61 protein-coding genes and 1 pseudogene (2 of these 62 running past the window's edge) are annotated in these 57,671 nt (G+C 33.7%); 10 read left to right on the top strand and 52 right to left on the bottom strand.

The window, feature by feature from the left end; all coding sequences use genetic code 11:
• The 9 genes from jag to DTUR_RS00625 all read right to left on the bottom strand — a co-directional run.
• Positions 1-602 carry the 5' portion of an RNA-binding cell elongation regulator Jag/EloR gene (gene jag, locus DTUR_RS00585; RefSeq protein ID WP_012582536.1) on the bottom strand. 22 nt of this gene lie to the left of the window's left edge, so only the first 602 of its 624 coding nucleotides appear in the window; it begins with the start codon at positions 600-602; its stop codon lies beyond the left edge, outside the window.
• Positions 603-607: 5 nt separating this feature from the next.
• Positions 608-1,237 carry a YidC/Oxa1 family membrane protein insertase gene (locus tag DTUR_RS00590; protein ID WP_012582537.1) on the bottom strand — a complete coding sequence of 210 codons (630 nt, stop codon included), beginning with the start codon at positions 1,235-1,237 and terminating at the stop codon, positions 608-610.
• A complete protein-coding gene (gene yidD, locus DTUR_RS00595; protein WP_164931038.1) occupies positions 1,238-1,492 on the bottom strand; it encodes a membrane protein insertion efficiency factor YidD in 255 nt (84 codons plus the stop codon).
• Positions 1,492-1,851 (bottom strand): ribonuclease P protein component, encoded by a 360-nt coding sequence (rnpA, locus tag DTUR_RS00600; protein ID WP_012582539.1) that lies wholly within the window; start codon positions 1,849-1,851, stop codon positions 1,492-1,494. The genes yidD and rnpA overlap by 1 nt, the downstream gene beginning before the upstream one ends.
• Positions 1,852-1,986, bottom strand: a complete 135-nt coding sequence (rpmH, locus tag DTUR_RS00605) for a 50S ribosomal protein L34 (RefSeq protein ID WP_012547104.1) — start codon at positions 1,984-1,986, stop codon at positions 1,852-1,854.
• A gap of 79 nt (positions 1,987-2,065) precedes the next feature.
• Complete coding sequence (locus tag DTUR_RS00610) at positions 2,066-3,250, bottom strand: nicotinate phosphoribosyltransferase (protein ID WP_012582540.1); 1,185 nt, start codon at positions 3,248-3,250, stop codon at positions 2,066-2,068.
• 4 nt (positions 3,251-3,254) lie between these two features.
• A complete protein-coding gene (locus tag DTUR_RS00615; protein ID WP_012582541.1) occupies positions 3,255-3,797 on the bottom strand; it encodes a cysteine hydrolase family protein in 543 nt (180 codons plus the stop codon).
• 37 nt (positions 3,798-3,834) lie between these two features.
• The gene (locus DTUR_RS00620) at positions 3,835-3,978 is read right to left on the bottom strand and encodes a hypothetical protein (RefSeq protein WP_012582542.1); all 144 of its coding nucleotides are present in this window, start codon (positions 3,976-3,978) and stop codon (positions 3,835-3,837) included.
• Between the two features lie 42 nt (positions 3,979-4,020).
• Positions 4,021-4,425, bottom strand: coding sequence for a secondary thiamine-phosphate synthase enzyme YjbQ (locus DTUR_RS00625; protein WP_012582543.1), 405 nt, complete (start codon positions 4,423-4,425; stop codon positions 4,021-4,023).
• Between the two features lie 85 nt (positions 4,426-4,510).
• Here DTUR_RS00625 and DTUR_RS00630 point away from each other — a divergent pair, with 85 nt between their 5' ends.
• Entirely contained in the window at positions 4,511-5,971 is a 1,461-nt protein-coding gene (locus DTUR_RS00630; RefSeq protein WP_012582544.1) for an RtcB family protein, read from the top strand.
• A gap of 94 nt (positions 5,972-6,065) precedes the next feature.
• A complete protein-coding gene (locus tag DTUR_RS00635; protein ID WP_012582545.1) occupies positions 6,066-6,653 on the top strand; it encodes a glycerol-3-phosphate responsive antiterminator in 588 nt (195 codons plus the stop codon).
• Here the strand turns inward: DTUR_RS00635 and atpC are convergent.
• From atpC to DTUR_RS00765, 26 genes and pseudogenes are all read right to left on the bottom strand, one after another.
• A complete protein-coding gene (gene atpC, locus DTUR_RS00640) occupies positions 6,634-7,071 on the bottom strand; it encodes an ATP synthase F1 subunit epsilon (RefSeq protein WP_012582546.1) in 438 nt (145 codons plus the stop codon). The two genes, DTUR_RS00635 and atpC, sit on opposite strands and share 20 nt — an antisense overlap.
• 2 nt (positions 7,072-7,073) lie before the next feature.
• Positions 7,074-8,471, bottom strand: a complete 1,398-nt coding sequence (atpD, locus tag DTUR_RS00645) for a F0F1 ATP synthase subunit beta (RefSeq protein ID WP_012582547.1) — start codon at positions 8,469-8,471, stop codon at positions 7,074-7,076.
• A gap of 1 nt (position 8,472) precedes the next feature.
• Positions 8,473-9,345 (bottom strand): ATP synthase F1 subunit gamma, encoded by an 873-nt coding sequence (atpG, locus tag DTUR_RS00650; protein WP_012582548.1) that lies wholly within the window; start codon positions 9,343-9,345, stop codon positions 8,473-8,475.
• Positions 9,323-10,849, bottom strand: coding sequence for a F0F1 ATP synthase subunit alpha (gene atpA / locus DTUR_RS00655; protein ID WP_012582549.1), 1,527 nt, complete (start codon positions 10,847-10,849; stop codon positions 9,323-9,325). The genes atpG and atpA overlap by 23 nt, the downstream gene beginning before the upstream one ends.
• A complete protein-coding gene (gene atpF / locus DTUR_RS00660; protein WP_012582550.1) occupies positions 10,846-11,583 on the bottom strand; it encodes a F0F1 ATP synthase subunit B in 738 nt (245 codons plus the stop codon). Before atpF ends, atpA begins: the two co-directional genes overlap by 4 nt.
• 25 nt (positions 11,584-11,608) lie before the next feature.
• Positions 11,609-11,866 carry an ATP synthase subunit C gene (locus tag DTUR_RS00665; RefSeq protein ID WP_012582551.1) on the bottom strand — a complete coding sequence of 86 codons (258 nt, stop codon included), beginning with the start codon at positions 11,864-11,866 and terminating at the stop codon, positions 11,609-11,611.
• A gap of 14 nt (positions 11,867-11,880) precedes the next feature.
• Positions 11,881-12,543 (bottom strand): F0F1 ATP synthase subunit A, encoded by a 663-nt coding sequence (gene atpB, locus DTUR_RS00670; protein ID WP_012582552.1) that lies wholly within the window; start codon positions 12,541-12,543, stop codon positions 11,881-11,883.
• Positions 12,527-12,868 carry a hypothetical protein gene (locus DTUR_RS00675; protein ID WP_012582553.1) on the bottom strand — a complete coding sequence of 114 codons (342 nt, stop codon included), beginning with the start codon at positions 12,866-12,868 and terminating at the stop codon, positions 12,527-12,529. Before DTUR_RS00675 ends, atpB begins: the two co-directional genes overlap by 17 nt.
• A complete protein-coding gene (locus DTUR_RS00680) occupies positions 12,843-13,049 on the bottom strand; it encodes an AtpZ/AtpI family protein (protein ID WP_012582554.1) in 207 nt (68 codons plus the stop codon). The genes DTUR_RS00675 and DTUR_RS00680 overlap by 26 nt, the downstream gene beginning before the upstream one ends.
• A gap of 13 nt (positions 13,050-13,062) precedes the next feature.
• Positions 13,063-13,524 (bottom strand): tRNA (cytidine(34)-2'-O)-methyltransferase, encoded by a 462-nt coding sequence (locus DTUR_RS00685; protein WP_012582555.1) that lies wholly within the window; start codon positions 13,522-13,524, stop codon positions 13,063-13,065.
• The gene (locus DTUR_RS00690; protein WP_012582556.1) at positions 13,521-13,976 is read right to left on the bottom strand and encodes a GatB/YqeY domain-containing protein; all 456 of its coding nucleotides are present in this window, start codon (positions 13,974-13,976) and stop codon (positions 13,521-13,523) included. Before DTUR_RS00690 ends, DTUR_RS00685 begins: the two co-directional genes overlap by 4 nt.
• A pseudogene (locus tag DTUR_RS09595) lies at positions 13,958-14,444 on the bottom strand (GNAT family N-acetyltransferase). The gene DTUR_RS00690 and the pseudogene DTUR_RS09595 overlap by 19 nt, the downstream one beginning before the upstream one ends.
• Entirely contained in the window at positions 14,431-15,378 is a 948-nt protein-coding gene (locus DTUR_RS00700; RefSeq protein WP_012582557.1) for an acetoin utilization protein AcuC, read from the bottom strand. The pseudogene DTUR_RS09595 and the gene DTUR_RS00700 overlap by 14 nt, the downstream one beginning before the upstream one ends.
• A complete protein-coding gene (locus DTUR_RS00705) occupies positions 15,365-15,955 on the bottom strand; it encodes an IMPACT family protein (protein ID WP_012582558.1) in 591 nt (196 codons plus the stop codon). Before DTUR_RS00705 ends, DTUR_RS00700 begins: the two co-directional genes overlap by 14 nt.
• Positions 15,956-16,912, bottom strand: a complete 957-nt coding sequence (locus tag DTUR_RS00710) for a S1C family serine protease (RefSeq protein ID WP_012582559.1) — start codon at positions 16,910-16,912, stop codon at positions 15,956-15,958. It abuts the gene before it with no gap.
• A 3-nt stretch (positions 16,913-16,915) separates the two neighbouring features.
• Complete coding sequence (locus tag DTUR_RS00715; RefSeq protein ID WP_012582560.1) at positions 16,916-17,809, bottom strand: alpha/beta hydrolase; 894 nt, start codon at positions 17,807-17,809, stop codon at positions 16,916-16,918.
• A complete protein-coding gene (locus DTUR_RS00720; RefSeq protein ID WP_012582561.1) occupies positions 17,799-18,977 on the bottom strand; it encodes an NAD(P)/FAD-dependent oxidoreductase in 1,179 nt (392 codons plus the stop codon). The genes DTUR_RS00715 and DTUR_RS00720 overlap by 11 nt, the downstream gene beginning before the upstream one ends.
• A gap of 3 nt (positions 18,978-18,980) precedes the next feature.
• Positions 18,981-19,139: a rubredoxin gene (gene rd / locus DTUR_RS00725; RefSeq protein ID WP_012582562.1), complete on the bottom strand. Its 159-nt coding sequence runs from the start codon at positions 19,137-19,139 to the stop codon at positions 18,981-18,983.
• A gap of 52 nt (positions 19,140-19,191) precedes the next feature.
• Positions 19,192-21,318, bottom strand: coding sequence for an LPS-assembly protein LptD (locus DTUR_RS00730; RefSeq protein WP_012582563.1), 2,127 nt, complete (start codon positions 21,316-21,318; stop codon positions 19,192-19,194).
• Entirely contained in the window at positions 21,297-22,391 is a 1,095-nt protein-coding gene (locus DTUR_RS00735; RefSeq protein ID WP_012582564.1) for an LptF/LptG family permease, read from the bottom strand. The genes DTUR_RS00730 and DTUR_RS00735 overlap by 22 nt, the downstream gene beginning before the upstream one ends.
• The gene (gene lptC / locus DTUR_RS00740; RefSeq protein ID WP_012582565.1) at positions 22,388-23,035 is read right to left on the bottom strand and encodes an LPS export ABC transporter periplasmic protein LptC; all 648 of its coding nucleotides are present in this window, start codon (positions 23,033-23,035) and stop codon (positions 22,388-22,390) included. The genes DTUR_RS00735 and lptC overlap by 4 nt, the downstream gene beginning before the upstream one ends.
• 11 nt (positions 23,036-23,046) lie before the next feature.
• Entirely contained in the window at positions 23,047-23,592 is a 546-nt protein-coding gene (locus tag DTUR_RS00745; RefSeq protein ID WP_012582566.1) for a hypothetical protein, read from the bottom strand.
• Positions 23,589-25,016, bottom strand: coding sequence for an apolipoprotein N-acyltransferase (gene lnt / locus DTUR_RS00750; protein WP_012582567.1), 1,428 nt, complete (start codon positions 25,014-25,016; stop codon positions 23,589-23,591). The genes DTUR_RS00745 and lnt overlap by 4 nt, the downstream gene beginning before the upstream one ends.
• Entirely contained in the window at positions 25,004-25,564 is a 561-nt protein-coding gene (locus tag DTUR_RS00755; protein ID WP_012582568.1) for a lipoprotein, read from the bottom strand. Before DTUR_RS00755 ends, lnt begins: the two co-directional genes overlap by 13 nt.
• Entirely contained in the window at positions 25,561-26,796 is a 1,236-nt protein-coding gene (locus DTUR_RS00760; protein WP_012582569.1) for a HAMP domain-containing sensor histidine kinase, read from the bottom strand. Before DTUR_RS00760 ends, DTUR_RS00755 begins: the two co-directional genes overlap by 4 nt.
• 2 nt (positions 26,797-26,798) lie before the next feature.
• Positions 26,799-27,461: a response regulator transcription factor gene (locus DTUR_RS00765; protein ID WP_012582570.1), complete on the bottom strand. Its 663-nt coding sequence runs from the start codon at positions 27,459-27,461 to the stop codon at positions 26,799-26,801.
• A 43-nt stretch (positions 27,462-27,504) separates the two neighbouring features.
• Between DTUR_RS00765 and DTUR_RS00770 the strand changes: the two genes are divergently transcribed.
• A complete protein-coding gene (locus DTUR_RS00770) occupies positions 27,505-28,401 on the top strand; it encodes a glycosyltransferase family 2 protein (RefSeq protein WP_012582571.1) in 897 nt (298 codons plus the stop codon).
• A gap of 208 nt (positions 28,402-28,609) precedes the next feature.
• Here the strand turns inward: DTUR_RS00770 and DTUR_RS00775 are convergent, their stop codons facing one another.
• The 8 genes from DTUR_RS00775 to DTUR_RS00810 form a co-directional block, all read right to left on the bottom strand.
• Positions 28,610-29,782, bottom strand: a complete 1,173-nt coding sequence (locus tag DTUR_RS00775) for an O-antigen ligase family protein (protein WP_012582572.1) — start codon at positions 29,780-29,782, stop codon at positions 28,610-28,612.
• A gap of 88 nt (positions 29,783-29,870) precedes the next feature.
• Positions 29,871-31,229: an alpha-glucosidase/alpha-galactosidase gene (locus DTUR_RS00780; RefSeq protein WP_012582573.1), complete on the bottom strand. Its 1,359-nt coding sequence runs from the start codon at positions 31,227-31,229 to the stop codon at positions 29,871-29,873.
• 25 nt (positions 31,230-31,254) lie between these two features.
• Positions 31,255-32,238, bottom strand: coding sequence for an ABC transporter ATP-binding protein (locus DTUR_RS00785; RefSeq protein ID WP_012582574.1), 984 nt, complete (start codon positions 32,236-32,238; stop codon positions 31,255-31,257).
• Entirely contained in the window at positions 32,231-33,226 is a 996-nt protein-coding gene (locus tag DTUR_RS00790) for an ABC transporter ATP-binding protein (RefSeq protein ID WP_012582575.1), read from the bottom strand. The genes DTUR_RS00785 and DTUR_RS00790 overlap by 8 nt, the downstream gene beginning before the upstream one ends.
• A complete protein-coding gene (locus DTUR_RS00795; RefSeq protein ID WP_012582576.1) occupies positions 33,227-34,105 on the bottom strand; it encodes an ABC transporter permease in 879 nt (292 codons plus the stop codon).
• A gap of 13 nt (positions 34,106-34,118) precedes the next feature.
• Complete coding sequence (locus tag DTUR_RS00800) at positions 34,119-35,129, bottom strand: ABC transporter permease (RefSeq protein ID WP_012582577.1); 1,011 nt, start codon at positions 35,127-35,129, stop codon at positions 34,119-34,121.
• A gap of 72 nt (positions 35,130-35,201) precedes the next feature.
• A complete protein-coding gene (locus DTUR_RS00805) occupies positions 35,202-37,064 on the bottom strand; it encodes an ABC transporter substrate-binding protein (RefSeq protein WP_012582578.1) in 1,863 nt (620 codons plus the stop codon).
• Positions 37,065-37,202: 138 nt separating this feature from the next.
• Positions 37,203-38,195, bottom strand: a complete 993-nt coding sequence (locus tag DTUR_RS00810) for a LacI family DNA-binding transcriptional regulator (protein ID WP_012582579.1) — start codon at positions 38,193-38,195, stop codon at positions 37,203-37,205.
• 154 nt (positions 38,196-38,349) lie between these two features.
• Between DTUR_RS00810 and DTUR_RS00815 the strand changes: the two genes are divergently transcribed.
• Together DTUR_RS00815 and DTUR_RS00820 are read left to right on the top strand one after the other, a co-directional pair.
• A complete protein-coding gene (locus DTUR_RS00815; RefSeq protein ID WP_012582580.1) occupies positions 38,350-39,564 on the top strand; it encodes a lipid-A-disaccharide synthase-related protein in 1,215 nt (404 codons plus the stop codon).
• Position 39,565: 1 nt separating this feature from the next.
• Positions 39,566-42,586, top strand: a complete 3,021-nt coding sequence (locus tag DTUR_RS00820) for a glycosyl hydrolase (RefSeq protein WP_012582581.1) — start codon at positions 39,566-39,568, stop codon at positions 42,584-42,586.
• Here DTUR_RS00820 and DTUR_RS00825 read toward each other — a convergent pair.
• Complete coding sequence (locus tag DTUR_RS00825; protein WP_164930938.1) at positions 42,583-43,335, bottom strand: DUF4272 domain-containing protein; 753 nt, start codon at positions 43,333-43,335, stop codon at positions 42,583-42,585. The two genes, DTUR_RS00820 and DTUR_RS00825, sit on opposite strands and share 4 nt — an antisense overlap.
• A 189-nt stretch (positions 43,336-43,524) precedes the next feature.
• Here DTUR_RS00825 and DTUR_RS00830 point away from each other — a divergent pair, with 189 nt between their 5' ends.
• The 3 genes from DTUR_RS00830 to hpt are packed head-to-tail and all read left to right on the top strand — an operon-like array spanning position 43,525 to position 46,098.
• Positions 43,525-44,634, top strand: coding sequence for an iron-containing alcohol dehydrogenase (locus DTUR_RS00830; protein WP_012582583.1), 1,110 nt, complete (start codon positions 43,525-43,527; stop codon positions 44,632-44,634).
• 2 nt (positions 44,635-44,636) lie between these two features.
• Positions 44,637-45,569, top strand: a complete 933-nt coding sequence (locus DTUR_RS00835; RefSeq protein ID WP_012582584.1) for a cytidylate kinase family protein — start codon at positions 44,637-44,639, stop codon at positions 45,567-45,569.
• A 4-nt stretch (positions 45,570-45,573) separates the two neighbouring features.
• Positions 45,574-46,098 (top strand): hypoxanthine phosphoribosyltransferase, encoded by a 525-nt coding sequence (gene hpt, locus DTUR_RS00840; RefSeq protein ID WP_012582585.1) that lies wholly within the window; start codon positions 45,574-45,576, stop codon positions 46,096-46,098.
• Here hpt and DTUR_RS00845 read toward each other — a convergent pair.
• The 8 genes from DTUR_RS00845 to DTUR_RS00880 form a co-directional block, all read right to left on the bottom strand.
• A complete protein-coding gene (locus DTUR_RS00845; RefSeq protein WP_012582586.1) occupies positions 46,095-46,460 on the bottom strand; it encodes a PadR family transcriptional regulator in 366 nt (121 codons plus the stop codon). The two genes, hpt and DTUR_RS00845, sit on opposite strands and share 4 nt — an antisense overlap.
• A gap of 138 nt (positions 46,461-46,598) precedes the next feature.
• Positions 46,599-48,932: a glycoside hydrolase family 31 protein gene (locus tag DTUR_RS00850; RefSeq protein ID WP_012582587.1), complete on the bottom strand. Its 2,334-nt coding sequence runs from the start codon at positions 48,930-48,932 to the stop codon at positions 46,599-46,601.
• A gap of 25 nt (positions 48,933-48,957) precedes the next feature.
• Positions 48,958-51,015, bottom strand: a complete 2,058-nt coding sequence (locus tag DTUR_RS00855) for a discoidin domain-containing protein (protein WP_012582588.1) — start codon at positions 51,013-51,015, stop codon at positions 48,958-48,960.
• A 16-nt stretch (positions 51,016-51,031) separates the two neighbouring features.
• Positions 51,032-51,910, bottom strand: coding sequence for a carbohydrate ABC transporter permease (locus DTUR_RS00860; RefSeq protein WP_012582589.1), 879 nt, complete (start codon positions 51,908-51,910; stop codon positions 51,032-51,034).
• Between the two features lie 15 nt (positions 51,911-51,925).
• Positions 51,926-52,798, bottom strand: coding sequence for a carbohydrate ABC transporter permease (locus tag DTUR_RS00865; protein ID WP_012582590.1), 873 nt, complete (start codon positions 52,796-52,798; stop codon positions 51,926-51,928).
• A 48-nt stretch (positions 52,799-52,846) separates the two neighbouring features.
• Positions 52,847-54,223, bottom strand: coding sequence for an ABC transporter substrate-binding protein (locus DTUR_RS00870; RefSeq protein WP_012582591.1), 1,377 nt, complete (start codon positions 54,221-54,223; stop codon positions 52,847-52,849).
• A gap of 34 nt (positions 54,224-54,257) precedes the next feature.
• Positions 54,258-54,773 carry a hypothetical protein gene (locus DTUR_RS00875; protein ID WP_012582592.1) on the bottom strand — a complete coding sequence of 172 codons (516 nt, stop codon included), beginning with the start codon at positions 54,771-54,773 and terminating at the stop codon, positions 54,258-54,260.
• 244 nt (positions 54,774-55,017) lie between these two features.
• Positions 55,018-56,049, bottom strand: a complete 1,032-nt coding sequence (locus tag DTUR_RS00880) for a LacI family DNA-binding transcriptional regulator (RefSeq protein WP_012582593.1) — start codon at positions 56,047-56,049, stop codon at positions 55,018-55,020.
• Between the two features lie 613 nt (positions 56,050-56,662).
• Between DTUR_RS00880 and DTUR_RS00885 the strand changes: the two genes are divergently transcribed.
• Together DTUR_RS00885 and glnA are read left to right on the top strand one after the other, a co-directional pair.
• A complete protein-coding gene (locus DTUR_RS00885; RefSeq protein ID WP_164930940.1) occupies positions 56,663-56,866 on the top strand; it encodes a P-II family nitrogen regulator in 204 nt (67 codons plus the stop codon).
• A gap of 253 nt (positions 56,867-57,119) precedes the next feature.
• Positions 57,120-57,671, top strand: partial view of a type I glutamate--ammonia ligase gene (gene glnA, locus DTUR_RS00890; protein ID WP_012582594.1) — the start only. The gene runs 789 nt beyond the window's last position; only the first 552 of its 1,341 coding nucleotides appear in the window; the start codon lies at positions 57,120-57,122; its stop codon lies beyond the right edge, outside the window.

The raw sequence follows: 57,671 nt of genomic DNA on the forward strand, positions 1-57,671 counted from the left end.
GCTATAACTACCCTTCTTTCTGGTTCTTCCCCAATGCTATAAGTAATCACATCAGGATCATTTTGCAGAGTTATATGAATAATCCTTCTTTCCCTTGAACTCATAGGCTTTAAATGAAATTCCTTCTTCTCCTTTTTAACCTTTTCCGCAATCTTTTTAGCAAGATTAGAAAGGTATTTCTCTTTTCTTTCTCTGTAATGATCCACATCAAGGGTTATGGTTTCCGTAATTTGATTTTTAGCAGCAAAAAGTCTGAGTATAAATTCAAGAGATGATAGGGTTCTACCTCCAGGTCCAATTAATTCTCCTAAATTTTCTCCCTCTAAACTTATCTTAATATGTCCTTCTTCTTTTATCACTCTAATCCTTGCTCTTAAATTTAGTCTCCAAAGCAGTTCTTTTAGAAAATTTCTTAATGCATCTTCTGGGTTCTTCCTTATCCATGCTAAAACCCTAAAGGGTCTTGCACCTATCCCCAGAATGCCTTCTTTCCCATATTCCAAAACCTTATACTCAATCTTATCAAGAGGAACCTCCAAAACAGCTTTTGCCTTGAGAAGAGCCTCCTCTAAGGTCTTTCCCTCAGTTTCTATCTCCTTCATAATTATTAGCCTCCCCTATGGAGTCTAAAAACCACTACTTGCTGCAATAATTGGAATAAACTTGATACTAACCAATAGAGCATAACTCCTGCTGGTACTTTATAAAGCAAGAACATACCTGTGAAGAGTAAAGTTGTAAATATATTCATGATTCTTTGCTGGTTTTTCTGTTCCGGAGCTGCGGATAAGGATGAAAGTTCTCCTGAAAAATAAGTGACAATTGCCATAATGATTAGCAGAATATAGTCAGGCTTTGTTAAGTCAGAGATCCACAGGAATTGAGGAGTAACTGCATATTTGTAATGGAGTAATAACTGATAAAGGGCAATCAATATAGGGAATTGAATTAGCAAAGGAAGACAGCCCATCATAGGATTAATCTTATATTGTTGATATAGAAGCATTATCTGTTTATTCATCTCTTGAGGATCATCTTTAAATTTCTCCTGAATCTTTTTTATCTCTGGCTGAATTTTTTGTTGCATAAAAAGACTCTTTAATTGGGCATGAGTCAATGGGTAAAGAATGATTCTTACAAGAATAACAAGAAAAATAATTGCAAGTCCATAATTTCCTGTTAATTTATAAAAAAGTTCTAAAATATATCCAAGTCCGTTAGCAAGGGCATTTATCATTTATTTTTTCCTCCTTTTTAATTTCAATTTTAAAAATTCTTCTTTTGTAGGTACAGGATCGTATCCCCCAGGATTAAAGGGATGACATCTTAATATCCTCTTTATAGCAAGAATTCCTCCATCAATAGGACCAAACCTCTCTATAGCCTCCATGGCATATGTGGAACAGGTAGGATAGAATCTACAGCTTCTTGGAAGAACAGGGGAAATAAACTTTTTATAAAACTTTATGAGGATAATTAACAAATTCTTGATCATTTCTTTAAAATTCCAGCCTTTTCCCATATCTTAATAAGCATTTCCTTAACTTTATGGAAATCAAGATTCTTTATGTTTTCTCCTGGTTTCACTATTACAAGCATTTCTATATCTTCTTTCAAATAAGGTCTGTGAAGTCTATATACCTCTCTTATGAGCCTTTTTATTTTGTTCCTTACTACAGCCTTTCCAACCTTTTTGTTTACACTTATACCAATACGTCTTTTTTCTGCTCCCTTTCTGATATAGACCACAAAATTCTTAGAGAGGGAATAGGGCTTTCCCTCCCTTAAGATACGTAGAAAATCTTCTTGCTTTTTTAACCTTTCTTCCTTAGGAAAAAAATAAAGTCCCAATTATACAGTAAGTCTCTTTCTTCCCTTTGCTCTTCTTCTTTTGATAACCCTTCTTCCACCTGGTGTCCTCATACGGGCAAGAAATCCATGAACTCTTTTTCTGTGATGCTTTTTAGGCTGATAAGTCCTTTTCATTTCTTACCCTCTCCCTTTCTTCAGCATTTACCAAATTTTAATAAATACAAAGTAATACTAACAAAAAAGTGTTTTATCGTCAAGGTAAGAACTCTGGAATATAGACTTTTCCACCCTTTATAATTTTTAAGTTTTCGGGAAGAGAATTTAAACCATTCAAAACTCTTTTTCTTATGGAGTCAATCTCTTCAAAATCTCTAACTATTTGTCCCTCCTTGATAAGAGGCTTTAAAAGTGGTTTTTTTTCAGGAAGTAGTTCTGAGTTAAAAAGCCTTATAGTATCATTAAAACCATTACCTCTCTGCACCTGTTTCGCTCCAGGCATATTACCTGCCTTAGCCACAGGATTACCATCCACTTCCACAATTTTCAATGCAAAATCAATAACAGGTGCATTAGCAACCCTTGTGCCTACTCCAAAAGCATCGGCATACTCATAAAATTTTTCTACTTCATACTCATCAAGTCCACCGCTTAAAAAAATCTGTATGTTTGGATAACCTCTTCTCGCAAATTCCCATTTTATATCCTTTATAAGGTATGCATAATCTTTACTATCTATTCTTACACCTGCAAGTTTTTCTTTCAATACCTCTAAAGCATTTAATGCTCCTACTGTTGGAGAACCATAAGTATCAATTAAAGCAATCCTTGGAATTTTAGGATCCACATACTGATCAAAAGCTAAAAATGCCTCTTTTTCATCTCCTATTATAAGAATTAAGGCATGAGGCATAGTTCCTACAGGGGTCTTGAAGATATACTTAGCCCCAAGAACATTTGAAACCCCATCAAAACCAGATACATAGGTACAATATTCAACTACAGGAGATAAGAAGGGATGTTGTCTTCGGGTACCAAAACTGTAAATTTTTTTATCCTTTGCAGCTATTCTTACCCTTGCAGATTTCGTCGCGATGCCTGACATGAAAGAGAGAAAACCAAGAATAGTGGTCTCATATCTTGCAAAGTCTTTGTATTTCCCCCTTATCTGTAATACTGGTTCATAGGGGAAAAATATCTCTCCCTCATCCATGGCATAAACATCCACAGGAAGTCCTTCTAAAAGTTTTGCTACCTCATAAATCCCAAGCAAAACTCCAAATTGGTAGTTCTCATCAGGAAAACTTTTGGTAAAAAGTTCCATTACCACATTGGGGTTTTTTCCTATACCCTCAAGAACTTCTTCTGTCCTTAAAAAATATGCGTCAGTATTTAATCCGCTTTTTATTTCTTCTGGTTTTGCAATAAGAAATTCTTTCAATTTTCTACTCCTCCCATCTTTCTAATAATTCATAAGTAGTATATATTTTAGCATTATGGATTTCTTTCATATATTTTAAGGCTCTTTCATGCTCTTCAGGGACAAAAGAAGCAGTAGCATCAGAGATTACTATAATGTCAAACCCTCTAAAAAAGGCATCTGCTGAGTTATGAAGTACACAAATATGAGTACTTGTACCTGTTAATATCACTGTATCTACATTTAAACCTCTGAGGAGATCTTCAAGCTCAGTTTTATAAAATCCACTATATACTTTCTTTTTGATTATATAATCATCCTTTTGAGGGGCAAGCTCTGGAATAATCTCAGAGCCTTTATCTCCATCCATGGCATGTTTTCCCCAAAGAGAAAGCTCTTTATCTTCCTCTGTATGAGCGTCTCGCAAATATATAACTGGAACTTTTTTTTCATGAGCCTTGTCAATAAGAAGTTTTATATTGGGAACAATCTCTTGAACATAAGGATTACCAAACTTACCTGTTACAAAATCAACCACCATATCTACAATTATTAATGCGGGACGCATCTTACCACCTCCCCAAAATCCCACCATTTCGCTACTATTATAGCAAATAATAAGGGATGGCATAAAGCCATCCCTTCACTTCAAATTCCATAGAAAAACTTACTAAAATTACTTCTTGCCTTTTGTGAAATACCAGATTAAGAGAATAATAACGATTACTATTAATATCCACCAATACCATGCCATTTTATATCCCCCCTTTCCCAAAAATTATGCTCTAATTCTAATCTTTATCCTCTATTATGTCAATCCATAGCTTTCTATATCTTGGTCCATCAAACTCTGCAAGAAATATTCCCTGCCAAGTACCAAGCTTTAATTTTCCCTCTCTAATAAATACAAAGGTATTAACTCCTACTATAGTGGACTTAATATGGGCTGGAGAATTTCCTTCCAAATGAGCATATGGCAGATTCTGTGGTACTATTCTTTCATAGGCATTCAATATATCTCTTATAACACTAGGGTCATAATTTTCATTTATTAAAATCCCACAAGTGGTATGGGGCACATAAATAAAACAGATTCCATTTCTAACTTTACTCTCTTTAACGGTCTCTTCTATTTTTTCCGTAACATCAACAAGAGCAATTTTTTGGGGTGTAGATACAGATATTTCATAAAACATTATTTTTCTTTTCCTCCTTTCCTTGTTTTTTAGAAGATATATTCATTATAATAAAATTATAGGAAAAAATGGAGGTGAGTATATCATGAGCAATGAGTGGAAGGGAAAAATAATTAAGATAGATGATTATAAATTTATGATTCCAAAGGACTATAAACCTTTTATGAAGGTGGACGGAATAATTTTTGCTGATGACAAGCTCATGGAAGATATTGTAAAAGACCAATCTCCCGAACAAGTAGCAAACGTAGCCTCTCTTCCAGGCATAATTAAATATTCCTTGGCAATGCCAGATATCCATTGGGGATATGGCTTTCCTATTGGTGGGGTTGCTGCCATGAAGAAAAAGGGAGGAGTTATATCTCCAGGAGGAGTAGGATACGATATCAACTGTGGTGTAAGACTCATAAGAACAAACCTTAGTAAAGAAGATGTAATGCCAAGGCTTAAAGAGCTTGTAGATGCCCTTTTTGATAAAATTCCTGCAGGAGTAGGGTCTGAAGGAGATTTGAGAGTTAAAGGAAAAGAACTTGATGAAGTTTTAGAAAAAGGAGCCCAGTGGGCTGTAAAACAAGGATATGGATGGAGGGAAGATTTAGAGCATATTGAGGAAAGAGGAAGATTAAGCTACGCTGATCCAGATAAAGTTTCAAAAAAAGCAAAAGAAAGAGGAGAGTTTCAACTTGGAACCCTTGGATCTGGAAACCACTTCCTTGAGGTTCAAGTAGTAAGTAGAATCTTTGAACCAGATATTGCAGATAAATTAGGTTTATTCCCTGATCAAGTAGTAGTAATGGTTCATACAGGATCTCGAGGATTAGGGCACCAGGTAGCAGAAGATTATATTAGAATAATGAAAAATGCCATGAAGAAATATGGAATTGAGGTGCCAGATATTCAACTTGCCTGCGCCCCTTTTGACTCGCCAGAGGGACAAGACTACTTCTCAGCAATGTGTGCTGCTGCCAATTTTGCTTGGGCAAATAGGCAAATGATAACCCATTGGGTAAGAGAGGTATTTGAGGAAATATTTAGAGAAAGCGCTGAATCCCTTGGAATGAAACTAATATACGATGTAGCTCACAATATTGCAAAGCTTGAAGAACATGATATAGATGGAAAACTTGAAGAGGTTATAGTTCATAGAAAAGGAGCAACAAGAGCTTTTCCAGCTGGACATCCTGATCTTCCAGAAGCCTATAAAGAGATAGGACAACCAGTAATCATTCCAGGAGATATGGGAAGATCTTCCTTCGTGTTAATAGGTTTACCAAAAGCTATGGAACTTGCTTTTGGATCTACTTGTCATGGGGCAGGAAGAACTCAAAGTAGGAGCAAACTCCTAAAAAGTGGTAGAAGAGCCTATGAAATCGAGCAAGAACTTTTAGAAAAAGGAATCCTCGTAAGGGCTGCATCTAAGTCTTCATTAGTAGAAGAAGCATCAGAAGCATACAAAAATGTAGTAGATGTGGTGAACGTAGTACATAATGCAGGACTTTCTAAGAGGGTAGCTCAAATGAAGCCCATAGCTGTGATTAAGGGATAAATCATATTTTCCTTTGACATAGTCTTTTTCTTTTTGATATAATGAAAAACAAGAATATATAAGGTTTTAAAATCTCTTTCAGAGAGGGGATAAAATGGAAAAGAAGAGACTTTCAAAAGAAGAGTTTCTTGATGTCCTTAAAGGTAACCCCATTATAGCAGCAGTCAGAGAAGAAGAGAGACTTTCACAAGCATTGCAAAGTAAAGCAAAGGTTCTTTTTCTTCTTAAAACCAACGTGTTAACATTACCAAATGTGGTCCAAGAGATTAAATCTCATGGAAAACTAGTATTTATACACTTAGACCTCTTAGAAGGTTTAGCACAAGACAAATATGCCCTTAGATATTTAGGGGATGTGGTAGGGATTGATGGAGTAATTACCACAAGAGCCAACTTAATACAACAGGCAAAAGCAGAAGACTTGATAGCCATTCAGAGATTCTTTGTACTTGACTCTTCGGCCCTTGCTACAGGAGTAAAAATTATGCAATCAGCTGAACCTGACATGGTAGAGATTCTTCCTGGAATTATATTTATCCATTTAGGAGAAGAACTAAGAACCCAAATTCCTTACCCTCTTATAGCTGGAGGATTAATAAGAACCCCTGAGGAAGCAAGAGAGATTTTAAAAGCGGGAGCTACAGCAGTATCTACCACTTCAGTTACTTTGTGGAATATGTAGTGTAAAGTTTAACAGCCTTTTGCTTTAAAGAATTTAAGAGAAGAGCTTTATGAAGCTCTTCTCTTTCTTTATAATTTTGAGCCTGATTTAATTTATTTTTAAGTTCAATCTCTTCCTTTTTAAGAACATCCTCATTCAGTCTTTCCCCTAATTCTCCATCCTCAGCAACAATATATATTTTATCCTTTGTAATCTCCATAAAACCTTCAGAAACCACTAAGATAATCTCTTTATCTCCACTTCTGGCTTTAATAATTCCTGGCATAACCCTTGCCAAAGTATTGACATGACCAGGTAAAATTCCTATCATGCCATCTTCTAAAGGGATACTTACTGCATCCACAAATCCTCTAAAGACAGATTTCATTGGAGTATTTACTTCAAGATATAGTCTCTTAGAAGTAGATTCTTTTTTCATAATTAATACATTAAAGCCCCGTGTTCTTGAGCTTTTTTCTTGACATCTTCAAGAGTTCCTACCATATAAAACGCATCTTCAGGAAGATCATCCACTTCACCCTCTATTATCGCCTTAAAACCCTCAATAGTCTTTTCCCTTGGGACATAAACCCCAGGTATATTAGTATATGCAGCAGCCACAAACAAGGGCTGAGAGAGAAAGAGTTGTATTTTTCTCGCCCTATTTACAATAACTCTATCCTCCTCAGATAATTCTTCAACACCTAAAATAGATATTATATCCTTCAAACTTTCATAGTGTTGCAAAATCTCCACCACTTTTCTTGCCACCTCTGCATGCTCATAGCCAACAAATTTTGGTTCAAGAATTTGAGAAGAAGAAGCAAGAGGATCTACCGCAGGATAAATACCCATTTCTGCTATGCTTCTCGACAAAACAAGGGTTGAATCAAGGTGCGAAAATATAGTAGCAGGAGCAGGATCCGTAAGGTCATCTGCAGGAACATATACCGCTTGTACCGCCGTAATAGAACCAGTATCGGTAGAAAGAATTCTTTCTTCCACTTCACCAAGTTCAGTGATAAGAGTTGGCTGATACCCTACCGCAGATGGAATTCTTCCAAGCATAGAGGAAACTTCCATACCAGCTTGGACATACCTAAATATGTTATCCATTAAAAGGAGAACATCCTTCCCAAGATAATCTCTAAAATATTCTGCAATGGTTAAAGCAGTAAGAGGAACCCTCATTCTTACTCCAGGAGGCTCATTCATCTGTCCAAACACAAGGACAGCCTTTGAAAGCACTCCTGATTCTTTCATTTCTAACCAAAGTTCATTCCCCTCACGGGATCTTTCTCCAATTCCTGCAAAGACCGATATACCTCCGTGAGCCACAGCCACATTATGAATTAGCTCCATAATGAGTACTGTTTTCCCTACACCTGCCCCTCCAAAAAGTCCTATCTTACCTCCTTGAGGAAATGGCGTAAGAAGATCAATAGCTTTTATACCTGTCTCTAAAATAGAGTAAGAAGGCTCTACTCTTCTAAATTCTACAGCATTTTTTATAATAGGAGTCATTTCACCCTTTATTTTGTCTCCCCCATCTATAGGCTCCCCAAAGACATTCACCACTCTTCCAAGTACTTCTTCACTTACAGGAACACTTATAGGATGAAAAGTTCTCTTTACTTTCAATCCTCTACTTATCCCATCAGTGGAACCAAGGGCTATAGCTCTTACCCTATGATCTCCAAGAAGTATTCTTGTTTCAAGAACCAATTTTTCATTTTTTACAGGATTTTCTAATTCTAATGCCTCATAAACATTTGGGACGTCATCAGGAAAATATATATCAATCACAGGACCATTAACCGCTATTATTTCCCCTTCCAATTTATTTCACCTCTTCTTTCATAGCCTCAATACTGGAGGTAATATCTAAAAGTTCCTTTGTGATCTGAGTTTGTCTCAATTGGTTAAGCTGAAAAATCAATTTAGAATGTAATTTTTGAGCATTATCATAAGCTCTTTTCATTGCAAATCTTCTGAAAGCTTGCTCACTTGCAGCAGAGTCAAGCATTATTTGATGAATTTGAGTTTCAAAAATATCCATTAAAAGAGGATCTAATATAGAGGAGAGAGACGGGAGAAAAAGGAAATATTCTTCTTTTCTCTCCTTTACCTCAACAGGTATCATGGGAAGTATTTTCTTAATTCTTACTTCTTGTTTAACTATATTTATAAACTCAAAATATATTACATAGAGTTCGTCTATTACATAGTTAAGGAAATCATCAAGAAGGTCTTTAGAAAGAATTTTAGCTTGAGAAAAGGATGTATCCTCGAGAAATTTAATGTATTTTTTTCTAATGTTAAAATTGTTTGAAGATAGATACCTTTGAGCATAAAAACCAATAGAATAAAAAACTAAATTTTGAGCCCTTTTCCCTTCAATAAACTTTTTTAAACTTTCAATTATCTGTAAATTATAGCTTCCACAAAAGCCAAGATCAGAGGTAAAAACTAAAATTCCAGTTTTATACACTGATCTTTCCCTAATAAGAGGGTGATTCAAATACTCATTAGGTAGTCTCGTTATAAGTTCCATCAATATATTGTTTAATTCCTCGGTATATGGTTTTAATCTCAAGGATTTATCTTGTAAAGCCCTGATTTTTACCATACTCAGGGTTTCCATAGAGTGAATTATATGGCTTATGTTTTGAATTGTCTTTACTTTACGCCTAAGACCCTGTAGAGTTGGCATATACTTCTTTTTCAAACTCCTGAAATATATTATGAAGCTGATAAATTATCTGATCAGAAAGTTGTAACTCTTCTCTTAAGAAGGTTAGTACCGAAGAGTATTTTAGTTTTAAATATGCAATATACTTAATAACCACATCTTTAACCTTTTCCACAGGATAGTTATCAAGAAATCCTCCATTAGCAAGGTAAAAAGAAATAATTTGCTCTTCAATAGGTTGTACTTCATGGGCTCCTTGTTTTAAAAGCTCCTCTACTCTTCTTCCTCTCTCAATCTTCTTTTTTGTTGCCATATCAAGCTCTGTCCCAAACTCAAGGAACATAGCATATTCCCTATATTGAGCAAGATCAAGTCTTAATCTTCCTGCAACCTGTCTCATTCCCTTAGGCTGAGCTGAACCACCGACCCTTGATACTGAAAGTCCTACGTTTATAGCAGGTCTTATACCTGCATTAAAGAGATTAGTATCTAAATATATTTGTCCATCGGTTATGGAAATTAAGTTTGTAGGAATATAGGTAGAGATTTCACCTGAAAGAGTCTCTGCTATAGGAAGAGCTGTTAAAGCTCCCCCTCCAAGCCTTTTATTTAACTTTGCCGCTCTTTCTAAAAGATGGGCATGAAGATAAAATATATCTCCAGGATAAGCCTCCCTTCCTGGTACCCTTCTTAAAAGAAGTGCCACCTCTCTATAAGTATTGGCATGTTTAGTTAAATCATCGTAGACAATTAGTACTCTCTCCCCTTGTCTCATAAAATACTCTCCCATAGCACAACCCGCCATAGGAGCAATATACCTTAATGCAGGTGGTTCATCAGGGAAAGTTGCAATAACAATAGTATTAGATAAAGCACCATACTCTCTTAAAGTTTGAACAATCCTCGCAATGTTTGTTCTCTTTTGAGCTATTGCCACATAAATACAGATAGTACCATAATTCTTTTGAGAGATTATGGTATCAAGAGCAATAGTAGTTTTGCCTGTTTGTCTATCTCCAAGAATGAGTTCCCTTTGACCATGACCAATTGGAATTAAGGCATCAATAGTTCTTATGCCTGTATACAATGGCTCCTTCACAGGTTCTCTATCAAAAATACTTGGAGCCTCATTATCTATAGGCACATAAGCCTCAGGAAATATTAATCCTCCACCATCAATAGGATTTCCAAGGGGATCTATTACTCTTCCAAGGAAACCATTCCCTGTAGGAACTTGTAAAATTTTACTCGTTGAATAAACCACATCTCCTTCCTTCACATATTCGTCCTTTCCAAAAAGTATTACTCCTACCGAATCTTCTTTTAAAGAAAGCACCATTCCCTGAATACCTGACTCAAAAACTACCATCTCTCCTATAAAGGCAGAGTTTAAAAGAGAAACCTCAGCAACTCCATCTCCCACATGCTTTACATAACCAATATTAGATATTCGAGGAGAGAAATCATATTCTTTTATTTTTTTCTCAATCTTATCTATGGGCAGACCAAGTACTTCTTCTTTCATATATTTTCCACCTCTCTTATGGAGTCATATATCTGTGAGAGGTGATAATCAAGGGAATTATCAATCAAAAACTCACCTATAAATAGTTTAAATCCTAATCCAATGCTTGGGTCTAATTCAAAGTTAAGTTTCCAACTCCCAGGAAGAAGAGATCTTAATTTATCTTCTATCTTCTTTTTTATTTGACCACTCACATTATCAGGAGAAACAAACCTAATTTCTTCAATATTATCACCCTTTACATTTACAATCAGTAAATTCAAAGAATCTACAAATTGATTAATAAGGAGTTCTTCAGCCTCAACAGGAAGAAATCTCCTGAAAAATTCCTTTATTATTAGTCTTGAAAGAGACAATACCTCCTTTTTAGCAGTTTCTAAAACTCTTTTCCTTTCAGCCATGGATATCTCGTGAGCTTTAACTATAATCTTTTCAGCCTCTTCTTCAGCTTTTGCTGTAATATCTCTCTTCATCTTCTCAGCTGTTACAATTGCCTCATTAACAATTTTTGCAGCCTCATCTCTTGCTTGAGCAAGTTGAGATTCTCTTTGTTTCCTCAATTCCTCAGCCTCTTGAAGCTTTTTTTCTGCCTCCTTCATTGCTAATTCAATCTTTTCCCTTCTCTCATTCATTATTCGGATAATAGCACCAAGAAAGTATCTCTTTATTATCCAAGCAAGAGCGAGAAGATTAACTATGGAAGAAAAAATTGTCAACAAATTGAACGAAAACATATCCTTTCGCCTTCTTTATCATTTCTTAAGAGAGTTTTCCAAGAAGTGGATTTGCAAAGAGAAGAATTAAAGCAACAGTTAAGGTAAAAATCATTATGGTTTCTATAAAAGCAAGGGCAAAAAGAAGCATTCTATTTATTTGGTCTCCTGCTTCAGGTTGACGAGCCACACTTTCAAAGGCACTTGCCGCTGCATTTCCCTGAGCTTTAGTGGCATTCATACCCACAAGAGCTACTGAAAATCCCGCAGTAATAATAGAAGCTATAATTACCCATGCAAGCATACTTTTACCTCCTTCTATTCCTCTAATGCTGCTGCAAGATATGCAGCGCTAAGACTTGTAAAAATAAAAGCCTGTATAAATCCCATAAACATATTAAGAGCCATTATAGGGACAGGAACGATAAGAGGAGCAAGTAAAGAAATAATGCCAAGTACAATATGTTCACCAGAAATATTGCCAAAAAGCCTTAATGCCAAAGAAACAGGACGAGTAATTTGCTCCAAGATATTTATAGGTAGAAATAAGACCGAGGGAGAAACAAAACTCTTAAGATATTCTACTCCTCTCTCTTTAAAAGCCACATACTGAATATAGAGGATAGTACCAATAGCAAGCCCTGCAGTTACATTAATATCAGAGGTTGGAGAGGTAAAACCAGGAATAAAGCCTGACCAGTTTGAGATAAGAATAAACAAAAACAAAGTTGCAAAGAAAGAGAAATATTTCTCCGCTATATGCTCTTCCAGAAAACCAGAAAGATATCTTTTAAACATCTCAACCAAAGTTTCTGCAATATTTTGCCTTGTAGTAATGGTTTCCTTGGGTTTATAGCTTAGCCAAAAAGCAAGAAGAATAACAAAGAGAGATACTATCTGTAAAGAGATAAGAGTGTTTGTTATAGGAATTCCAAATATTTGGCCTACAACCCGTGGTCCTATTTCAGGCCCTCGTTCCATCTTTACTCCTCCACACCTTCCATATCATATACCATTGTCCTACAACATATCCTATTAAAAAGAGTATGACGCCTATAAATCCTGCTTTAACACTCAACAAAAACAACAATATTAAAACTCCATACCTTTTTATTATACTCCTATTATACCCACTTAAGCCATATTTTTTCAAATCTCTTGCCAACCAACAAAAAGAGATTATACTCCCAGATAATCCAAAAATCAAGGAAGAAATAGGAGAATATATGAAAAAGAAAATAAGTCCTATTAATACTCCGTAAAAGGCAATATCTAAGTATTTACCGTAGAAATCTGAATATATCACGGAATCCCACCCATATTCCAAGGACTGTAAAAGCTAAAAGAAACACAGGAGAAGTATTAAAAAGTTTATCAAGGTAATAACCTATGAAGATACCCACAAGAAGAGATCCAAGAAGCCCAGTACCAAGAGCAAAAGTAAAATTAAATATCTCCCATATATTTTTGGGCTTTTTTCTCTTCATTTTAAACCTCACTTTAAAATTTTTTAATTTGTCTTAATGCCTCATAAACTACTACTGCAACTGAACTTGATAAATTCAAAGATCTCACAGGACCAAACATGGGAATAGTAACAGAATTTTCCCAATATTTTTCAATTATCTCTGACGGAATTCCGTAATCTTCAGATCCAAAAATTAAATAATCACCCTCCTGATAAGAAACCTCCGTATATAACTTAAAAGCCGGAGACTCTACAAAGATAAATCTTCCATTTTTGTTCCTCTCTACAAATTCTTCAAAGTTCTTATATACTTCATAATCCAAAAAACTCCAATAATCAAGTCCAGCTCTTTTCAAGTATTTATCATTAAGAGAAAAACCAATCTTTCCCACAAGATGTAATTTGGAATTTGTTGCTACACAAAGTCTTCCTATATTTCCTGTATTATACGGTATCTGTGGTTCTATTAATACCACATGTAAATTGTATCTCATTCACCTTTTAATAATTCCTCCACAACCCTTCTTATTTCTTCTCCTTCAGCAAATCCTCTTAGTTCTGCCATAGCCTCTTTCATAACCTTCCCCATATCCTTCATGGTTCTCGCCCCAACTCTTTCAATAATACTTTTTATTCTTTCTTTGAGTTCTTCTTCTGATAAACCCTGAGGTACATATTCCTGTAAAATAGCAAGCTCCTTTTCTTCCTTTTCTGCTAAATCTTCCCTTCTACCCTGTTTATACATTTCTATAGCCTCTTTTCTCTTTTTTATTTCTTTTTTTATTACATCCAAAACCTCTTGATCATCAAGCTCTTTTCCTTTTTCTCTCAACTCTATTTCTCGGTACTTTATGGCTGATCTTAAAGTACTTAGAACCTCCGCTCTAAAACTATCCTTGTTCTTCATCGCAGACATATAATCCTTTGTTATCCTTTCATAAAGCATCCTTCATCCTCCTTTTTTAAAGACTGATAGAACTCTTCTCTTAATATGGAGTAAAGCTTCATATCCCAAAAGCTTCCTTTAACAAACACCTCTTCCCTCAAAACTCCTTCAAATTTCATTCCTACCTTTTGCATAACCCTTTCCAATGCAATATTTTCTACTTTACACTTTGCTTGAATCCTATCTTACTGCTTCCGTCATTAAACCTTGATTCCAGTACTTCCTCGACAAAACATAACCTATCTCTGCTTTGTAATTTTTCCTATCCCACCATACAAAACCACAAGTTCCAATTATCTTCTTGTTCTCTTTATACTCTATTTCCCAATCTCTATATCCCTCTTTTTCATACTTATTTACTTCTAAATCCTTTGCATAATCAAATATATCTTGAGCATCTTCTAAAGAAAGCTTTCTCAAAACAAGACGAGATGTCTCTAAGACAGGAAAAATTTTAAAACTCTCCATAAATAACCCTCAAAACCCTCATCCAGCCATTTTTAGTATTTTCAGGATTATATCCACCACCCCCAAGAATAAGAATCTTACCACCACATGTTTGATTTGCCACATCAACCATTCCCTCTACAAATTTACCATAACCCTCTATGCTATAATTCAAATGAGTTATAGGATCTCCAGAAATACCATCTACTCCTGCCTGAAGTATGATAAATTCAATCTTTACCTCCCACGCAAAATTCTTTACTTCCTCAAAAGCAAGTAAAAGTTCATCATCACCTGAACCTGGAAGAAGAGGAATATTAAGCTTTGTCCCATAAGCTTGTTTTTCTCCCCTTTCGTCCCTTCTTCCTGTTCCAGGATAAAGAAATCTTCCATCCTCATGCACATCAGCTATGAATAAGTGGGGATCATCTACATATTCGTAAAAAACTCCATCACCATGATGAGCGTCTATATCCACATAGAGAATATTTTTTATTCCATAATTTTTCCTTAAATATTCAATGGCAACCCCAATATCATTAAATATGCAGAATCCAGAAGCAGAATTTCTTCTTGCATGATGAAGGCCTGCCATAGGCACAAAAACCCTTTTATATTTTCCCTCCACTATTAACCTTATACCTTTCAAGGTAGAGCCAACCACATAAGAGGCAGCCTCATAACACCCCAAAAAAGCAGGCGTATCCCCATAATCCAAATACCCTTCTCCAGTCTTTGACTTCTCCTTAACAAGATCCGTATAACTTTTGGTATGAAACAGAGTAATTTCATCATAAGAAGCCATCTCAGGAGATTCCACATTGCTCAAATTTGAAAACTTTTTAAATTCTGAGTCAAAGCTTTCAAGTCTCCTTCGGTTCATTGGATGGGGCTCAGGGAAAGAATATAAAAAAGATTCTTCTCCCCAAATTATGCTACCTTCAGAGTTTTTCAATTTCTACCCCCCTTTTGAAAAGGAATTTTTCAAAATCATCTTTCAAAAAAATAGGAACCTTTATTTCCATAATCACATTATCTTCAAATTTTTCTTTCACTTCGCATTTAAAATGTCTTAAAATTTCACTTTTAAAGGCGTTAAAATCTTTGTAAGAAAGCCTAACAACATAATCACTAGTTATAATTTTTTCTGTAATTTTAGCCTTTTCTAAAGTTTTTTCCATAGTATAATGATAAGCATCAATTAGTCCTCTTATTCCAAGTTTTATTCCTCCAAAATATCTTATCACAATTCCTATAATATCATATAAATCTCGCTCTCTCAGAGCATTTAGAATAGGAATTCCTGCAGTACCTGTAGGCTCTCCCCCGTCAGTAAAATATTCTTCCCCTGTTGCCTTTCTATAAGCATAGCAATAATGAGTTGCATTTTTGTATCTTTCTTTAACTTCCTTTAATATGTCAGAGGGATGTCTATTATTAATAGGAGAAACTATTCCTATAAATAAAGACCTTTCAATTTTTATTTCAAAAATCTCTTCCTTCTCTACTGTTAAATACTTTTCCCTTATAATCTATTCACTCCCCAAGACTATAGAAATTTCCTTTATATTATTATCTCTTATAACCCTAACTGCAACTCTACTTCCTGGAGGTGTATGGCTCAAAAATCTATGTAGATCATCAATATTATTTATAATCTCATTCTCTGCTTGTATTATTATATCACCACTATTTATTCCTCCTCTTTGAGCAGGACTTCCTGGAGCAACTCTCAAAATGTATACTCCACCTTCTTGAGATAAGGATAGATTCTCCCTTAATCTCTTTGGTAATACTACACTCTGACCAATAATCCCAAGATAGCTTCTTCTTACTCTCCCTTCTTTAATAAGAAGACCTGCTACCCACTTTGCAGTATTTATAGGAATAGCAAAACATATACCTTGAGCACCTTGTATTATAGCAGTATTAACTCCTATTGCTCTCCCATGTATATCCACCAAAGGTCCTCCTGAACTTCCAGGATTTAGTGCAGCATCAGTTTGAATAATATTCTCCATAAGATGTCCACTAAAACTTCTCAAAGATCTTCCCAAAGCACTTATTACTCCACTAGTCACACTATGGCCAAAACCAAGAGGATTTCCTATAGCAAGAACTATTTGTCCGACCTTTAATTTTTCAGAATCTCCCAGCTCTAAATAAGGAAGATTATTCTCATGGATCTTTATTACCGCAAGATCTGTTTGAGGATCTTCACCTACAAGTTCTGCCTGATAAGTTCGTCTATCTGCAAGGGTAATTTGAATTTTAGATGCCTGATGAGTAACATGGCTATTGGTTAATATATATCCATCAGGGGTAAATAGAAATCCAGAAGCAAAACCTTTGATCTCTTGAGGACCGAAGAAAAAGGGAATAAAAGTACTTTGAGAAAGATCTAAATTCACTACTGCTGGACTTACCTTTTCTACCACTTTAACAAGGGCGTTAGAATAATCTTCTAATATTCTTTCATAATCCTCCATAAATTAACCTCCTAAAATCCATTCTTTTATATATAAGGGACTTTTTATTATGACGTCAATATGATTGCTATCTTTCAAAAGGATAAATTTTCTTTTAGTTCTTTTATAGACTTCATAAACTTTTAAAACCTCTTCTGAAGGATAAAATTCATCTTTATTGCCTACAATAGAGAGAATAGGAAGATCTAACTTTTCCCAAATTTCCTTTATATTTGAAGGAAAAGCAGACCTAAAAAACATATAAGAATAATTATTAACAATAAGGGAGTCATCTATCTCTTCGGGCAAATCCCATCCAATTATTCTAAAATGAGGGAATATATATGCTATGAAAGAAAACAATTTAGATATAGGTTTAATCCTTAATAAATCATTGTTTTGATGGATCTTCTCCACTGGTAATCCTCCAGAAATTAAAATCAAACCTTGAGGTTTTAAGTTTTCATGATAAACCAACTTTAATATGAGACCTGCTCCCATGCTATGCCCAGCCAAATAAACAGGTATATCCTTATTTTCTTCCTTAACAAAATTATAAAAAAGCAATAAATCTTTAACGAAGGTTTTTTCCTCTGGCGAATCTCCCCTTCTTCCCTCAGAATTTCCATGTCCTCTAAGATCAAGGAAATATACCTTAATCCCGTAATCTGATAACTCCTTTAAAAAGGGATAATAGTATCTTCCATATAAAGAAATACCATGGATGAAAATCAATACGTATTTTGTCTCCTTAGGTTCAGCTATCCTATAGGCTAATTTGGTTCCATCAAAGGAATGTATGTAAAAAACTTCGTCACTTATACTTTTAACTTGTTTATAAAGACTCTGAAAATCATAGGAAAAAAGATTTGAGAGCAATAATAGAAAGAATAATAAAAAAATTTCTTTAATCCTCATTTAGTAATTCTTCTTTATTTAAGACCTCCTCTTTTTTCTTCATCAAGCTCAAAATTTTGTTAACATAACTCCTTTTGTTCCCAAGCAGAATCGCCCCTAAAATCATGTTATCTCTAAATATTAATTTTCTGTAAAAACCTCTCTCTTCATCCTTTTTAACAAAAACCTCACAGTTATCCTTAGGCTCTATTTCACCTATAGAAGTTAGATCTACCCCAGTAACTTTGAGAGAATTAAAAGGCAATGTACCTTTATACTCCACCTTTTCAGATGTTACATTTCTCCCTACCACTTCCGATTGTTCCATACATGCAGGAATAATGCCATAAATTCTGCCGTTATGCTCTGCACAATCTCCCACAGCATAAATATTCTCAATATTAGTTTCCATAAAATTATTTACAATAATCCCTTTATTTGTCTCTATTCCTGAATTTTTAGCAACCTCTATATGAGGGATTATGCCTGCTGAAACTATGAGCATATCTCCCATAATTTTCCTTCCATCTTCAAGTTCTATCCCCTCAAACCTCTTACTTCCAATTATTTTTTGAGCCTTTACTCCTAAATAAAACTCAAAGGAAAATTTTTTCTCAATAATATTTTGAAGAATCTTAGCACCTTCCTCATCAAGTTGTCTTGGAAGAAGCCTTGGGAAAAATTCCAAACCTATAATTTTTAATCCCCTTTGAGAAAGAGCCCTTCCTGTCTCTAACCCTAAAAGCCCACAACCAAGAAGAATTACTCTCTCCTTTTCTTTTATATAGGACAGAATACTAAGGGCGTCATCTATATTTCTTAAAGTAAATACCCCCTCAGCGTTAATATTTTCAATATTTGGTTTAAAGGGAATCGCTCCTGTGGCTAAAATAAGTTTATCAAAAGAATATTCATTCTTGTCCGTTATTAATATCTTTCTTTGGGTATCAACCTTTATAGCATTCTCATCATAATGAATCTCAATATTCTGCTCTTTATACCATTCTTCTGGGTAAAAGGGAAGTTGATCTATAGTTATATTTCCTGCAAGAAATTCTATGAGCTGTGGCCTTGAATAGTATGGATATCTCTCTCTACTTATTACAACTATTCTGCCTTCTTTGTCCCTTTCTCTAATTACTTCCGCAGTATTTATTCCTGATATTCCATTTCCAACGATTAAGTACATAGCCTAAACTGGTTTAAACATGCTCTTGTCTGCTCCACAGACAGGACATACCCAGTCCTCAGGGAGTTCTTCAAAGGAAGTGCCGGGTGGAATATTTCCTTCGGGATCCCCCTCTTCAGGATCATAAACATATCCGCATACCACACATCTATATTTTCCCATTTTAAATTCCCCCTATTAAAATTTATTTTTAATTCAAATTATACCAGATATTTTAGAAACTTGGAAGAAGAGTAAAACCTTCTGGTTTTCCTATAAATTCAATTCCCTTTGTAGGAAATGCCTTTAGAGATAAGCTAAATTGAAAACTCCGAGAAGAGAAGTAATAAATAAGTTTTGCATTAAAGCAGTGAAGATCTTTGTTAAGAGAAAGAGAATAAAGGGTATTTCCTGTAGAGGGAAGATAGTAGCCAGTTAGGGTGATATTTCCTGCATAATGCCAATCTCCAGTTATTTTAAAAGTTAGCCTATAATCAAGCCTTTGAAACATTCCTAAGTTGATATCATATAAGCTTCCAAATCCTAAGGAAAACCATGGATATTGAATAGTACCTTGAAGAAATATAGGATTTAATTTCAGAGTAGAAAAATTGAAAGAAGTCCTTAAAGTTAAAACAAAAGTATTTCCTGATCTTATTAAACCAGATATAGAAAGAGGAGAAAGCGTCTTGGTTATAAAGTTATAGGATTCCTGCAAACTTAATCCGATATCTGGTGTCCCTAAATTTAAAGTAAGATTTAAGTTGTTTAAATTGGAGAGATAATCAAAATAAAAAGGAGAATTTCCTAATTCTCCTGTAAGAATATCTTTTCCTAACCATTGAAAATTATAAGCAATTGTTCCAGACAAAATTGGGGAAAATTTATAGTTTGAAGAAAGATTAGCATATAGAATATATCTTGCATCTTGGGTCCCATAAAATTCCTGTTTATATCCCATGTTAGTATTTATATTCATGAAAGAAAGATTAAACTTGGGGGAGAAACTTAAGTAATATCCTAATTTCCATGTTTTTATAGTAAAGGGATAAGAAGGCTCAATATAATTGCCAAAAAGAAATTCAATTTTAGATGGGGTACCTAAAAGATTGAAATCTCTCCCATAATAAATCTCAGGAAGCTTTTTTAAAAGAAAATCCGAGACATTAGTCCAACGATTATTAGCAAATACATAGAGAATTTGTCCTTGGTCATTAAATTCAAACTTTACATTTCCCTGTAGATCTTCTCTATTATTCCCCAAAATATTTAAAGAGTTATAAATTATGTTTGTGGAAAGATTAGTCTTACTACCCAGCTTAATTGATGAGTTAATGGTAGTATTAAAATTATCTTGAGAAGGGGTTTTATTATAATTTGTCCTTATATTTGATCTAAAAGAACCTTGAGTATATGTTAATTGAGATGAACTTTGAAGAGAGTAATTTTGAGAATAGGGATAAAGAAGATAATTAGTATTAAAACTAAGAGAAAAATTTGAAGAAGGTTTATATATGCCTGAGAGAGAGAATTTAAATTGATCCGTATTATAAAGATAGTTGTATAAATAATAAGAATCAATGCTTCCTGATAAATTAGGAAAGTGATATTTTTGATTTAAAGTAAACTGAACTCCTTGATTTTGAGAGATTAGAAAAGTTAAGACTCCAGGAAGTCCCCATAAAGAATAGGTAAAAGGATAAGAGAAATAGAGTCCTAAGTTAGGATCATGACCAAATTGAGGGAAAGGTGATGGTTCCTTTGTAAGAGGAAGAACATAATAGGGTACATAAAAGATGGGTATATAAAAATAGGGATAAGGAAATCTTAACCAAAATAGCACATTTATAAAAATTATCTTGTCATTAGGGAAATATTCAATCTGCGATGAAGAAATGTAATAGTGAGGTTTTTCATAAGAGCAAGTAGTAAAATTACCTTTTTTTAGATCCACATTACCCTTTTCCCATTTAACCTCCTCTCCTTTTATGTACATTTTTTCTTCACTTTCTGAAACAGGATATGTAACTTTTACACTTTTTATAAATGCTTTTTCTTCTTTATAATAGTACTCCATATATTCTGCACTAAATTCTCCATTTTTATCCTTAAAGGTTACATTTTTCTTTGCCTCAAAAAATCCTTCTTTCACATTCCCTTTAATATAATCCGCCTTTAACCATATATCTTTTCCTAAAAACTCTACCTTTCCTTCTGCCTCAAATTCTTGAGATTCCCAGTTAAAAGAAATCTTTTCTGCCTTTATCTTCCAAGAAGACTCCTGAGAAAAAGCAATTTGAGAAACAAACAAGAATATTAATAATATAAAAAGAAGAAATTTTACCACTTTCTTACCTTCCATATGAACACCCCCAAACTTAAACTTCCAAGGGTTATATTAGGAAGCCAAGCAGAAAGAAAAGGTGAAAAAACCGCATATTCCCCAAAGGATCTTGCTATAATATTGAACCCATAATAAAAGAAGGCAATAATTATGCTAAAAGCAGTACCCCACAACCTTCCTCCTCTCCCTGTAAGGAGGATCACACTAAATCCCATAAGAGCAAAAATAGGCACTGCTATACTTTGGGCAATTCTAAGATAATCTTCCACTAAGTAGGATCTTGCAGATATTCCTGCCTTTTTATATACGTTAATTCTTTTCTTAAGCTCATTTGTTGGCATTTCCTGAGGAGTTCTATCCCTATAAAAGATATACATAAAATCTTGAGGAAGATTTATTTTAAACTCTTCAAACTTTCCTTCCCATACCACAAAGGAATCATCCCCAAGATGGTGAACTACTCCATTTTTCAATATAAGAGAATCCCTATTCCATATGGCCTCCTCTGCTGTATAGATTATAGGATACTTATTAGAGGATGAGGTGTCAAAAACCAATACATTTTGCATAACATTCCTATTTTCTATTATCTTCTTTACATAATAATATCTTCCTTCTTCGTCATGGAAAAATACATTCTCTCCCTTTATAGGTGCAGGATTTAAAAAGAAATATTTCTGGATCAGTCTATTAGATCTATAATTGGATTCAGGAATAAGAGAATAAGTGAAAAACCAAAGAATAAGAGAAAGAAGGATAGAGAACAAAAGAGGAGTTAAAGTAAGACTTAAAAAATATATGCCACTTGATCTCATGGCAAAAATCTCGCCATCTCTCATAAGTCGTCCAAAGGAAAAAATGATAGCAAAAAGCAAAGATACAGGTATAACGAAAACAAATAGGGATGGAATCTTATAATAAAGAAGTTTTAGAACAACCTCAAAACTTACTCTTCTCATAATAATGAAGTCTGAAAATTCATAAAGAATTTGGATCAACATTACCAAGATGAATCCAAAAATTCCTAAAAAAAATGGTCCCAATATTTCACTGAATATATATTTATGATAGGTTTTTATATGCATACTCATTCGGTTACATAGAAAGTAGTGTCAATGTTTCCTTCTGCCACAACTACCTTGTCCTTTACATAGACTACAAGCCTTTTACAATTTATCTCATTTTTATCTTTATCCATCATTTTCACATTATCTACAAAGGTATAAATTTCCTTATCGGTATCAAAATCAGCACTATTTGCTGAAACCGTTAAATCCTCCCTCTCAATTCTTACACCACCTATCATATTCCCTGTCTTGTTTTTTAATGAATAAACCACACTCTGGGAAAAAAGTTTAGTAATTTCAACTTTATTATCCACTTTCCTCTGAAGCACCATATTTACATTTTTCTTAAGTTCAAGAGTTTCCTTCTTCAAATCTACCTTTAAGTCTTCTCCCACTATACTTAAATCCCTCTGGGATATATTTACCTTACCTGGAGCCTCAACTACATTAGTATCCTGATTGTAAAATACTAAAGTTGCAGTAATTCTTGTCTCATCATCTTGCCCTGGCTTATAAATTACTACCACATTTCCTTCTGCACGAGTAGTCTTCTTTCCATAATCATAAGAAATCTTTTGAGCAGTAATCTTCACAGGATTTTTAGTCTGAGAAAAAGCAGAGGTCATGATTAAAATTGCTATCATTAAAATACAAATTAACCTTTTCATATTAACCTCCTCTAATAATAAGTCTCAATAACCACATTACCTTCAAACTCAGCCTTTCCTTTATTGGTATCAAAGACAAACATATCAGCTTCTGCCTTAAATTCTCCCACTTTCTCAAATTTTACCCTTCCCTTTGTGCTCATAAATATCCCAGTGTCAAAATACCAAATACCCTCTGGAGCAATCCCTTTAAAACCATCTTCTGTTTCAAAATGAAGTTCTGTAGGAATCTTAAGTATATTTTTATCCCTATCTATTTCTGCCCTTTTAGTGATTATTAAAAGAGAAAGTTTTTTATCTCTATATACCTTTCCCTTTACATCTCCTTCAAAGACAAAGTGTTTATAATTAAGATCAATATTTAAATTATCTGCTGAAACCTCCCAAGAAAGATTTCCCTCACTCCTACCCTTTAAATATACCTTCTCAGCATATATACCTGCTTTTTCTAAATTAGTATTTGAAACTTCCTTTTCTAAAGGAACAAAATAATAACTTGTCCCCCATGCCACAAGTCCTACTAATATAAATATTCCAAGAAGTATTATCCTCTTCATTCTATTATTAATTTTATCAAAAGAAAGATAATAAATCCTATAAAGATAGGGAGATCTCCCCAGATGGTATAAATAGAAAATATTTTCTTAGGCAAATTAGCAACATAAACATTTCTTTCTCCCTCTCTACTTTCCTTCAATACCCTTCCAAAAGGATCCACAAAAAAGGTAATTCCAGTATTTGCTACCTGAACAAGAGAAATTCTATTTTCTACTGCTCTCAAAAGGGATTGATTCCTGTGCTGATATACTGCAGGAGTTCCCTCAAACCAACCATCATTTGTTATCACTACAAGAAAATTACTGCCCTTTTGGGAAAGTTCTCTTGCGAGATCTGAAAATAAGGACTCAAAACATATAAGGACCCCAATAAACTTTTCCTTCAAAGGGAGAGGAGTAAATCCAGGACCTCTATTATAATTTCCTATTAAGCCCTTAAAATACTCTGGTATGATAAAGTTAAATGGAAATGGTACCTCCTCAACAAAAGGCACCAATTGAGATTTTTTATGAGTTATATATTTTCCATCCTGGGTGATAAGATAGGCAGAATTATATATTTTATCTTCCCTTTTCTCTAAGGCCCCGATTAAAACTGGAGTATTCTTTTTTTCTGAAAGCTCCCTCAAACTTATCAAATATTGAGGATATTCATTGAGATAACAAAAAAGAACACTCTCTGCAAAGACCATAAGGTCCAAATTATCAGGGAGCTTTAAAGCCAAATCTCTGTGTACCTTAAATTGATCATAAATATCAGTGTAAAAATACTTAGAAAAACTGTCATAATTTCCTTGAACAGCTCCAACTTTATATTTACCTTCAGATTCCCCCATCATTAAAAAGCCAATGAGAAAGATTAAAACCAAAGAAAGAGCAAAAGCTGTTTTTCTAATAAATTTCAAATTTTTCCATCTTGAAATAAGAGAATTAACAAGCACTACAAAGAAAGAAAGCCCTAATTCTCCTAACACACTTGCCCACTGAAGAATAGGAAGAATATTTACCATAGGTTCTCCCAAAGATCCCCAATTGAAGGCAAGGGGTCCATGAGATCTTATCCATTGAAGAAGCACCATAAAAAAAGCTGGAAAAAGTATAGAATTCTCCTTCTTTTTGCACCCCCAAAGAAAAATTCCATAATAGGAAGAAAGATAAGAGATAAGAAGAAGATTAGCAAATATTCCAACTCCAAGATTAGCAAATTTGGAAACCAAATCAGGGATCCAATAAAAATTAACTCCATAAAAACCAAAACCATATAAAAACCCATAGATAAAGGCTTCTTTTGTGGAAAACTTAGGAAGCAAAGAAAAGAGAGGAACAAGAGTAAAGAAGATAAGAAAAGAAATGTTGAAGGGAGGATAAGAAAGGATATATAAAATTATGGCAATAAAAAGAAAAAACAACCTTATTCGATCCATAGACTTAATCCCGAAATTATATTTATATTCCCTGTAAGGACAGAATTATAGCTATAAGGATAATTGGAAAGATCTATTCTAATGCTCTCAGAATCAGAATCAGGATATTGCCAATACAAATCCCTAAATCCTTGCAAAGGATCATACACAAAAGGATCATACACAAAATAAAAGATTTTCATATAAAGAGAAGTAGCATTCGAGAACAGATTTAGAGAGATTTTAAAAGAAAAATTTGTTCCATCCTCAGAAAACTTTCCACTAAGTAATGTCCCATAGGAAGAAAAATCATTTCTTCCCCACATAAACTTTTGATTAAATCCATCATACTCAATATAGTACTGCCAAGTGTTGGGGTCCTCTGTTATTACATTGTTTTCATTAAAAGCAATAATAAATGCATAATAAGATCCGTCAATTGACAAAATCAATGGCCTATAAAAAGAAATACTAATTCCTAAATATCCTTTAGGTCTTTGAGTTACTGTCCGAGCACAACCTGATATAAATATCAATCCTACAATTAGTAGAATTACTATTTTTTTCATACTTTGATATAAAATATACTCCCCTCTCCTTCCTTACTCTCAACTATAATATCAGATCCAATACTTTCTGCAAGCTTTTTTGCAAGGGAAAGCCCTAAGCCATATCCTTTACTGCTTCTTGACTTATCCAACTTATAAAATCTTTCAAAAATTTTTGGTATTTCTTCCCCAGGAATTCCTTTTCCAAAATCTCTAACAAAAAACTTGCCCTCTCTATAACCTATATAAATCTCTTTTTTATCAAGAGAATTTTTAACTCCATTATCGATAAGAATTCCTAAAATAATTTCAATTACCTTCTTAGAAGTCTTTACCATGGGGTCACCCTCTACATATATCCTGAAATCAAAATCAGGATATATATTTTTATACTTTTCTAAAATCTCAGCCAAAAACTCCTTGACATTTATATCCTCCTTCTCAATTTCTTCAGGAACCCTTGATATCTTAAGGAGAGTATCCACCATATTTATCATATCCAATGTAGCATTCTCTAATATATCTAAGGATTCATCCAAAACCCTTTTATCTTCTTTACCCCATCTTTTAAGCATTCTTATATATCCAAGAATAGAGGTCAAAGGAGTCTTTAATTCATGGGAAATATCAGAAGAAAACTCTTCTTCCCTCTTATACGCCTTCTCTATTCTATCAAATAGAAGATTAAGAGTATTTGCCAACTCCCACAGTTCATCCTTAGCAGAAGGAAGCTCTACTCTTTTTCCTGGGTTTTTTATATCAATTAAACGAGCATCCCTTATAATCCTACGAATAGGGAAGAGAATCCTTTGAGATAAGAAATAACCAATAAGAAGGGATGGAACTACCCCTAATATGGCAATACTAATACAAGTTTCCCTTAAACGATCAAGAGCAGTCATAGTAGAAGTTATATCTTTTCCAATAAAATAATTGTTTCTTTTTACCACAAGAATATAACTTCCATCAGGAGACTGATATAATCCTTCTTTCTCTACAAGTCCTAAATTAAAAGGATCCTGAATTATATTTTCTTTCTCTGAAATATAAAAGGAAGAAATTCTTCCCCCCATCATTCTTCCCATCATAAATCCCCTACCCACTCCAAGTCCCATAAAGGTTCTATATAAATCCTTTTTATTTTCATCCATCAAAACATTTTCCGTCTGAATATAAAAAAGAAAAGAAAGAATACTTATAAGGAAGATGAGAATTCCAGTGTAAATTAGAGTGATTTTCCATGCAATCTTCATAATTAGTCCTTTCTGAAGGAATATCCTACTCCTCTTATGGTCTTAATATACTTACCTCTTTCTCCCAACTTTTTCCTTAAATAATTTATGTATACTTCTACCAGATTTTCCCTCTCATCATCATAATCACCCCATATGGAGGATAAAATCTTCTCCTTAGAAAGAACAATATTCTCGTTTTTGAGAAGAAGATAAAGAAGAGAAAATTCTGTTTTAGATAGCTCAACTTCTTTACCATCTATAAATACCCTATGTTGATCCACATAAAGTTCAATTCCATGCTTACTTATGATTTCTTCCTTTTTCTCTTTTCTTCTTGATACTGCCTGAATTCTTGCAAGGAGCTCTTCTATACTAAAGGGCTTAACCACATAATCATCAGCCCCTAATTTGAAAGCTTCTACCTTATCCTTCACATCTCCTAAAGCGGTAAGCATTATTATTCCGAGATCAGGATACTTGTCCCTTAACCTCTTTGCTACCTCTTTTCCTGAAAGCCCTGGAAGCATAATATCAAGAATAACTACGTCAGGCTTAAAATCTTCCACCTCAATTAGGGCATCGTAGCCATCTCCTACAACTTTTACCTCGTGCCCCTCGTGGGTAAGCTCTAACTCTAAAAGATGAGATATTTTCCTATCATCTTCAACTACAAGAATTTTCATAGTTTTTAGTATAGCATAACCTATGCTATAATGGGGTCTATCTATGGATATAAGTGTAGTAATACCAACATATAATAGAAAAAAAATCTTAGAAATAACTCTCCCTAACATATTGAATCAAGATTTTGAAGGGGAATATGAAATCATTGTTTCAGATGATGGATCAGAAGATGAAACCTCTTCATACATAAAGGAACTTCAAGGAAAATATAAAAATTTAAAGTACATAAAAAATAATGAAAGAAAAGGACCCGCCTATGCAAGAAATAGAGCCATAGAAATTGCAAAAGGAAAATTAATGGTCTTTATAGATAGCGACATATTTGTGAAAAAAAATTTTCTAAAAAATCATTTTGAAATTCAAAAGAAAAATAACTTCAATATACTCGTACAAGGACCTGTAATTAATACCTATAACTGGGAAAAACCATGGGAAGAAAAATTTAAATTAAGAGATATCTCCTCTGCCTATTTTGCCACAGGAAATGCCAGTATTCCAAAGGAGATTTTATTAAAAGCTGGCTTTTTTGATGAAAATTTTACTTTTTATGGCTGGGAGGATTTAGAACTTGGAATAAGAATAAAGAAGTTAAATATTCCCAAAATTACCTCTGAAAAAGTAACAGTATGGCATATTCAAACTCCCCCAAATCTTAAAAATCTTCCGTATCTTCTTAACAAAGAAAAAGAAAGAGCAAAATCCGCACTATATTTTTATAAAAAGCACCCCATCTTAGAAGTAAAAATGATGATACAACTTGGAAAAATATATGAAATAGGAAACTTCATACAAAGATTATTTGGATTAATAAATGAAAAAAATATTGATAAATGGTGGGAGTGGGCTGAAAAAAGAGGATATCATACTTTATCCCAAATATTCCTCTCAGGAGTACTCAATAAAGTTTACTTAGAAGAATTAAAGAGAATTTCCTCGTAAACTTTAATAGTTTCATCTACCACCTTCTGCAATATTTCTCAAGGAACAAGCATCTCCCAAATATCATCCTAAATTTATCTCCACTATACCTCTTTTTCATAGGTTTTTAGATTAAAGGGAGTTAAAATAGGAATAATTAGCATAAGGTATTGCCAAAAAAAGTTAAAGTATCCTCTAATACCCTTCAAAAGTTCAACTAAATAAGCCTTTATTTATCCAATACTAAAGTATATTCCTTATTCCTATTCAACAAGCCTATAAGTAAAGGAACATGTATGGAGAAAAGATCATCAAGAAGAACATGCCCAAAATATACCATTAAAATTGCTAAAATAATATGTTTATCCAAAGAATAATTAAATTTTAATCCTTTATATATCTTTTTAAAAAGCCAATAAAAGAAAAAAGAGGAGCCAATAATACCCCAACCCGATAAGAAATAAAAATAAATATTATGAGTAGTAACAGCATGAGAAAGCTCTCCAAGAATAAATTCTGGGACATATGGAAAGTTCTTTAAAGCATATTTGGGGTATTCATATACAAAACAACCCGGTCCAACCCCAAAAAGTAAATTATCCTTTATCATTCTTAATGTGCCAAGGTAGATGTAAATCCTTTCATAAATAGAACCTTGCCTGCCTTTTTGTAAAGAAATAGTTAACTTATTATAGAATTGGTTAAAAAATATAAAAAAAGCCAAGATAAATAAAAAAACTATTAAAAGTACATACTTCCATTTTCTCTTAAGTTGGTTTAAAAATTCTTTATTTGATATTAAAACTATGAGCCCTACCAAGATTCCCAAAATTCCCCCTCTGGTCTCCGTTATCATAAATCCCAAAATACAAAAAACAAGCAAAAGTAAGATCTTCAAAATATCCCTTATATTCCTTTCAAAATATACCAAAAGTCCAATACCAGAAACAATTCCAAATTCCAAAAGCAAAGAAAGCCCTTGAGATTTTACTCCTAAAACTAAACCCCTTGGAGCATTTCCATCTACTATGGGGAACTCTAAAATATAAAGAGAAAAATTAAAAATCCTTGAAACAAAAAGAATAAAGCCAAGAATAGAGCTTCCTAAAAGAATGTAATAAATAATATTTTTATTGCTTTCCTTTAAACCTTCCTTCCCCAAGATATAAAACCCTACAAAGATGAAGGGTATTAGTGAGACAAGAAAAGCTTCTAACTTTTTACTTGAAAGCAAAGAACTTATAACTCCTGATATAAATAAAAGGACAAGAATTATTTTATCTTTATCATCCTCTATAAACTTAATTCGTAATTTTTTTACCCTAAGAATTAAATAAAAAATAAAAGGAATTTGAAAAATATAACTAAAAGAAGAAAAAATAAGCCCTAATTTTTCTAACATTTTCCCTCCTGTACCTATCTTTTAATCTTTAGAGGATATTATACCCTAAAATAATTAATTTGAGGGGAGAAAAATCTCCCCTCATTTCTCATTTATAATGTTTATTCATCTCTTCATTCCAAGGCTGAGATAAAATAGTCTCTACCAAATTCTTGCCTTGTTCAAAACTCTTAGTCCTTGGATCATCCATAACCATAAGTAGCAAACTGGTTCTATCTCCTTCTTGAAAAGCTTGAAGTATTCTTTCCATTCTTAACCATCTCGGTATGAGTACATAGAGCATCAATCTTGAGGGAATTTTTTCTATCCTCTCTCTTTCTATCCCATTTTTATCCACATATACAGGAATCTCTACTATTACATCATCAGGAATCCCTGGAATTGCCCCTTGGTTGGGTACATTTAATACAAGCCTTCGCCTATGATTATTAACTATCGCATCCACAAAAGGAATTATGGATTCCATGCTCTCTTCTACAGGAAGTTCCTTTACTATAGAGACATTAGGATCTCTTGCTAATCTCTCCATTTGAGCAAGCCTCAGTTTTAGACCATAGAGATACATAGTCCAACCTATTTCAGAATCAGGGCCTCCCGCAGGATACCATTTCTTTTTCTCATTTAAATCAGTATGGAACCACCATGGTGAAACTGCCCTGGGAGTATCCCCTATGGGGAATAGACCATACAGTCTATACATCTCTACACTCGCCGGAGAAAGCTGAGTATATTCCCAAGGAGATATCATATATTCGTAAGAATTCCAAAGCTTTGGGGCTTCCTCTTCTATCCATTTATCTATTAAGGGATAAGCATTCTCTCCCTTATATTTAAATTTAGTGAGGAAAATGGAATGATTAAATCCTGCTACTTGTTCCTCTACATCCTTAGGATCAAGACCAAGCACCCTTATAAGATGAAATAGCTCTAAATATCCATGGCAGAAACCCACAACTTTTAAACCTGTTTCTCTCAAGGCCAAGTTTGTTCCCTCAAATACTGGGTTTGAAACCTGCATATACCAAGCATTAGGTGCTAACTTTTCTACATCCTTCGCAAGCTCCCTTATAAATTTTAATTGCTCATAAGCTGCAAATCCGCCATAATAATCGCTTACCCTATCTCCAAACCCTCTATAGTATCCCAGGCTTTCTGCAATCTCTCTTTCCTTTTCCATATTATGATAGCCACCTATTTTTACCACGTTAATAACGAAATCAGCCCCATCTATTGCCTTTTTTCTATCGGTGGTCTTTTCTAAATTTAATCTTGCCCCTGTTTCCTTCATATATTTTTCTGCAAGGGTATAAACCAGTTCTAACCTCTCTTCATTTATATCCATAAATACCACGGTACTTCCAGAAAGATCCTTATAGTAATTAAGATCTTGAAGAAGCTTCATAGAGAAAGAAACACTACCAGCACCTATAATAGCAATCTTTACCATAAACTCTAAACCTCCCTATTTAAGATTAGTTTTTTACAAATTTATGACACATAACCCACCTATCATCCACAAAGACTTTTTTAGGTTCCTCATTGATACAAATATCTTCTCTTTCATCGCATCTTTCCGAGAATTTACAACCCAATTTTGTAAATTCCTTTACTTCTTGGGTAGAAAGTTTAATCTCTCCTGTCCACTTTTTATCAATGTCTGCCTCAGGCACTGATGCAATAAGCAGTTTTGTATAAGGGTGAAGAGGATTCAACATAACCTTCTCTACTGGTCCCATTTCTACTATATTTCCTCTATACATTATGGCAATCCTATCGCTTATATAATATGCGGTAGCTAAATCATGGGTTATATATATAACAGAAATTCCTAAGTTTTCTTTTAATTCTTTAAAAAGATTCACTATAGACATTCTTAAAGAAGCATCTACCATAGATACAGGTTCATCTGCTACAAGCAGAGAGGGAGTAGTTATTAAGGCTCTTGCTATGGAAACCCTTTGAAGCTGTCCTCCAGAAAGTTCATGAGGATATCTTTTTTCTATCTCTTTCAAACTTAGCCCTACAACTTCAAGTATCCTATTAACTATTTCTGAAGCATCGTTTTTGTTATTTGCTACTCCAAAATTTACTGCAGTTTCGTAAAGATAAGAATCTACCCTTTTTAGAGGATTAAAAGCCTCAAAGGGATTTTGAAATATGGGTTGAACTTCCTTCATAAAAGCCTTTCTTTCTTTTTTTGAGTTTAACTTAGCTATATTTACTCCCTTATACAGGATTTCCCCTGATGTGGGCTCAAGAAGCCCTAATATCATACGTGCAAGAGTAGTCTTACCCGAACCTGTTTCCCCCGCAATAGTAAAAATTTCTGGTCTGTCTTTTAAAATACTAAAACTCTCCTTATTGACAGCCACAAGTTTCACTCCTAAGAATCTACCTCCTATGATAAATACCTTCGTTAAATCTTTCACATAAAGTAAGTATTCTTGTTCATTCATGAATTTCAGCCTCCTTACTGTGTAAAAAACAAGCTACTTTATGTCCATTTTTCACATCTACAAGAGCAGGAACCTCTTTCTTACATATCTCCATAGCCATGTTGCATCTTGGATGAAATCTACAACCCTTAGGAGGGTTCAATAAAGAAGGGGGAGCTCCAGGAACACTTTTTCTTAAACTCTTATCTCCAATTTTAGGGAGAGATTCAATAAGATATTTAGTATAAGGATGAAGGGGATTCTTAAAAATGTCCCGTGCTGATCCTATCTCTAAAATTTTTCCCGCATACATAATAACGATTCGATCAGCAATATTAGCATGAACCCCCATATCATGAGTAACTATCACAATACTGTTTTTAAATTCAGATTGAATCTTCTTTAAAAGCTGAATAACCCCTCTTTGAACTACCACGTCAAGAGCTGTAGTTGCCTCATCAGCAATAATTACTTTCGGTTTCAAAATAGTACTTAAAGCAATTGTAACCCTTTGTCTCATGCCTCCTGAAAGTTGGTGAGGATATGAATTTAAAACTTCCGAAGGGAGCCCTAAGGCCTTTAAATGTTCTTCAGAAATTTTCCTTATCTCCCCTTTATCCTCAATTTTAAGATGTACTTTTAATAAATCCTCAAAGGTTTTTATAATCTTTCGGGTTGGATTAAGCACACTCATGGATCCTTGAGGTACATAAGAGAACACTTTCCACTTTAAGCTAGTTATTTCATCTTTTTTAGAAATTATATCTATCTCTTCTCCATTAAACTTGTATAAGATTTTGCCATCAAGAACTGTAAGAGGTGGTTTTATAAGACCAATCATAGTCTTAAGGAGAGTACTTTTACCACAACCCGATTCTCCAGCAATACCAAGAATCTCGTTCTCTAAAACCTCAAGATTTACATTATCCACTGCCCTTACCCTTCTTTCAACTCCATACAAAGAAGTTACATAATAAGCCCTTAGATTCTCTATCCTTAAAACCTCCATTTAAGCTTCTAAGCCTCCTTCTTTCATCCTCATTCTTTGAAGCCTAGTTCTTGGATCTAAGTAATTACTTATACTCACTGAAAGAAGGTATAAAGCTATAAAGAGTAGAATAGCTATAAGAACAGGAGTAAAAATCCACCACCATATACCCCTCAAAAGGGCTTGATATTGAAGAGCCCAATATATAGTGGTTCCTATGGTGGGAGTTTCTAAACTGGAAAGTCCATATATGGCAAGGGTAGTTTCCATTCCTATAGCCCATAAAATTGTATTTATAAAGTTAGCCATTACCCATGGTATAACAAAAGGCAAATGTTCAGTAAGTACAATCTTTAAGGTATCCATACCAGAAAAATTAGCAGTATAGGTAAATTCTCTCTCCCTAAGACCTAAGACTATGGACCTCACTTGCCTTCCTCCCCAGGGCCAAGAGAACAAAGATAAAATCACGGCAATTAAAACTATACTTATATGCTGCTTGATTATAGAAGAGATGAGAATTAGTATAGGCAAGCTTGGAATTACAATAAAACTATCATTAATAGACATTAAAATTCTATCTGTTCTTCCCCCTAAATATCCAGCAACAAGTCCAACCAAAGTACCAACAAATATGGAAATAACAGCAGTAAGAGAACCTAAGAAAAGAGAGTTTTTAATAGCATGGGTCAAATTCCAAAATATATCCTGTCCCATAGAATTTGTACCTAATATATACTTAAAAGAAGGAGGAAGATTCTTGGGAGCCACATTCCAAAGTTTTGGATCATAGGGAGACAAAAAAGAAATTAAAGCTAAGAAAATTAATATCATCAGAACAGTAAATCCAAAGGCAAATTTTTTATCACTTTTATAAAGATCTTTTATAACTAAGAACATTACTTTTACCTCCTCATCTATACCTGACCCGAGGATCAAATAAAGGATATAATAAATCTATCAATAAAGCTGCTGTAGCAATTCCTACAATAGAAAACACTGCAATTCCCATAATTAAGTTATAATCTCCATTATTGATAGCCATATATAACATTTGACCAAGCCCCGGATAAGAAAAAACAGTCTCCGTTATCAGTGAGCCACTAAATATACCTCCAATCTGAAGAGCAAGATTAGTTATTTGAGGTAAAAGGGCATTTCTCATTACATACTGAAAAAGTATTCTTCGGGATGGAATCCCCATAATCTGAGCATAAACCACATAATCGTCGGAAACAATAGTAGAAGTCAAAGACCTCATACTTAAAAACCACCAACCGATACCTATAAGAATAAGAGAAAGAGCTGGTAAAAAGGCATGTTTCAGTACATTTAATATAAATTCCAAAGAAAAAGAAGGAGTCAAACCAACACTATATCCACCTGTCATAGGAAACAGTGGAAATACATAGGCAAAAAGAATAAGAAGTACTAAAGCCATAATATAATATGGAATTGGATATATTGTCATGGCTAAAAGCCCAAGAATCTTTGCCCAATTTCTATCACCATAATATCCCGCAAGCCCACCAAGGATGTTTCCTATAATCCAAGAAAGCAAAGCTACAGTAATAAGAAGGCCTGCAGTCCATGGCAAAGAATTCATAATAATTGATATTACAGGAGTTGGAAAGATAGAAAGGGAAGGTCCAAAATCTCCTTTAAAAAGTCTCCCCCAAAATTTTAAATACTGTTCTAAGACATTACCTTTTAATCCATAAAGTTCCATCATCGTTTCTTTAAGTTTCTCTATAGCTGAAGGGTCAAGATATTGAGCTCCATAAGCAGTCATTCTATTTAAGACTGTTACTACAGGATCAAGGGGCGTCAATCTTGGAACTAGGAATACTACAGTAATTCCAATGAAAATAACAATAAAGTATTGAATCAACCTCGGTATAATATATCTTTTTAAAAAATTCATCTACTAATAATTCCCTCCTTTTCAAAACTAAGGGGGCATCCATAATGGATGCCCCCTAAAAACTTTCAGAAATTATCTTCTTCCCGTTGGCTGTAGGAATGGTAATATGAACTTAAATTGTCCCCACCACCAAACAGGTGCCATATAGGAATTATCCGAAGTTGGGAAGTTGGTCCAATAATAATGATCTTGAGCATTAAACTTAAGGTTAATTATGAACACAGGTGCAGGCATTTCTTCAACATAAAGCTTCAATATATCCATAACTATAGATTTTGCCTTAGGAGACTCTGGTTGTAGGTTAACTAACTGATCCAATAACGCATCAAGTTTTGGATTCTTCCATCTAATTTGATTCCCTGCGGTAGCAACCTGTCCTGTTGGTTTAAGGAATCTGGAGTGATAACCTTGTACAAAGTTATAGAAATCAGTCGCTGGTACTTCCCAATAAGATCCAACTTCAAAATCTCCAAGATTCCATTTATTCCAGAAAGGACCAGCTTCTACTGTTTCTACATTCACATCTATTCCAAACTTTCTCCATTGATCTGCTACAGCAAAAGCAAGCCTTGTAGCATGAATCTCAAAATTAGCTGGTGCAGTTATAGTAATCTTCCAAGGTGTCCCATCAGGTAGATACCACTTACCTCCAACTTTCTTAAATCCATTCTTAGTAAGGAGCTTCTCAGCTTCATCAGGAGCATACTTCCACCAACCAATTCCAAATATCTCCCTCGGATTACCCGAAAAAGTATATCCTCTCTTTTTAGCATAATCTACAATTCTATCTGGAACTGTAGGATCCCATGGTTTAAATCCATCCTCAAGAGCAAAATTCTTCAACCAATCTTCTAAAGGCAAGTAATACTCTTTCAACAAAGACTCTGTGGCACAGATCCACAAAGGATTAACCCTTGCAATACCGTCAAATCCAGAAGTTACTACATCCACTATATCGGTAGCGAGAGTTAATGCCCATCTTACATCTTTATTATTATATGGTGCCTTTTCTAAGTTCATAGCCATAATTCTTGCTCTAACATCATCCATCCATGCCCATGGGAAGTCCTTATACCAAACCCTTGAATAGGGGTTACTCTTTCTCAAAATCTCCCAGGCTTCAGGAGTTAGATCAAAAATCAAGTCTAACTGATGCTGTGCCTGGGACATAACTTTCTTCTCGTCGGGTCCATAATAGATGAACAACACATATCTTGGTTTTGGCATTCCATAAAGCTGACCTACACTGGTCCTCTTCCAATCAGCTCTCCTTTCAAAAAGCCACCAATATCCTTGAGGATCATATTGTTTTAATAAATAGGGTCCAAGAGAAACTGGAGGATTAAACTCAAACTTCAAAGGATCTTGAACCTTTTCAAATACATGCTTAGGCATAATATAACAAGTAGCATAAACAATAGATGTAAACAAATAATGGAATGCAGGTACCGATTCTTTTAATTCAAAAACCACTGTATAATTATCTTTCTTATATACTTTCGAGACATATCTATTAAAGGCATCACTATAGGACATTCCGGGATGTGCCATCAAATATGTTACTGTAAACACTACATCATCAGCAGTAAAAGGTTTACCATCACTCCAGTATATACCTGATCTAAGTTTCACTGTCATCTTTTTGAAGTTGTTTTCATAAATTGGAGCTGATGAGGCAAGAGCATTTATTGTCTTTCCCGTTTGTGGATCCAAATACCACAATCCATCAAGAAGCATCTGCTGAGTTCCATTCCCCACAGAAACTCCAGGCTTCCAAAAATTAAAATCCTTAGGATTTGCAAGTCTTCCATGTAAAGCGTCTACAATTAAGGTTTCGTGTCTTGGTAATTTGGGAAGAACCTGTGAAAATGTTACAGAAGAACCTAATAGAGAAAGCAAAAGGATAAATAACAATAAAATTGAAATCTTTTTCATCTAAAATCTCCTCCCCCTAAAAATTTAGAATAAAAGAAACCCAAAAACTATAAAACAAAAATCCTATCCTTTCCTATTTCACCTCCCTTTGTGTAAGCGCTTTTACATTGGAATTATATTTCAGTTAAAAATAATTTGTCAAGAGGTTAACCTTATGACTAATTCTAAAGGGAGTTCTATATGAGTAAAGGAGGAGTCTATGCCTAAGAGAAGATCAAGTAGAATTTTAGCACCCACCTCTCCCATTTCGGTCATGGGCTGTCTTACCGTGGAAAGCCCCAAATACCTAGCATCAGATATATCATCAAAACCTATAATAGCAACATCCTCAGGTATCCTTAAACCGCTTTCAACTATTGCACTCATAACCCCCATAGCTTGAATATCTGAAGTGCAAAATACTGCATCAAAAGGAATACCTCTACTAAGAAGGGTCTTTCCTGCCCTATAACCTTTTTCCCAAGAAAAACCTGTCTGTATGTGAAGACGAGGATTAAAATTCAAATTTGCCTCTTTTAAAGCTTGTAATAATCCTTCATATCTTTTATAGCTTGCCATAAAACCAAGAGGATCATGAATGGCTCCGCTTACAAAAGCTATATTCTTTCTACCAGTAGTTATAAGATATTTTACCGCCATATAAGCACCCTTTTTGTTGTCTACATATACACTGGGAAAATCAGGATGAAAACTATCTATCAATACTACAGGTTTTCCCATTTCTTTTAAAAAATCTGCCTCTTTCTTTTTAATATCAAAGGAAACTAAAATCATTCCATCACATCTATTAAAAACTTCTCTTGTGAAGATTTTTTCTTTATCCTCTAATTTCTCCACATTATAAAGATGAATGGAATAATCACTTTTAGATATTACATTATTTATTCCTCTTAACACTTCAACAAAAAAGTCCCGAGTAAAAAAGGGAACAAATATAGAAATTACATTGGTCTTTAAAGTCTTAGTAGCAAGACTTCTTGCCACAACACTGGGAGAATATCCAAGTCTATTTATAGCTTCAAGTACCCTCTTTTTAGTCTCTTCTCTCACCTTGGGAGAATTATTTAGAACCCTTGAAACAGTAGCTATACTTACTCCTGCTTCTCTCGCCACATCCTTTATGGTAATCATCTTTTATTCATCACCTCTTATTAAGCTTTTAACATTATTTTATCAAAGACAAAAATTTCTGTAAACGTTTTCTTAATGCAAAATAGCTTCATTTGACAAGAATATTCAATAAAATGTTAGAATTTTAAAAACTTATGCTTTAGATTGGGGAAATATGAAAAGGATATTATTTATAAGTAATGGATATGGAGAAGACTATGTAGCAGTTAATGTAGCTAAAGAAATTCTAAATATGGAACCTTCTATAAGCATAGAAGGGCTCCCTATAGTTGGGGAGGGGAATTTATACATAAACAGCCAAATCCCCATAATAGGTCCCCATAAATTCACCCCATCGGGAGGTTTTTTAAGTAGCATAAGAACCCTCGTTAAAGATGTAAGAGAGGGATTAATAAAACTTCATTATAAGCAATTAAAAAGCTTGAAAGAATGGTTAAAAGAGGATGGAATAATTATAGCGGTTGGAGATATTGTCCCTCTCGCTTTGGCAGTTTTTTCTAAAAAACCTTTCTTTTTTATAAGTATTCAAAAATCTGTCTACTATGTAATAAATAATAACTACGAAAACATAGAGAAAAAAGAAGCAATAAAGATAGCAAAAAAAGCCTACCTCTTGGAGTATTATTTCATGAAAAATAATAGACTTTTAAAAGTATTTCCTCGTGATAAATTGTCCTACGATATACTAAAGTTATCCCACATAAACGCTGAATATTTAGGAAATCCCATGATGGATGGGTTAGAGCCTACAGGTAGATTAAATCTTGATAAATTTGAGAATTACCTTAAAGTCCTTCTTCTTCCAGGTTCAAGAATTCCAGAAGCCTACAATAACTTTAATATAATCCTTAATGGAATTTTTTCTCTTGTTCACTCAGATATTAAAGAAAGATTTCTCTTTCTTACCGCTTTAGCAAAAAGCATAAATATGTCAGAGGTTAGCAAAATCCTTGATGAGAAAAATTTCACTCATATAGATTCCTCCGAAGATTATATGCTATATAACTATAAAAATCATTTTCTTCTCCTTACAAATTTATTTAACGACTGCATACATCAAGCCCAAATAGGAATTTGTATGGCAGGAACTGCTACAGAACAATTTGTAGGGTTAGGAAAACCCGTCATTGTCATACCTGGAAAAGGTCCTCAGTATACTAAAAAATTTGCTTATGCCCAAAAAAGACTTTTAGGACCTTCCCTTTTTATTGCAGAAAATCCTAAAACCCTTCCCAATGTCTTTAAAAAAATATATAAAAATGAGAAAATTCTTAAAGAGGTGCATGAAAATGGAAAAAGAAGAATGGGAGAAAAAGGAGCTTCCCAAAAGATTGCAGAAAGTATAATTAAAACTATAAAAGGGGGATAATATGGAAGAGGTAAAAAAATGTTTCAAAAATCCTGGAAAAGAGTATCGTGCTATACCATTCTGGTCTTGGAATGATAAATTAATCTCCTCTAAGCTTATCTCTCAAGCAAAAGATTTTAAAGAAAAGGGAATTGGTGGATTCTTCATGCATTCAAGAGTGGGACTTGAAACCGAATATATGGGGGAGGAATGGTTAAAATGTGTAGAGGATGTGGTAAAAGCATCAAAGGAAATAGATATTGATCCCTGGCTATATGATGAAGATCGTTGGCCCTCAGGTTTTGCAGGAGGAAAGGTAGCAAAAATAATAGGAGACGAAGGAAGAGCAAAAGTTTTAGCAATGAAGATTTTGAAAGGTCCACATGAGTTAAAAGGAGATGAACTCGCCATATATAAATCCCAAATAGATGGAGAAAAAATAAAATATCTCCAAAGAATAGAAAATAAAGTAGAACTTTTAGAAAAAGAAGTCTTAATTGCCTTATATAGACTTATTGCTCCTAAAACTGAGTGGTATAATGGAGATTCCCCACCAGACAATTTAAACCCTAAAAGTGTAAATGCTTTCATAAAATCCACCCATGAGGTATATTATAAGAGATTAAAGGAAGAATTTGGAAGAACTGTAAAAGGCATATTTACTGATGAACCCAACATTTATCCTTATCTCTGGGGCGGTGAATTTGATGTTGAATACGTTTTACCATATACTGACATATTTCCACAATTTTTTAAGGAAAGAAGAGGCTATGACTTTTTTGAAATAGCACCTTATGTATTTCTTAACGGGGAAAAATCAATAAAAGCAAGATATGACTTTTGGAGAACCATATCAGAGCTTTTTGTAGAAAGCTATACGAAGCAAATTTCCAATTGGTGTAAAGAGCATAATATCCTTTTTACAGGACACCTCTTAGAAGAAAACATCTTTCCCCATGCTATACTCTGCTCAGGCTCCATAATGCCTCACTATGAATATTTAGATATTCCAGGAATTGATATATTAACCGAGGTAAAGTATGAATTCTTAACAGTAAAACAGGCATCAAGTGTAGCAAATCAATTAGGGAAAAACAGAGTAATATCGGAAACCTACGGGTGTACAGGTTGGGAATTTACCTTTGAAGGGCAAAAACATGTAGGAGATTGGCAATATGCCCTTGGAGTAAATTTAAGATGCCAACATCTATTTTTATATTCATTAAGAGGTTGCAGAAAAAGAGATTACCCTCCATCCTTTAACCACAATCCATCTTGGGAATACCAGAATCTTATAGAGGACTATTTTGCAAGACTCTCTTATATACTAACCTTAGGAAAACCTATAAGAGAAATACTTCTTATTCATCCTATTGAAAGTAGTTGGTGTGAATTTAATGGAAGAGATAAAAGCATTCCTCAAGAAAGAGGAGAGGAGTTCCAAAATATTATCTCAGCTCTTTTAGGAATACATTATGATTTTGATTTAGGAGATGAAACGATTATAGAAAAATATGGGAAAGTGGATAAAGAAAAAAAGGAATTTGTAATTGGAGAAGCAAGATACAAATTGGTTATTTTGCCTCAAATGCTAACCTTAAGAAAATCAACCCTTTTTCTTCTTTTAGAATTTTTAGAAAGTGGCGGGAAGGTAATTTTGTTAGAGCCACTGCCTGAATATATAGAAGGAGAAGAAAGTAAAGATTTGGAAAGATTACTAAACCACAAAAATACTGTAATCTTAAAAGGAAGAAAAGCCCTCACAGAAAATATAGAAAATATTCTACTAAGAAGGATTTCTATAAGAGATGTGGTAGGTCAGGAAGCAGAGCAGTTTTTGTATATGGAGAGAGTTTTCAATGGCAAAAAGATATTTTTCATTGTAAACAATGATAGAGAGAGAGGATATGAAATAGATCTTTATCTTCACGGGGAGGGAAGAATTGAAGAATGGGATCTTTTCACAGGAGAAATAAAAAATGTATTCTCTATGCCTACTGAAGGATACCAACACCTAAGAGTAAAATTTGCACCTGCAGATTCCAAGCTTTATGTAATGTATCCGGGAGAAATAGGAAAATTTGAAAAACCTAAAAGAATTCAAAAAGTCCTTTATATGGAACCTGTATTTGAAATAGAGAGGTTAGATCCCAATGTTCTTACCTTGGATACTTGTCAATATAAGATAGAAGAAAATTGGTCAAGAGAAGTTCCTATATGGATAGCCCAAAGAGAGATAAGAAAGTACTTGGGCATGATAAATATTGATCACAATCATGGAATCCAAAGATGGAAATGGGTAAATACTCCTCATTCAAAGGACAACACAAAGATAGAGTTAAAATTAAAATTCCAAGTTAAGAAAGTTCCTAAAAAAGAAATACTTCTTCTTACCGAAAACTTTGATGAGATAGAAAAAATCTTTGTAAATGAAATTGAAATAGATAAAATTGATAGAGGGTGGTATTTAGATGAAAATTTCCGAAAAATACCACTTAAAAATATAAAAGAAGGAGAAAATGTTATACACATTATTCTCACATACAAAAACAGCACCGAGCTTGAAGACTTTTACTTATTAGGTGATTTTGCTGTAAATCCTAAGAGAGAAATTATTGAGGAGGATAAAAGCTTATCCTTAGGAGATTGGACACTCCAAGGATATCCACATTATGCTGGAAGAATGCTCTATAGACAAAATATAAATGTAGAAAAGCAAGAAAAAGAAGAAATATTCTTATCCATAGACGATTTTTCAGCCACATTAATAAAAGTAGTAATAAATAATAAAGAATGTGGTCTTATACCCTGGAAATCTTATAAACTCGAAATAACTGATTTTTTAAACAATGGCGAAAACAAAATAGAATTAATTCTTTACGGTAGTTTAAGAAACATGCTTGGCCCATTACACCATAGAGCTCAAAAAATTCCCTTTGTAAGTGCTCAGAGCTTTAGAGTTGAAAAAGAAGAGTATACTTCCCAATATGTATTTTATCCTTATGGATTATTCTCACCAGTAAAATTGGAGGTGATGTATTAAAACTCCTTTCTTTCGTCCCAACTTTTATAATAACCACAAAGCCAATTAAGGGTTAAATATCTCTCTATGATTATATTTGAAATATAAATGTAGTCTTCTTTTTCCAAGTGAGAAAAAGGTCTTCCTTTTATAGGAAAATCATTTTCTAAAATTTCTTTTATTGCCCCTAAGCTTAGAGCCTTCTCAGTCAAAATTTTAATAGCTTCATCATAGGACTTCCCTTCTTCTAATTTATAATTTTCCTTCATCATTCTTCCCAATTTCCATCTAAAATACCAAAGTTCTGCAATCTCTCTTTCTTTCATAAGTTCCTTATAATTTCTTAATTTTGCCCTATTCTCAAATTCTTCTCTACTCTTCAAAACAGGAATTAAATCAATAACATCATTTAATTTAAAACCTTCCTCGTAAGGAGGTATTTTATCAATAAAAGAAAGAGCCCATAGAAGTATACCCAAATCTTCCAAATAGCTTAAAGAAAGAAAAATCTCCATCTCTTCCCATTTCCCAATCTCTTTACCAAGGAGTAATTTTTCTCTTGTGCTTAAAATGTTTATTATATTTTCATCTTCCATCCAATCTTCAACTTCATCAAAAAAGTTTTTCTCAATTTTCAGGATCTCTTCATCTTTTGAGGAGGAATAAATAGCCTCTGCTTGTGCCCTCAAAAAGAACACAGCCACAGAGATAGCTCTATTTATTACCGTTTTCTCGTCGGGTGGATTTAATAAAATATCTTCCTCTTCCATTTTTACCATCTATAGTTTATAAAGAAAATTAATGCATATAAGAATAGCCCAAAACTCATAAGAAGGCTTATAATTCCAAGTATTTCTACCACTTTACTTAAGCTCTTCATTTTTCGCACTCCTTTAAGAATTTGTTAAAGTATATTATAATATTGTTTGTATGAAATTAAAAGGAGGAAATAGCCTATAATGGCAAATATCTTAGAAATTCCCAAAAAGGTTATATATGGCAGGGGGAGCATATCAGTTATAGGAAGTGAACTCAAAAAAATTGGAAACAAATTTTTATTTCTCACCGGCAAGTCTTCACTTAAAAAAAGTGGACACTTAGATAAAATTGTGGAAGAGGTTAAAAAATATGATCTTGAAGTAATAGTAATAACTGGCATACCTTCTGAGCCCAATGTAGATGTAGTTTATCAGATTTGTGACAAAATTACAGGAAATAATTTTGATGGAATTGTGGGCATTGGGGGAGGAAGTGTAATGGATATGGCAAAAATTATTGCTTTTCGTCTAAAGACTAAGTTAAATCCTATAGATGCTAAAGGTAAAGAAGTAGAAGATGCCCTCCCTATAATTGCTATCCCAACTACTTCGGGTACTGGCAGTGAAGCCACAAAATTTGCGGTAATAACCGATGATGTAGTAAAGGATAAATTCATAATTATGGGAAGCGCTTTAATACCAACCCTTACCATAATTGACCCAGAATTAACCTTTACCATGCCTCCCCTTGTAGCAGCATCAACAGGAATAGATGCTTTTTCACATGCCATAGAATCCTATTTATCAAGAAACTCAACCCCAATAGTAGAATATTTTTCAAAGTCTGCCATAGTAGATATATATAACTTCTTACCAGAGGCAGTGTTAAACCAATTAGAAAGTGCAAAAGAAAGAATGGCTTACGCAGCTTTTTGGGCAGGTGTGGCTATAAACAATACAAAAACCACTTTAGTACATGCTATGTCCAGGCCCTTAGGAGGAATCTATAAGATTCCCCATGGTATAGCAAATGGAATCTTACTTCCAGCCTATTTAAGATTCAATGCTCCTTTTATCTCCGATGAAAAATATAAATTCTTAAAAAACACCTTAGGAGGAGATCCTCCAGAAAAAGTAGAAGAGTTACTTAAAAAATTAAATCTTCCCACTAAAATTTCTCAGGTAGTCAGAGAAAAAATAGATCTTGATCTTTTAGTAAAAAGAACTTTGGAAGCTAAATTCAATGTGGAAAACAATATAAGACCCGTAAAAGAAGAGGATGTATACAATCTATTTTATGAAGTAATGTAAAAATGAGTAAGATAAAGCTTATTACTGTCTCAAGAGATTTTGGAATTGACATTGACCATATAATAGAAAGGATATCAAGTAAAGTAAATGGAGAAATTATTGATAAGCAGAAGATTTTGAATTATCTAAAAGAGATAAATATAAATGTAGAAGAATTCATTAAAAAAGAAAAAGAATTAATATATGGAAAAAAAGATAAAGAATTCATAGAAGACTACAAAAAATACATAAAAGAAGGAGTAAAACTAATAATTGAAGAAAAAGATTCTATTTTATTCCTATTAGGAAGGGGAGGACAATTTATATTTAGAGATGAAGATTATGCTTTTCATTTAAATATTTTTGCACCATTAAATTTTAGAATAAAGTACTTAACTCAAAAATATCTCCTTCCTGAAGAAAAAGCCCTGGAGATAATAAAAGAAAAAGATTTTGAGAGAGAAGCTTTTTACAGTATAATGTTCGGTACAGATTGGAAAAATCCATATCTGTACAATTTAGTTATTGACCGCTCAGTTTTTACCCCTGAAGAAATCGAAGACATGATCTTAAAGATCATTGAGAAAAAAGAAATTTCAAAAATTCAACTCGAACAAATACCTCTTCCCACAAAACCTAATTTTGCCAACAAAAGCGAAGAAGAATTTGCAAAAATTTTATCTTTCTATCAAATAAGATGGGAATATGAACCAAGAACCTTTCCCTTAGAATGGGATAGTGAAGGAAATATTGTTGAATCTTTTACTCCCGATTTTTACCTTCCTGATTTTGATCTTTATATTGAGCTAACTTTACAAAAGCCAAGGGTTATGAGTGAAAAACTTAAAAAAATTAAAAAACTAAAAGAGCTATATCCTAATATTAAAATAAAACTTTTCTATGGAAAAGAATATGAAAAACTACTTGCTAAATTTGGTGTTATGGGAATAAGATAAAGCTATGGAAAAGATTGGTAAAATCTTATTTACAAAAGAAGAAATAGAAAAGAGGATAAAAGAATTAGGAGAAGAAATAAGCAAAGATTATATATACAAAGATTTAGTCCTTGCTTGTGTTCTAAAAGGAGCAGTATATTTTACAGTGGATCTTACAAGAAATCTAAGTGTACCTTTTGTATTAGACTTTATCTCTATCTTAAGTTATGGATCTTCAAGGGAGAGTCAAGGCATTGTCAGGATAATAAAAGATCTTGATGTGAATATATATAATAAAGATGTTTTAATAATTGAGGATATTGTGGACACAGGGTTAACTCTATCTTATTTAATAAGAAACCTTCAAGCCAAAAATCCATCCTCCATAAAAGTCTGTACTCTGCTTGACTGCCCCGGAAGAAGAATAATAGATATAGATGTAGATTATAAGGGATTTGAAATACCAAATTATTACGTCATAGGATATGGCCTTGATTACAAAGAAAAATATAGAAATCTACCTTATATTGCAATTCTTGAAGAGTTTTAGAATTTCTTTGAACTTAATTCAAGAAACTTATTAATATAATCCTGCATCTCTTCAATATGCTTTATAATGTCCTCCCTTAATCTCTCACCTTCCGAAGTAAGTCTATACACTTTCTTGGCAGGACCCGTACCTTCCAAATCCCATCTACTCACAATAATTCCTTCCTCTTCAAGATCCTTCAAAATTCTATATCCTCTTCCCATACCACCTATCCCTGGAGAAAGAAGATTTGGAAAAATCTCACTTAAAGAAGAAATAAGTTCATATCCATGAAGCTCTCTCTCAGAAAGAGAGATTACTATCCATGCCCTTAACCAGAACGTGGGTGAAAGTCCTGTAATTCTTGTCCTGCACTTTTTCACTTTCATCCCTCCTATATTCCATTTTTATATATATGATAAGTTTATTTATTTGTCAAGGGGGGAGAAGAGGATAAATAACTACTATAATTAATAACTCAGGGAGAAGGCACCCTATTCCTTCCCCCTTGAGTAATTACCTTAAAGCTTTATCTTTATATGATCTTTATCCTCTATTACGAATTCTTTATCAAGGTATCTTACTTTAAACCATTTCCTATCTGAGTTATATTCTTTGTGAATATATTTTATCTCAAAACTTCTTTCATCTATCTTAAATTTTATCAAGTTATAGATTCCTTTTTCATAATCCCATGATATGCCATCATCCTCATAGTATGTGAATTCACCCTTGCCAGGATAAATAAGAATTTCTAAAGTTTCTTGTTTCTTCTCACCGATATAGTTTTGAGGTTCCCAAAGAGGAATTATACTTCCTTCTCTAATAAAGATTGGTATTTTATCAAGGGGAGCTTTTATTGAAATATAGTCAGGTCCTTTATATATTTTCCCCTCCCAGAAGTCATACCACAACCCCTCTGGAAGATAAACCACCCTTGCTCTTACTCCTTCCTGATAAATGGGCGCCACAAGAATAAAAGGTCCCAATAAGAATTCGTCATAGTTATGAATAGCCTCTTTATCGTTAGGAAATTCAAGAATTAAAGACCTTATAAGGGGAATTCCTTTTTCCTTTGCCTCCCAAAACAGAGAATAAAAATATGGGATAAGCCTATATCTCAGCTTAATATACTCTTTTGAGATCTCCTCAACTTCTTTTGAAAACGCCCATGGTTCTTGTGATCTTGTATTTAATTCGGAGTGATTTCTAAAAAAGGGATAAAAAATACCAAGTTCTATCCACCTTACAAAAAGCTCTGGAGAAGAATCAAGACCAAATCCTCCTACATCTGCCCCAATAAAAGGTACACCAGATATTCCCAGATTTTGAAGCATAGGGATACTTATATAAAGATGCTCCCACCAACTTTTATTGTCTCCTGTCCATACTGCCGAATATTTCTGCACACCTGAAAAACCTGCCCTTGTAATTATTAATGGTCTTACATTAGGATTTCCCCTTCTCCATCCTTCATAACTTGCTTTTGCCATTAAAAGTCCATAAACATTGTGGATTTCATCATGAGTAAATTCTCCCTTTTCTCCATGCACCACATCCTTAGGAAAGGTCTTGTCATAAAAAATCTCATCATTATGATCAGAGAAAATTCCCCAAAAAGTATTGTGCCTCTCCCAAGACCTTGAGAAAATATCCATAGGATGAGAGAAAGAAGAAGGCTCATTCATATCATTCCATATCCCAGAAACCCCAGCCTCAGTAAGTCTCTTTTGCTTTTCCCCCCACCAATCTCTAACTTCCTTTTTTGTAAAATCAGGAAAAGCACATTCCCCAGGCCAAACATATCCTACATATATTTCTCCAGTGGACCTCCTGCAAAAAAAGTCTTTTTCTACCCCTTCTCTATAAATCTCATAATTAATATCTTTTTTAACTCCTGGATCCACAATAGGTACTATTTTAAAGCCCATATTATTCAAATCTTCTATCATATTCTTTATATTTGGAAATCTCTCCTCATCAAAGGTAAAAACCCTAAATCCATCCATGTGATCAATATCCATATAAAGCACATCACAAGGAATATCTTTCTCTCTAAATTTTCTTGCAATATCCATAAGCATTTCCTTATTCTTATATCCCCATTTTGACTGCTGATATCCAAGAGCAAAAAGAGGAGGCATGTAATATCTTCCCGTAAGGAGAGTATAATTCTCAATTACCTCCTTAGGAGTAGGACCATAAATAAAATAGTAATCAAGTTCTCCATTGTCGGCATAAAAATAGTAATATTTTGAGCTTTCTTCCCCTAAATTAAAGTAAGTCCTAAAAGTATTATCAAAGAAAATGCCATAAGAAAACTCACTATTCCAGGCAAGAAAGAAGGGATGAGATTGATAAAGAGGATCAGTATGAGGATAATGATGAGGATCATCAGTATTCCAATTGATGTATTTTTTCCCTTTTTTATTAAGTCCTCCCATCTTTTCTCCAAGTCCTAAAAAAGCCTCTTCTTTTTCAAAGTTCTTAAAGGAAAATACTTTATCTTTATACTTTGCATATCCATAGTTTTTATAATCTGAATGAATAAGCTCATCCTCTTTTGTATAGATCTTTATATTGGGAATATTTTTATTTATAACTACCTTAAGAATTTCTGTGCTTAGTATTATATTTTCTTCTTTTTCCTCTACTGTAAAATCAATTTTAGGAAGATCTTTCTCTATGGCAAAGGAGTAGTTATGCCTCCAAGCTTTATTTTTGGAAAAGTGAAATCTTATGATCTTTTCATTAATAACCTCTATCTTTAGATCTTCACTACCTATTAATAACAAACTTTTTCCCTTCTTTTCCCATGAAACTATCTTTGACCACGGCTTTGTTCTCTCCATCATATTTCTTACTCTCCTTACTTAAATTTTATTCATTCACCTCATCAGAATAAATTTCTAACTCCCCTATTTGTCCTCCTGTAGCCCCCGTATTCGCATAAAAAATGATCTGCACAAATCTTACTTCCGTAGGCTCTTTCAACTTGATATCTACAATATTACTTGTAAGAGGATCAAAGATATAGTCTGATTTAGGAACAAGAGTAAGATATTCATTTCCATCTAAGCTGTATTTAATCTCAAAACTTTGAATTCTTTTACTCCATATCCTATCTGGATTTAAAGCAATCCGTATAGTATGTATTTTATATATCTTTTCAAGATCAATAGTTATTATGTTAGGATAGGAATTAGCTTTTCCCTCCCAATAGCTTTTAATCTTTCCATCATTAGCATACCTTTCCCTATAAACATCTTGAAATCCATTAGCAGTAATAGGCTTCTTAAGAGCCACATTAACCCCAGAAGGTTTCTCAGGAACTATAGGCTGAAACCTCTTAAAGTTTTCTGGAACTTGAGCTTCTGTTTGTTCTGGGGTTTTAATCACTTTCACAAATTCAGGCTTTATATTGGAAAGAGAACTTAACACTTTTGGATCATATTTTCTACCCGTAGTCTCACTTTCTCCCACAAAACTTATTTTCACATTTTTTACAAAAAGATTTATTTTAAACTTTCCTTCTTCAAGGGTTTTAATTTTCTTACCTAAAATTTCCAGATTTTTAATTGACACATTTTCTACAGTATGCTTCTCATCATATCCAATAATCCTTGAAGGAGGAAAATTACCCCTAAGAACCCTTACATTTTCCACATATACATCCCTTATATTTCCTCTTTCTTTTGTGGAAGACCATTGGCTCGCAAGTACTGCAAAATCAATCAATTGATTATTTTCTCCCGCATCTCCTTGTCCCATAAGAGCATTTTCTACTACTATATTCTCATAATAGATATTCTTTACCAGAGCGTCATCACTATTGTGAATACTTATTACAGGTTTGTGAAAGTTATATAAAACTGTTATATTCCTAAAGCTAATATCAGAAATCACAGCATTCTCTTTTTTCCCTTTGTTAGTCTCATAGCCTATTTCCATAGACTGGGCAAGATCGGTCCATATTTGGATGTTATTAAAATTTATAAATTTTGAATCCACAGAATAATTTTTAACCACAAGACTATCATCCCAACTTCTTACAAAAGAATCAGAAACATTAATATTTTTGGAAGATTGAATAGTTATACCATCGCCATTTTGCCTTGCAGTAATTATTTTTACATTTTTGACTATAGTATTTTCACATTCAAACAAATTCAATGCCCAGGCATTTGGATTTGTAATAATAATTCCCTCTATAGTGATTCCTTTACTATTCCTCAAGTTAATAGGAACCCTCGCCGTTTCTCCTGGAGTAAGCCAATTCTTCCATATACTTCCATCAATAATCCCTCTTCCTCTTATAGTCACATTATTTAAAAATATTCCATGAATAGTAGTATGAAGTACTGCTCCGCCAGCAATATATAGAGTTTGCCCACTTTGAAGAGGGATATCCTCTATAGTCCACTCTCCAGGTCCTATATAAACAACATTAGGATCACTCCTATCAGGTACATTTTCCTCAAGGGGATTTGCAAATATATGCAGAGCTCTATCTGGAGAGTTATTAAATATTACAGTGTAAAATCCGGGTTCTTCTATATAGAAACTTATAACTTTTCCCTGAATAGTAGGCTTAATATTATATGAAGATGGTAAGACATTACAACTTTTTATATCTTTAGCAGTGGATATTTCAATTTTTAATTTTCCCCCTTCATAATCAAAATAACACATAGGAGTTGAAGAAAGCTTAATCTCTTCACTTCCCATCCATCTTCTGTTAGGATTTACAGGAATATCATACACAAAGACATCATGTCCTCCTACTTTAACTTTAATATCATTCGCAGGTTTCATAGTTTTAGGCGCCTCATAGATTACCAATTTAGGATTTGTTATGTTTTGGGCAAAATTCACTTTTATGCTTAAAGCCATAAACAAAAACAATAACAAAAGAAAGAAGATTCTTAAAGGCTTCATAGAGAACACCTCCTATTTATCCTTTTATTCCTCCTCGGGTCATTCCCTCCATCATATATTTTTGGAAAAAGGCAAAAAGCAATATGGGAGGGATTATTGAAAAAGTAACTGCTCTTATAATATCCACATCAGTAGCAACACTGGTCCTAAATTGAAATAATCTTACCATTACTGTTTCTTTTCCTGTGTTATTAAGAAGAAGATAAGGTAAAAGAAAATCTGACCAAGCACCATTTATGGTGAAGATTGTAATAACCGTATTTATGGGATAACTCAAAGGAAAAACAACCTTAAAAAATATGGACCACTCTCCAGCACCATCTATTCTCGCAGCCTCTATTATGGATTGAGGTATAGAATCAAAAAAGTTTTTATAAAGTATTACAAAGAAGGCATTAGCTCCTGCAGAAAGCCAAAGGGGTATAAAACTTCCTTGCAATCCCAATCTCACTATGTTTATAAAAAGAGGAACAATACTTGTAGTGGTAGGAATCATTAAACTCCAAAGCAGAAGGTAATAAATAAGTTTATACCCTTTAGGTTTTATCTTAGAGAGAGCATAACCCAATAAGCCATTGCCAATAACAGCAAAAAATATGCTTCCAACCACAACTATAAAAGAATTTAAATAAAATCTTCCAAAATTTAAGATCTTCCAAGTCTCAATAAATTTATTTATATCATAGGTCCTTGGGAAAATTTTAGGCTCATTAACAAATTCTCTTAAGTCCTTAAAACCTGAAAGTATGGTCCATAGGATAGGAAATACTGCTATAAAGACTGCTATTAAACTTACTAAATACACCAAAATATATAAAAATCTTATCGCGTTCCTCTTAAAATCATAACTTCTCAATATTCCATAATCCTTTTTTAAGGAGAATAACCTATTCATTGCCTACCTCCAATCTTACCCCTCGTTTTCCTTTACCAGCTTGTTATATACAGCAGTTAAGAGAACAAGTATTAGTGCGATTATTACAGAGATGGACGCAGCCTTAGGATAGTCAAATTTCTCAAAGGCATATTTGTATACCAGAAGCATTAAAGTAGTAGAAGCATTATTAGGACCCCCATTGGTAAGAACTAAAGGTTCATAAAGCACCTGGAAGACAAAAATTACTTGAAGTATCAAAAGGGTTCTCGCCAAATTATAAATTTGAGGAAGAGTAATATACCTTAATCTTTGCCATATACCTGCTCCGTCAATGGTGGCAGCCTCATAAAGCTCTGGATCTATCCCCTGTAACCTTGCTAAGTATATAAGGGTAGTTGCTCCCGCTGAACGCCACGTCATAAATAGAACAATAAGGGGAATAACTAAATGAGATTTGGTAAGCCATGCCTGAGGAGGAATTCCTAATTGTCCCAAAATTATGTTTAAAAGTCCTGTTTTACCAGCTTTATATATATAAAGCCACATTATTGCCACAGCAAGTCCAGGAATTACATTAGGTAAATAAACCGATACTCTAAAAAAACCCTTAAAATGGATAATTTCGTTTATAATAATGGCAAGAATTATAGGAACCAAAAAGCCTATAACTAAGGACCAAAAGGTGTAGGAAAAAGTATTTAAAAAAGCAGCTTTAAAATCTGGATGTTGAATAACCTCTATATAATTTTGAAAACCTACAAATTTCTCAAGCCTTATGCCCTTTGCTGAATAAAAGGACATCACTATACTTGCCAAAAGTGGCTCCCATAGAAAGAAGATAAAAAGTATAATTGAAGGAAGCATTATTAACCATCCAGCTATATCTCTTCTATATTTTTTAAGCATTCTATATTCCTCCTACAGCAATATGGGGGCACATAAGTGCCCCCTTTATTACTTTTTGTTTACGTACATATCTAACATCTTTTGTAGATTGTTATTTGCAATATCAAGAAGCTTTTTAACATCAGCATTTTTATCACTTACTACCGCTTGTAATACCTTAGTTAGTTCCGCATACATATCCTGGGTTAAATAAGGCTCCTCGGGTCGTAATACGTTAGGCTTCTTTATCCAATTGTAATAATCATTATATAATCTCATATCCACATTTCTATACTGTTTTACTATTTCTTCTTGAGCTTTTAACCAATCCTTCGCTATCCATGCAGGAAAGGATGGAATTACGGGGACCCCATTTTTTACTCTATTTTCTGCATCTGCTCTCATTCCTGCAAGAGACTCTGGTGTAACTATAGGCGCCTTACCCATTATCTCTAAGAAATTCAACGCAGCCATAACCTCGTCAGAACTTGCTTTAGCACTAAACATATAAGGAGTACCCCCCATGAGAGAGTAATGATGACCTTTAGGTCCTGCTGGAACAGGAACAATAGCAAGTTTATCAATAGACATGCCATATACTTGGGTAGGCTGATTTACTGCATCTTGAGCCCCAAGATACATAGCAGCTCTTCCTGTAGCTATAGCCTCAAAGCCAGATCCCCAATCCTCGCTGGTAGGATCGTCAGTAAGGACATCATATTTCCATTTCAAATCTTTGACAAAATTCATTGCTGTAACAACTTCGGGAGAGTTTAAATTGGCATACCATTTACCATTTTTTTGTACCTCAAGCTTAGCCCCAAAATTCCATGCTATCTGTGTAAAATGCCATCCTCCAGCATTGTCTTTTGCAAGAAGACAAAAACCTGCTCTGCCTGTCTTGTCCTTTATAATCTTAGCAGCCTTTGCAAGCTCGTCCCATGTCTTTGGATATTTAGGGGTTCCATCAGGATTCATTAAACCAGCTTTTTCAAAAAGTTCTAGATTTAGATACATACCAAGGGCATAGGCGTCCCTTGGGACCCCATAGATCCTATTATTTTTAGAAAGTATCTGCTTTACTGATGGGTTCATTAAGGTATCCCATCCTTTTTTCTTGAGCTCATTGGTTATATCTTTGACAAAACCACCTGCAATCAGTTTTTGAGGTTCTGTAAACCATGTTTCAAAAATAGTTGGTAAATTTCCCGACTCTGCAAGGGGAACAAAAGTATCAGGAGAATACTTATAGGTTGCTGGCACCACTTGTACATTAGGATATTTTTTCTCAAACTCTTTTTTCCATTTCTCAAACATCTCTACATCACTCTTTAAAGTAGGCTCAGGCCACATTCCAAGCTTCAATATAATCTTTTTCTGAGCAAAAACTTCTGAGCCTAAAAAGACTAAGAGAAAAAGTAAGATAAATACAAAAATCTTTTTCATTTTCTTTTCACTCCCCCCAATTTTTTCCCAAAAACTACTTAGTGTATTTTGTAGGATTGTTGGTTAATATCATACTTTTAACATATATCTTTGCTTTTATAGCTCCTGCCTTATTAAAAGCAAGGTCTGGCTCTGCCTTAGTCCCATCACCCCAATTTTTCAAACCATGAGCAAACAAATCAATTACATAAGTTTTAAAATCAGTAGTTAGTGTTATCCCCCAATCGGTAAAGGTCTTTTTCAAATTACCGAGGGTCATAACTATATTTTGGGCATCCTTAGGATCATCAGCCTTAATTGTAATTACCACATACCTATAGTCTTCTGCTTCCATAAAATCATCTTTAAAATTTAAAGTCATCCATGCATTTTCAATACTTGAATCAAAAACTAATACTCCATTTTCTAGCTTATATGCTGGTCCATAGGGTCCCCAATAACCTTCCCCATTTTGTTCCTCAAATTTTGTAGCAACAATAAAATCGTCATCTGCGAAAGTAAAAGCTAAAAGAAGTACTAAGATTAAAAGCCCTAAAAGACATTTCTTCATTTTTAGAATACCTCCTTTTAAAAATTAAACTTTAAACAAGGTTCTATTATATTAAGTTAAACGTTAAACTTAAAACTAATATTTCAACCCCCCTTTCTTATTTAAAGTAAAACTTCATTACTTTAACGTTAAACTTAACAAAGTTTAAAATCAATTTAATAAATCCTTCAAGCCATTTTAACAGGATAAAACCATTATTCTTCTCAAAAAAATATAAGCTTTTCTTCGATTTTTAAATTATTCCTCAATTTTTCTTAATATCTCTTACACTTTCTCTCTCAACAATCCTTACAGGAAGTATCACTGTTCTTTCTTTTATAACTTTTCCTTCAAGATAATCTATAAGCATTCTCGCTGCAATAGTCCCCTTAACTTCCACATCTTGATGAATAGTAGTAAGCCTTGGTGAAGTTATAAGACTTATATCAAGATCATCAAAACCTACAATTGATACCTCCTCGGGAATTTTCACCCCCATTTCAATAAGTCCACTCATAATGCCAGCAGCCATAATATCAGCAGTAACAAATATAGCTGTAAAATCTTTCCTTTTACTTAACTTTCTCCCCAATTCTATACATTCTTCTACCCTTGTCCCATGCTCGTAAATATGCTCAGATTTAAAAGGAATACCATAATCCTCTAATGCTCTTTTATATCCCTTCAACCTCTCTTCAAGCACACCCTTGGGTTTAATTTTGGGAGACACAAATAAAATCTCTCTATGTCCTTTTTCTATTAAATACCTTGTAGCCAAGTATCCTCCTTTAAAATCCTCAAGCCCAACCTTCAAAAATTTATCTCCATCTACATAACTATCTATAAGTACTACAGGAATATCTGTATTTAGGAGTGCTTCGTAGAATTCATCCTCAAAAATTCCAGTTACTATAACTCCATCAAGATTCCATGTTTTTAAAAGAGAAATAAGCTCATCCTTATCGTTTACCGTACGAAGCATAATAAAATATCCCCTTTTACTTAATTCTTTCTCTACACCACCTAAAAAGACAGTATGAAAAGGATCTTGTATAAAACTTCCCCTTGCAGTAGGTATCAAACAATTAATAACTCCAATTATCTTTGAATTTCTTTTTACTAAGGATCGGGCAAGCATATTGGGTATATAGCCTTTTTCCTCTATAATCTTTTCAATCCTTTTTACCGTTTCTGGAGAAACATGTTCATATTTTTTATGGATAACATTGGAAACTGTCGTAGGACTTACCCCAGCCTCCTTTGCAATATCCTTTATAGTAATACCATTCTTCTTCATGCTTTCACCCTAACTAAAAAAATTTTTAAGTATATTATACATGTACTATGAAAGTAGCAGTTGCCCAAATAAATCTTACTATAGGAGAATTATATAGAAAGGGCTATTTCACAACAGGCTGAAATTATTATTTTCCCAGAACTTGCTATTCTTGGTTATCTTCTTTGAAAACTCTCTCAACAAACCATATAACATAGATCCAGTTAAGAACTTAGTCAAAAAAGGAATAGACCTTATGGTTAATATCTCTGCTTCTCCTTACCACTTTGGGGAAAAGAAGCTAAGATATGACATACTAAAACATATTGCTAAAAAGTATGGCAAAAAAATTATATAAGTTAGTCAGGAGGATGGACTATTTTAATAAAATCAGTAGTGTCTTGTAGTAAGTGCTTTAGGAAATAATAACGTTTCAGGAATATTAATTTCCTCAGGGTATTCTTCTCTAAAAATACTTGACAAACTTAATAAACCTATTATGGATCTTGCAGAAGAAAATCTTCAAGCAAGGTTATATGGTGCTTTTCAATGGGCAATGAGTCTGAGCTTGCGTTAGATTATAGTACTATTTACAAGGGAGTAAAAATTTTCTTCAGGGGTTGATAAGTGAAAAATGAAAAATATGGAGAGGAGAAAATACAGAATTGAGCTATTGCCCAAAATAAAAATAGAGATAGTAGTAAAAGATTCTGACAGTGAAGTCATTATTAAGGCGATAATAGAAAGTGCAAAAACTAAAGAGGTAGGAGATGGTAAGATATTTGTCTTAGATATAAAGGAGGCCATAAGGATAAGAACAGGAGAAAGAAGAGAATAAGCAATCTAAAATGATTTTCATATCGGTAATATATTGCCGTATACCTTTATAAAAATTATATCTTGACAAAAAACTAATTCACAATAATATAATTAAAAGTTTTAAACAAAGACGTTTAAAGAGCAATGGCGCTTCAATTTTAGTAATCCTCTAAATTACAAAATCAAATTCCCAAGGAGGTGAGAATAAGGTAAAATATTCTTAATATTGAAAATTATTTTGTAAAAAAGAATTAAGAAGGAGGAGAAAAATTATGGCTAACAGTTTTCCAAAAACAAAAGAAGAAATTCTAAAATATGTTAAAGAAAATAATGTCTACTTTATAGAAATCTGGTTTGCAGATATTTTAGGTTATTTGAAAAGCTTCACTATTACAGCTCATGAATTAGAAAAAGCCTTTGAGGAAGGATTAGGATTTGATGGCTCATCAGTAAGAGGATTCACAAGAATTGAGGAAAGCGATATGATCGCATTTCCAGAACCAGAAACCTTCACTATCTTGCCTTGGAGACCCCAGGACAAAAAAGTAGCAAGAATGTTTGCAACTATTGTAGAACCAAGTGGAAAACCCTTTGAAGGAGATCCAAGAAATGTTTTAAGAAGAGTACTTTCAAGGGCGAAAGAGATGGGATTTACCTACTATGTAGGACCTGAATTAGAATATTTCTATTTTAAATCCCCAAGCCCTAATCTAGAGGTCTTAGACTGGGGAGGGTATTTTGATTTAATTCCAAGGGATGAAGCTATAGATTTAAGACACCAGACAGTATCAATGTTAGAAGAAATGGGAATTGAAGTAGAGTTT

The sequence above is a fragment of the Dictyoglomus turgidum DSM 6724 genome (assembly GCF_000021645.1).
Lineage (GTDB): Bacteria > Dictyoglomota > Dictyoglomia > Dictyoglomales > Dictyoglomaceae > Dictyoglomus > Dictyoglomus turgidum.

What these genes read in the sequence shown, in the direction of transcription:
- DTUR_RS00820 (WP_012582581.1), top strand. Translation starts at nt 39,566, where the DNA reads ATGGAAGAGGTAAAAAAATGTTTCAAAAATCCTGGAAAAGAGTATCGT.
- DTUR_RS00720 (WP_012582561.1), bottom strand. Translation starts at nt 18,977, where the DNA reads ATGTACTTAATCGTTGGAAATGGAATATCAGGAATAAATACTGCGGAA.
- rpmH (WP_012547104.1), bottom strand. Translation starts at nt 1,986, where the DNA reads ATGAAAAGGACTTATCAGCCTAAAAAGCATCACAGAAAAAGAGTTCAT.
- atpA (WP_012582549.1), bottom strand. Translation starts at nt 10,849, where the DNA reads ATGAAAGAAGAAGTACTTGGTCTGCCCATAGATAAGATTGAGAAAAAA.
- DTUR_RS00810 (WP_012582579.1), bottom strand. Translation starts at nt 38,195, where the DNA reads ATGATTACCATAAAGGATGTGGCGAGAGAAGCAGGAGTAAGTATAGCT.
- DTUR_RS00805 (WP_012582578.1), bottom strand. Translation starts at nt 37,064, where the DNA reads ATGAAAAAGATTTCAATTTTATTGTTATTTATCCTTTTGCTTTCTCTA.
- DTUR_RS00635 (WP_012582545.1), top strand. Translation starts at nt 6,066, where the DNA reads ATGGAAAAGAAGAGACTTTCAAAAGAAGAGTTTCTTGATGTCCTTAAA.
- DTUR_RS00815 (WP_012582580.1), top strand. Translation starts at nt 38,350, where the DNA reads ATGAAAAGGATATTATTTATAAGTAATGGATATGGAGAAGACTATGTA.
- DTUR_RS00615 (WP_012582541.1), bottom strand. Translation starts at nt 3,797, where the DNA reads ATGCGTCCCGCATTAATAATTGTAGATATGGTGGTTGATTTTGTAACA.
- DTUR_RS00730 (WP_012582563.1), bottom strand. Translation starts at nt 21,318, where the DNA reads ATGGAAGGTAAGAAAGTGGTAAAATTTCTTCTTTTTATATTATTAATA.
- DTUR_RS00755 (WP_012582568.1), bottom strand. Translation starts at nt 25,564, where the DNA reads ATGAAAAAAATAGTAATTCTACTAATTGTAGGATTGATATTTATATCA.
- DTUR_RS00865 (WP_012582590.1), bottom strand. Translation starts at nt 52,798, where the DNA reads ATGCTTAAAAAATATAGAAGAGATATAGCTGGATGGTTAATAATGCTT.
- DTUR_RS00850 (WP_012582587.1), bottom strand. Translation starts at nt 48,932, where the DNA reads ATGATGGAGAGAACAAAGCCGTGGTCAAAGATAGTTTCATGGGAAAAG.
- DTUR_RS00795 (WP_012582576.1), bottom strand. Translation starts at nt 34,105, where the DNA reads ATGTTCTTAGTTATAAAAGATCTTTATAAAAGTGATAAAAAATTTGCC.
- DTUR_RS00770 (WP_012582571.1), top strand. Translation starts at nt 27,505, where the DNA reads ATGGATATAAGTGTAGTAATACCAACATATAATAGAAAAAAAATCTTA.
- DTUR_RS00620 (WP_012582542.1), bottom strand. Translation starts at nt 3,978, where the DNA reads ATGGTATTGGTGGATATTAATAGTAATCGTTATTATTCTCTTAATCTG.
- DTUR_RS00835 (WP_012582584.1), top strand. Translation starts at nt 44,637, where the DNA reads ATGAGTAAGATAAAGCTTATTACTGTCTCAAGAGATTTTGGAATTGAC.
- DTUR_RS00775 (WP_012582572.1), bottom strand. Translation starts at nt 29,782, where the DNA reads ATGTTAGAAAAATTAGGGCTTATTTTTTCTTCTTTTAGTTATATTTTT.
- DTUR_RS00625 (WP_012582543.1), bottom strand. Translation starts at nt 4,425, where the DNA reads ATGTTTTATGAAATATCTGTATCTACACCCCAAAAAATTGCTCTTGTT.
- DTUR_RS00855 (WP_012582588.1), bottom strand. Translation starts at nt 51,015, where the DNA reads ATGAAGCCTTTAAGAATCTTCTTTCTTTTGTTATTGTTTTTGTTTATG.
- DTUR_RS00715 (WP_012582560.1), bottom strand. Translation starts at nt 17,809, where the DNA reads ATGAGGATTAAAGAAATTTTTTTATTATTCTTTCTATTATTGCTCTCA.
- DTUR_RS00710 (WP_012582559.1), bottom strand. Translation starts at nt 16,912, where the DNA reads ATGGAGGATTATGAAAGAATATTAGAAGATTATTCTAACGCCCTTGTT.
- DTUR_RS00875 (WP_012582592.1), bottom strand. Translation starts at nt 54,773, where the DNA reads ATGAAGAAATGTCTTTTAGGGCTTTTAATCTTAGTACTTCTTTTAGCT.
- DTUR_RS00680 (WP_012582554.1), bottom strand. Translation starts at nt 13,049, where the DNA reads ATGAAGAGAAAAAAGCCCAAAAATATATGGGAGATATTTAATTTTACT.
- hpt (WP_012582585.1), top strand. Translation starts at nt 45,574, where the DNA reads ATGGAAAAGATTGGTAAAATCTTATTTACAAAAGAAGAAATAGAAAAG.
- DTUR_RS00825 (WP_164930938.1), bottom strand. Translation starts at nt 43,335, where the DNA reads ATGGAAGAGGAAGATATTTTATTAAATCCACCCGACGAGAAAACGGTA.
- DTUR_RS00880 (WP_012582593.1), bottom strand. Translation starts at nt 56,049, where the DNA reads ATGAAGAAGAATGGTATTACTATAAAGGATATTGCAAAGGAGGCTGGG.
- DTUR_RS00790 (WP_012582575.1), bottom strand. Translation starts at nt 33,226, where the DNA reads ATGGAGGTTTTAAGGATAGAGAATCTAAGGGCTTATTATGTAACTTCT.
- DTUR_RS00590 (WP_012582537.1), bottom strand. Translation starts at nt 1,237, where the DNA reads ATGATAAATGCCCTTGCTAACGGACTTGGATATATTTTAGAACTTTTT.
- DTUR_RS00685 (WP_012582555.1), bottom strand. Translation starts at nt 13,524, where the DNA reads ATGAGATACAATTTACATGTGGTATTAATAGAACCACAGATACCGTAT.
- DTUR_RS00870 (WP_012582591.1), bottom strand. Translation starts at nt 54,223, where the DNA reads ATGAAAAAGATTTTTGTATTTATCTTACTTTTTCTCTTAGTCTTTTTA.
- DTUR_RS00830 (WP_012582583.1), top strand. Translation starts at nt 43,525, where the DNA reads ATGGCAAATATCTTAGAAATTCCCAAAAAGGTTATATATGGCAGGGGG.
- atpB (WP_012582552.1), bottom strand. Translation starts at nt 12,543, where the DNA reads ATGGAACGAGGGCCTGAAATAGGACCACGGGTTGTAGGCCAAATATTT.
- DTUR_RS00885 (WP_164930940.1), top strand. Translation starts at nt 56,663, where the DNA reads ATGAAAAATATGGAGAGGAGAAAATACAGAATTGAGCTATTGCCCAAA.
- DTUR_RS00800 (WP_012582577.1), bottom strand. Translation starts at nt 35,129, where the DNA reads ATGAATTTTTTAAAAAGATATATTATACCGAGGTTGATTCAATACTTT.
- DTUR_RS00860 (WP_012582589.1), bottom strand. Translation starts at nt 51,910, where the DNA reads ATGAATAGGTTATTCTCCTTAAAAAAGGATTATGGAATATTGAGAAGT.
- DTUR_RS00690 (WP_012582556.1), bottom strand. Translation starts at nt 13,976, where the DNA reads ATGCTTTATGAAAGGATAACAAAGGATTATATGTCTGCGATGAAGAAC.
- DTUR_RS00765 (WP_012582570.1), bottom strand. Translation starts at nt 27,461, where the DNA reads ATGAAAATTCTTGTAGTTGAAGATGATAGGAAAATATCTCATCTTTTA.
- atpG (WP_012582548.1), bottom strand. Translation starts at nt 9,345, where the DNA reads ATGCCAACTCTACAGGGTCTTAGGCGTAAAGTAAAGACAATTCAAAAC.
- atpF (WP_012582550.1), bottom strand. Translation starts at nt 11,583, where the DNA reads ATGTTTTCGTTCAATTTGTTGACAATTTTTTCTTCCATAGTTAATCTT.
- DTUR_RS00760 (WP_012582569.1), bottom strand. Translation starts at nt 26,796, where the DNA reads ATGAAGATTGCATGGAAAATCACTCTAATTTACACTGGAATTCTCATC.
- rd (WP_012582562.1), bottom strand. Translation starts at nt 19,139, where the DNA reads ATGGGAAAATATAGATGTGTGGTATGCGGATATGTTTATGATCCTGAA.
- DTUR_RS00630 (WP_012582544.1), top strand. Translation starts at nt 4,511, where the DNA reads ATGAGCAATGAGTGGAAGGGAAAAATAATTAAGATAGATGATTATAAA.
- DTUR_RS00785 (WP_012582574.1), bottom strand. Translation starts at nt 32,238, where the DNA reads ATGAATGAACAAGAATACTTACTTTATGTGAAAGATTTAACGAAGGTA.
- DTUR_RS00780 (WP_012582573.1), bottom strand. Translation starts at nt 31,229, where the DNA reads ATGGTAAAGATTGCTATTATAGGTGCTGGTAGTGTTTCTTTCTCTATG.
- lptC (WP_012582565.1), bottom strand. Translation starts at nt 23,035, where the DNA reads ATGAAAAGGTTAATTTGTATTTTAATGATAGCAATTTTAATCATGACC.
- DTUR_RS00665 (WP_012582551.1), bottom strand. Translation starts at nt 11,866, where the DNA reads ATGCTTGCATGGGTAATTATAGCTTCTATTATTACTGCGGGATTTTCA.
- atpC (WP_012582546.1), bottom strand. Translation starts at nt 7,071, where the DNA reads ATGAAAAAAGAATCTACTTCTAAGAGACTATATCTTGAAGTAAATACT.
- lnt (WP_012582567.1), bottom strand. Translation starts at nt 25,016, where the DNA reads ATGGATCGAATAAGGTTGTTTTTTCTTTTTATTGCCATAATTTTATAT.
- DTUR_RS00735 (WP_012582564.1), bottom strand. Translation starts at nt 22,391, where the DNA reads ATGAGTATGCATATAAAAACCTATCATAAATATATATTCAGTGAAATA.
- DTUR_RS00745 (WP_012582566.1), bottom strand. Translation starts at nt 23,592, where the DNA reads ATGAAGAGGATAATACTTCTTGGAATATTTATATTAGTAGGACTTGTG.